The organism is Paenirhizobium daejeonense (genome assembly GCF_014280875.1).
Taxonomy (GTDB): Bacteria; Pseudomonadota; Alphaproteobacteria; order Rhizobiales; family Rhizobiaceae; genus Allorhizobium; species Allorhizobium daejeonense.
The window spans coordinates 56,091-113,761 of the sequence record NZ_JACLAL010000003.1; the positions used below are offsets into that span (position 1 = coordinate 56,091).

Genomic DNA, 57,671 nt, shown 5'->3' on the forward strand with positions numbered 1-57,671 from the left:
GTCCGGCATCGACCCTTACGGCTAGCAAAGCATTGGTCATGAAATTCCCCTCATCCTGGCGCTCGTTCTGTTTCGGCAGCTTAGCCGATGGCGCGGTGCAAAAAATACTGGCATCTCGTTCGCGCGCACACAATGCGATTTTTTGTGTTCTCGGTGTATCGAAAATCGCTACACTCCCTCTTGTTTCGTTGGGGCGCCCGCCGCACGGGGCATGACCTCGCGCATGAAGCGGTCTATGGCGTCGAGCAGCTTGGCGGCGGCAAATGAAAGCTGGCGGTCCGAGGCGACGCAAAGCTCGATCGGCGTCCGAATGCCCTTGTTGCCGGCGATCGGGATCGCCACGAGCTGTCCGGCACGGCATTCGCGCAGCACGGTCAGCGCTGGCAGCATGGTTACGGCTGCACCCCGCAACACCAGTTCCTTCTGCATCTCCAGCGAACTGGTGACGAAGACCGGATCGAGCGCGACGCCGGCCGATTTGAACAACGTGTCGAAGGCGAGCCGCGCGCCGAAGGAGCGGTCCGGCACCGCGAGCGGATAGGCGGCCAGTTGCGGAACCGTCAGCTCGGCATGGCCCGCCGCCGGATGGCCTGCGGCGGCGATGACGTCGTAGACGATCTCGGCGCGCAGGCGCACCCTGGTTCCCGGTTCGGGTTCGGAAAACAGCGTGACGGCGATGTCGGCCTCGGCATTGGCGACGGCTTCGATGGCCGCGCGGGCGGACGCGATGGTTACGGAGAAACGGATCTTCGGGTACTTCAGGCTGAAATCGGCAAGCGCCGGGGCGAGCAGGTTGGCGACGGTGGCGCCGCTTGCGAATATGTTGACGTGGCCGCGCTTCAATCCTTCCAGATCGTCGATCAGCTGACGTACGTGATCGAGTTCCCTCAGTGTCTTGCCGGCGCGGGCGGCCAGCAGTTCGCCGGCGGATGTCAGCCGCACTCCGCGGCTTGAACGCTCGATGAGCGGGGTTCCGAAGTAATGTTCGAGCTGGTCGATCTGGCGGGAGAGGGCCGTGGGCTGGATATTTAGCTTGTCGGCGGCGGCGCGGATCGAGCGGGCGCGCACCAGTTCATCGAAATAGATCAGAGCCCGGATCTGCATGTCAGGATTTGCCGCCCTCGTTTCCACCGGCGGATCGATGTGCGCCGCCAGTGGAATTGGTAGGGGCTCGTTCGCGCGGAGACAAGTCCCGGTTCCGGTCCCGACTACGGACCGGGCGTCAGGCGTGCGGCTTCATGGGGCAATCGTTTCCGGTTTCCGGCAAGGTACTTTCATTCAGCAGACCCGCCTTGCGGGCCGCTTCGATAAAGGTCCTGCGGGCAATGTCGGCCGCCTTGTCCGTTTCGAGCGCCATGCCGCACCAGCGTCTGGCGCGTTGATAGGCGGCTCCATGGCGGACAGGCCATTCCTCCTCAAGGAAATAGAGAGCGTCACAGGCTTCCTTGAAGCTTCTCGTCAGGCCGCATTGAAGTTTCAGTTCGACGGGTTCGTTCCAGGTGGGCGGTGTGTAGGTCATCGCATACTCCATTGCGAAAGCCCGAACACCCGAACCCGGACAAGGTTCCATCGAAACGGAAAAATTTCTGAAGCCGTTTCCTCAGGGCGTGCTTTCGGTCACGGCGGTCGCCGCATCGCGGTTGCGCAGCCAGTCCGCGGTTCTTTCGCAGGCGGAGGCGGCGGCATCGGTGATCGGCATGCCGTTCAGGAGTTCATGCAGGACCGCACCGCTGAAGCAGTCGCCCGCGCCGATGGTGTCGGCGGTCACGACTTTCTCATGTACGCCGATGCGGGTTTCGTTGCGACCGTCATAAACGCAGATTTCATTCGGGCCATCCGTCAGCATCAGGTCTTTCAGCCGGCCGCCGGCGATTGCGCAGGCCGCCTGCCAGATGTCGGCAAGGCTCAGGCCCGGAAAATCGGCTCTGGAACCGACCATGATATCCGCAGGCCGTGGTGTCGGGTTCCGCAGTGGAAATTGCGAAACGACCAGCGCCGCCTTGTCGAGCGAAGCGACGACGGTGTCCGCAAGCTGCATGCCGTTGACGTAGAAGGCTTTCGCCTGAAGCTGTCGGTCCAGCGTGAAATTGCGGGCGATGCGCTTGGTGCTGCCGAGGATCGTGCGTTCGCCTGCCGGGTCTAGGAGGATTTCCGCGAACTCCGTCTCGCCGTCGCGCATCGTGATATGGCCGGTGCCAAAACCCGCTTTCTGAAGCTCTTCGAGCGCCTTTCGGCCATGCTCGTCATCGACAAGGGAGGAGACAAGCTCGACGTTGCGGCCAAGCGCAAGCAACATGCTGCCGGTGTAATAGCCGCCTCCGCCAAGCCGCACGTTGCGGTCGATCCAGGTGATGCGGCCGCCTGGGCGCAGCGGCTCCTTCAGCCGCCAGACACGGTCATGGTTGATGTGACCGATGACGACGACCGGGTCGTTGCCGGCTGGTGTTTCGCGCTGCATGGTGAACGTGTTTCCCTGCCCGTTTCTGTCTTGATAGCGGTTTTTGTCCGTCAAGATGGCGGGAAGCCACCGCCTCTTCAAGAGCGGCTTTTGCGGAGATCAGCTTGCCGTTTCGTCAAGCCATTGCCTGATGCCGGATGCTGCGGCCTTGCCGGTGGCGAGGCAGGCGGTGAGCAGGTAGCCTCCCGTCGGTGCCTCCCAGTCGAGCATTTCGCCTGAAACGAAGGTTCCGGGCATCGCCTTCAGCATGAAACGATCATCGATGCTGTCGAAGGCAATACCGCCGGCTGATGAAATGGCCTCGGCGATGGGGCGTGGCGATGTGACGGGCAAGGGCAGCGCCTTGATGAGGCCGGCAAGCGCTTCCGCATCGAGACGATTGGCGTCGGGGGCGAGTTCCCGCAACAGAGCGGCCTTGACGCCATCGAGGCCGGTGGCCTTGCGCAGACGATTGGAAAAGCTCGCCTTGGCGTCCTGCCTCGCCAGATCGCGCGCCAGTCTTTCCGCGGTGCGGCCGGGGGCGAGATCGAGAACGAGGCTTGCCTTGCCGGTGGCGGCAAGCGCCTCGCGCAGCGCTGCAGCATGGGCATAGACGAGGCTGCCCTCGATGCCGTGGCGGCTGATGACGAATTCGCCGGGAATGGTGCCGGCGGCACTCGTCGCGGTCACGGATTTCAACGGCTCTCCGGCGAAGCGTTCGAGGAAGGTTTGCGAGAATGCACAGTCGAAGCCGCAATTGGCCGGCCGGAAATCATGGATGTCGACGTTCCTTTCGCGCAGCCACGCCGTCCAGCCGGCATCGGAGCCAAGCTTCGGCCAGCTTGCACCGCCGAGCGCCAGAAGCACGGCATCGGCCTCGATCCGCTTTTCGCCGTTTGGCGTCTCGATGCGATAAGCATCGCCGTCGAAGCCCGTCCAGCGATGCCTCGTGAGGATCGTGACACCCTGCGCTTCCAGCCGCTTCAGCCAGGCGCGCAGCAACGGCGAGGCCTTCATTGCCTTTGGGAAGACGCGGCCCGAGGTGCCGACGAAGGTTTCCGTGCCGAGTGCTGCCGCCCAGTTGCGGATGTCATCCGGGGTAAAGGCATCCAGCGCCGGCCGCAGCCTTTCGCTCGCCGCGCCGAAGCGGGTGACGAAACGCTCGTAAGGTTCGGCATGGGTGATGTTGAGACCGGATTTGCCTGCAAGAAGGAACTTGCGGCCAACGGTCGGCATCGCCTCATAAACGGTGACGGCATGGCCAGCGCGGGAGAGCTCGTCCGCCGCCATCAGCCCTGCCGGCCCGCCACCGATGATCGCGATCCGTTTCTTGCTCATCCTTCACCCCTTTTGTTCTAACGCAATTCCGGACGCAAAACCGCTTCACACTTTTGCTGGAATTGCTTTAGTCAAGCCGGAAGCCGGAGAGGCGATCTGTCAGGGCTTCGATCGTTCCAGAGTCCGCATTGGCGAAGGCAAAGCGAAGATAGCCTTCCTGTGCCTCGCCGAAATAGGCTCCGGGAATGCAGACGACGCCGGCCTCGCGGGCGAGCTTCTCGGCCACCAGCGCGGAAGGCTTGCCTTCGAAGGGGTGGCGGATGAAGGCGAAATAGGCGCCGAGCGAATCCATCTTCCAGTCCGGCAGCTTTGCCATGACGGACTTCAGCGTATCCGCCCGCTTCAGGATTTCCTTGCGATTGCCGTTGCGCCAGTCGCGCAGCGCCGGAATGGCGCGGGCGACGGCGGCCTGCGGCGCGCGCGGTGCGCAGATCTGCAGGTTGTCCATCACCTTGGCGATTTCCGCGACGGCCTTCGGACCGGCGGTGACGGCGCCGAGGCGATGACCCGGAATGCAGAAGGACTTGGAGAAGGAATAGAGCAGGATCAGGTTGTCCTCCCAGCCGGGAATGGACAGGAGTTCATGCGGCTTGTCGCCTTCCGGCAGGAAGTCCCGGTAGGTTTCGTCGAGGATCAGCCAGACGCCGGCCTGACGGCAGGCCTCGAAGATTTCGCGCAGCAGGCTGGCGGGATAGATCGCGCCGGTCGGGTTGTTCGGCGAGACGAGCGCTATGGCCTTGATGCCCTTCGCCAGCGCCGCGCGCACCGCATCGAGATCCGGCACGAAGCCCTTTGTCGGATCGAGCGGCACCAGCACCCGCTCGATGTCCATCATGGCGAGCGTGGTTTCCTGGTTGAAGTAGAAGGGCTCGGTCAGCGCCACCTTGTCGCCCGGACCGGCAATCGCCATGGCCACAGCCATGAAGGCCTGATTGCAGCCGGAGGTGATGTGGATGTTCTGCGCTTCGATCGCTGCGCCATAGATTTCGGCAGCATCCTCGGCATAGACCTTGCGCAGGTCGGTTTCGCCCTCAATCGGGCCGTAGCCGGCAAAGCCGCGCGAGGATGCGGCCTCTCCGAGCCATGCCAGCAGGTCCGGATGCGGTGGATAGCCGGGGACTGCCTGCGACAGGTCGATCAGCGGGCCGCGGCTGCCGTCATAGGCGCGCGCCCAGGCAAAGACGGAGGGCACCGGCGGAGGGGAGAGGCGGGAAACGAGAGAATTGAACGATGCGGATGGCATGATGATTTCGGCAGTCCTGATGCTTTGTTCGGTTGGTTCAAGCCTTGGTGGCGGTCTTTCTTGCAGAGGCGGATGTCGCCTTGCGTGTTCCTGACAAGGTGGTGGCGTTTTCCGGCTTTACCGTGCCTGTCGCCGTGCCGGTATTCGCGGCCCGAATGTTGCGCGCTCTGTGAGCGGGGCGAGGCAAGGGCAGCGGCTGCGAACCCTTCTCGCTTTCAAGTGTCTCGAACAGCCAGTCGATGAAGACGCGGGCGATCGGGGCGGCGCGCACCTCGTTTCGCGTGGCGACATAGAAGGCGTTGGTGCCGGGCACCGAGAGATCGAAGGGAATGATCAGTTCACCCGAGGCGATCAGGCTGGAAGCCGTGATGTTGTCGCCAAGCGCGATGCCCTGGCCGTGGCGCGCGGCTTCGGTGGAAAGTCTCGCATCGCTCATGAAATGCTCGCGGTGGCGGGGCATGTCGAGCTGGTCGGCGGCGGCAAGCCAGGTATTCCATTCCTGTCCGTTATCGCCGTGCAGCAGCACATGGTCGCGCAGATCCCGCACGGACCTGAGCGGTCGCGAATTCAGAAGCGAGGGCGAGGCGACGGGGAAAAGGTCCAGCGTGCTCCACAGCCGTGTCCAGCAGTCGCGCCAGCTTCCCGGTCCATAGAGAATGGCGATGTCGATGTCGGGCGAATGGATGAGGCTTGCGTCATTGCTGGATGTCAGCGTCAGGCTGATATCCGGATACTGTTCGCTGAAGCTGCCCATGCGTGGCACCAGCCAGAGGGAGAGCAGGGCGGGCACGCAGGAAATCCTGAGATTGCCGCTGGTGGTCGGCCGGTTCATCAGCGCGGTGGCGGCCGCGATGCCGTCGAATGCCGTTGAAACCGCCGGCAGCAGCAAGGCTCCCTGCGGCGTCAGCTTCAGCCGCTTGCCGCCGCGCTCGAAGAGTTGCGTCTTCAGCGTTTCCTCAAGCGTCTTGATCTGGTGACTGACCGCGCCATGGGTGACGTTCAGCTCGCGGGCTGCCGCCGAAATCGATCCGCGTCTGGCGGCTGCCTCGAAGGCGCGCAGCGGATTGAGCGGTGGCAGACGGTGGGACATGGTCTCGGTGCTTGTTAGTTTTTCTCACAGCGATTGCTATAACATCGTGAATTGCTTTTCTACCCCCATGCGGCTTAATGCTTACAATAGAGGCAGGCGCCGGAACTGCCGTTTAAACAGTCGTCCGCGGCGGGAACTCCTGTTCCGCAGGGCGTCGGCAAGAAGGGTGAAAGACGAAATGACTTTCGACGAAAAGCGACTTCAGGAACTGCGCGCCAAATATGGTGACGACAATGCTGGCGAAATCTTCGACGAGAAGTTCGCCAAGGTCGGCGAGAAGATCTTCTCCAACGGCACCCGCGCCGCGCCTTATGCCGGCATCCCGACCTTCCTGTCTGCGCCGCATCGCCCGATCGATCCGGCGGCGCCGGATTTCGGCGACCTGCAGGTAGGGATCGTCGGCGTGCCGATGGACCTCGGCGTGTCCAACCGTCCGGGTTCGCGTTTCGGACCTCGCGCGCTGCGCGCCATCGACCGTATCGGGCCGTACAACCACGTTCTGGAATGCGCACCGATCTTCGATCTCAAGGTTGCCGACATTGGCGACGTGCCGTTCTCCAGCCGCTACCGGCTGGAACTCAGCCATGAGGACATCGAGAAGCATCACACCAAGATCGTCGAAGCCGGCTTGCTGCCGCTTTCCGTCGGTGGCGATCACTCGATAAGCCATCCGATCCTGAAGGCTGTCGCGAAGAAGCACGGCCCTGTTGGCATGATTCATATCGACGCTCATTGCGATACCGGCGGCGCCTTCGACCAGACCAAGTTCCACCATGGTGGTCCGTTCCGCAACGCAGTGCTCGACGGCGTGCTGGACCCGACCCGCACCATCCAGATCGGCATTCGCGGCCCGGCCGAATATCTGTGGGAGTTCTCCTACGATTCCGGCATGACCGTCATCCATGCCGAGGAAGTGACCGGGCTCGGCATTCCGGCGATCATCGAGAAGGCGAAGAAGATCATCGGCGATGGCCCGACCTATCTCTCCTTCGATGTCGACAGCCTCGATCCGAGCATTGCGCCCGGCACCGGCACGCCGGAAGTCGGCGGTCTTTCCTCGCGTGAAGTGCTCGAACTCATCCGCGGTCTCAAGGGCATCAATCTGGTGGGCGGCGACGTCGTCGAGGTTGCTCCGCAGTATGATGCGACCAACAATACCGCCCATGCGGGCGCTCAGGTTCTCTTCGAAATCCTGAGCCTCATGGTCTATAGTCCGGCAATCAAGGGCCGTTGAGAAACTGGCATTTTGCCCGGGGCGGCGCTATCAGGCGTCCCGGGCTCGACTTTACGATAACCAACGAAGACATAAGCAACGAAGACAAGGGAACAGGACCATGAAAAACATCCTCAACGCTTCCGTCAGCCGCCGCGGCGTGCTGGCCGGCTCGCTTGCCGGCGCCGGCATGCTCGCCATGCCCTCGATCCTGCGCGCCCAGGACAAGTCGCTGAAGGTCGGCGTCTATGGTGGCTACTTCAAGGATTCCTTCGACAAGAACATCTTTGCCGAATTCACCAAGGCAACCGGTATCGCCGTCGAATCCGTGGCCGAGCCGACCGGCGAAGCATGGCTGGTGCAGCTCGAGCAGGCCGCAAAGGCCGGCCAGGCTCCCGCCGACGTTTCGATGATCTCGCAGGTCTCCATGCTCAAGGGCCAGTCCACCGAACTGTGGACGCCGCTCGACATGAACAAGATCAAGAACGCTTCCGGCCTGATCGACCGTTTCGTCAACAAGTATCCGGACGGGCGCGTTGCCGGTATCGGCGCCGTTGCGTGGTACATCACGCTCGTCACCAACACGGACGTCTACAAGGAAGCCCCGACCTCCTGGTCCGCTCTGTGGGATCCGGCAAACGAAGACAAGCTCGGCCTGCTGGCGCTGGTCTCCAACTCCTTCCTCCTGGAAGTGACGGCCAAGACCCACTTCGGCGGCACCAACGCGCTCGACACCGAGGAAGGCATCCTGAAGGCCTTCGAAAAGCTCGCCGAGGTCAAGCCGAACGTTCGCCTGTGGTATCGTGACGAAGCCCAGTTCGAACAGGCGCTGAAGTCGGGCGAAATCCCGATGGGCCAGTACTACCACGACGTCACCGGCCTTGCTGCCGCTGACGGCAACCCGGTTCGCTCGACCTTCCCGAAGGAAGGCGGCATTCAGGATTCCGGTTGCTGGGCCCTGTCGCGCGCATCGACCAAGAGTGAAGAAGCGCACATCTTCATCGACTACATGTGCCAGCCTTCGATCCAGGCGACGCTGTCGCGCAAGGTCGGCACGGCCCCGACCGTCAAGCGCGAACTGCTCGACCTGTCGGCCGAGGAATTCGCTGCCGTGTCTTCCGACATCGAGCCGATCACACCGCGCTACGACCTCTATCAGACCAAGTCCGACTGGTTGAACCAGAAGTGGACCGAACTGATCGTCGGTTGACCGACGCCTGAACGAAAAACCAATCCAGCACTTGAGGTGGGGTGAGGGTCATGCGACCTTCACCCCACTGTCATCGGAACTTTTGCGGAGACATGATGTCCGGACTGTCGCTCAACGATGTCACGAAACAATTCGGCCCCTTCACGGCGGTCGACAACGTGCAATTGAACGTACCGCACGGTACTTTTGTCTGCATGCTCGGCCCGTCCGGCTGCGGCAAGACCACGCTGCTTAGGATGATTGCCGGCCTTGATCTTCCGACCGGCGGATCGATCGTGCTGGATGGCGAAGACATCACGCAGGTCCCGACACACAAGCGTAATCTCGGCATGGTCTTCCAGTCGCTGGCGCTGTTTCCGCACCTCACCGTCGGCGAGAACATCGCCTATCCGCTGCGTATCCGCGGCATCGGTCGCGAGGAGCAGGTGAAGCGCGTGGAGGAACTGCTCGCCATGATCCACCTGCCGGGTTATGCCGACCGTCCCGTGACCAAGCTTTCCGGCGGCCAGCGGCAGCGCGTGGCGATTGCCCGGGCGCTCGCCATCTCGCCCAAGCTCTTCCTGCTCGACGAGCCGCTTTCCGCCCTTGACGCCAAGCTGCGCGAGGCCATGCAGGTTGAACTGCGCAAGCTGCAGCAGCAGCTCGGCATCACCACCATCGTCGTGACCCACGACCAGCGCGAGGCCATGACCATGGCCGATACAGTCGTGGTGATGAACGGCGGCAAGATCCGTCAGGCGGCAAGCCCGATTGAGATCTACCGCAAGCCGGCGGACCGCTTCGTCGCGGACTTCATCGGCTCCACCAATCTTCTGCCGCTGACCATCGAAAGCGGTCGCACGCTTGTGCTTGGCCAGCCGGTCGAAGGCATCGCGGCCAGTGGCCAGAGCGCCTGCAGCCTTTCGGTTCGTCCCGAAGACGTCCGTCTTTCCGCTCCGGGTGAGGGGCGTCTTTCCGGGCGCGTAACCTTCATCCGCGATCTCGGCGGCACCATCGAGACATTCATCGACGTTCGAGGCTCCGAAGTGATCGCGGTTTCCACGCCGCGCGAGCGGCCGGTGGTCAGCGTCGGACAGGAAGTCGGCGTGGTGATCGATCCGCAGACGGCCGTGGTGCTTCCAGCATGAGGCGCGAACCCCCGCAAAAAGCGCTCGACTATGCGCCGCTCGCCTTTCCGGCGGGCATGCTGATCCTGTTCTTCGTCGTGCCCTTCGGCACGATGATCGCCGTCAGCTTCTTCAAGCGGCAGCAGGGCGGCTTTTACGAGCCGGCCTTCGTGTTCGACAACTACGCCCGCTTCATCAGCCCGTTCTTTGCCGGCGTTCTCGGTTTCTCGCTGATGCTGGCGATCTCGGTCGCGGTGGTCTGCGTCGTGCTTGGCATACCCTTCACCTATCTCCTGACGCGCATGTCGCGACGTGCGCAGGTCGTGTGGCTGGTCGCGCTTTTGTCGATCCTGTCGCTCTCGGAAGTCATCATCGGCTTTGCATGGTCGACGCTGTTTTCGCGCACGGCCGGCATCACGAACCTGCTGGTCATGATCGGCCTCATGGAAAAGCCCATGGCGCTGATGCCGAATTTCGGCGCGGTGCTGACCGGTATGACCTATCAGGCGTTTCCCTATACGGTGCTGGTTCTCTATCCCGCGCTGGTGCGGCTCGACCCGACGTTGACGGAAGCCGCGCGGACACTCGGCGCGTCGCCGATCCGCGCCTTCTTCACCGTGGTTGTGCCGGCGCTGCGCAACACCATCGTCGCAACGATGATCATGGTCTTCATCTTCGCGCTCGGCTCCTATCTTCTGCCGCAGATCCTCGGCCGGCCGCAGCACTGGACGCTGTCGGTGCTGATCACCGATCAGGCGATCTACCAGTCCAACATGCCGTTTGCCGCTGCCATGGCGGTGTTCCTGGTGCTTGTCACGCTTGGCATGGTGGCGCTCACGCTCTTCATCGGACGCAAGGGAGAGGCAGCATGAACAAGGTGCTGACGCGGATCTATTTCGTCCTGATCGCGATCTTCCTCGCCGCTCCGATCGTCGTCGTCGCCGGTGTGTCGGTCAACGAGAAGCAGAGCCTGACCTTCCCGCCGCAGGGCTTTTCGCTTGCGTGGTACGGGGCGATCTTCGCCGATGCCGGCTGGCGTTCGGCCTTCTTCGCGTCCCTCGGGCTGGCGCTCGCGTCCGCGGCGCTTGCTGTCGTCATAGCGCTTCCGCTGGCATGGTTCCTGTGGCGCCGGCTCGCCCCCTGGGCAAACATCTTCCAGATCCTCGGCATCGCGCCGTTTACGCTTCCGCCTGTCATCACGGCGCTCGGTCTTCTGACCTTCTGGGCGACGACGGGGTTCTACGGCCAGCCATGGACGGCGGTCATCGGTCACGCGATCTTCTTCGTGACGCTGCCGCTCGTGACGCTTTCGCTCGGCTTTTCGGCCATCGACCGCTCCCTGGTCGAGGCGGCCTCGACCATGGGCGCCGACGACAAGACGGTGTTCCGCACCGTCGTCCTGCCGCTGATCCGGCCCTATCTGGTGTCCGGTTACGCCTTTGCCTTCGTGCTGTCGCTCAACGAATACATCGTTGCCTACATGACGGTCGGCTTCACCATGGAGACATTGCCGATCAAGATCTTCAACGCGCTTCGCTATGGCTACACGCCGACGATGGCCTCGGTGACAATCCTGTTTGTCGTGGTTGCGGCGTTGATCTTCGGTCTCGTCGCGCGATTCGGCGATCTGCCGAAACTTCTGGGCGCGATGGCGGCCGACGACCGCTGATCGATGGCTTGTTTCGACTGCCGGCGGTGCGAATTGTTGCCGGTGGTCGTTTATCTTGCGGAAACCAAGAATTTTATCCGCATTTTATCAATTCATTCAGATTTGCGGCCTAACCATTTCATCGTTCCGGGACGGGAGTCCGCGCATGAAGTTGCGGATGGTGACAAATGGGGAATGGGGCACATGACGTGCGCAGGACGAACCGCGTTCATCGCGGATGCAAGCGGGTCCATGGATCCGTGGCCGGATACCGGCCGAAAGTCCCTGCAGGGCAGGGATATGACAGTTTTCGCCAAGCGCTTGGAGCGCAGGCCTTCTCAATTCCACATCGGACGGTTAACCGGTCGCTCAGCGCTGCCAGACGCATGCGATGCGCGCGGCCTGCAACCCAGCCGACAGCCCATCACCGTGTGGTGAGGTTTCGATAGACGTGATCGGTTCTCTGTTTTCAGGGGACTGGTACGGCATCTATCGATACCGTTTCGCACCGCATGGCGAACGGCCTCTGGCCACGGTAGATGCCGTGGGAGGAATCTGGCGCCCCCACCCCCCTAGTCGGGTTCCTCCTATCCTATTCCAATGGTACGGCCGGCATGAGAAAGCTCAGCCGGCCGTATTTGTTCCATGACGTTGTGGATCAGCCCCGCAGCATCTCGATGATGGCGGAGAAATCCCGGCCGCCATGTCCCTGCTTGGCGAAGAGATCGAACAGTTGCGCCGCTTCGGCCCCGAGCGGGGTGGCTGCGCCGCAGCCAAGTGCTGCTTCCTGCGCGAGCTTCAGGTCCTTCAGCATCAGGGCCGCTGCAAAGCCCGGTCTGTATTCGTTGTTGGCGGGAGAGGTCGGAACAGGGCCGGGGACCGGGCAATAGGTGTTTATCGACCAGCACTGGCCCGACGATGTCGATGCGACGTCGAACAGCGCCTGGTGGGAGAGGCCGAGCTTCTCCCCGAGCGCGAAGGCCTCGCATACCCCGATCATCGAAATGCCAAGGATCATGTTGTTGCAGATCTTGGCTGCCTGTCCCGCGCCGCTTCCGCCGCAATGAACGATCTTCTTGCCCATGGCTTCGAGAAGGGGATGGGCATTGGCGAATGCGCCGTCGCTGCCGCCGGCCATGAAGGTGAGGGTGCCGGCCGCCGCTCCGCCGGTGCCGCCGGAGACCGGCGCATCGAGCGATATGCAGTCGGCTGCGGCCGCCAGTTCATGGGCGCGGCGGGCACTGTCCACGTCGATGGTCGAGCAGTCGATCAGCAGGGTGCCGGGCTTCACCGTCTTTACGAGATCGCCCCAGACCGAGAGGACGTGAACGCCCTTCGGCAGCATGGTGACGACGGCCTCGGCATCGGCGGTCGCCTCATCGAGCGATGTGGCCGGTGCAACGCCGTAGCCTGCCGCCGCCAGAAGAATTTCCGAGGACAGGTCGAAGCCCTTCACCCTGTGGCCTGCCTTGACCAGATTGGCGGCCATCGGGCCGCCCATGTTGCCGAGACCGATGAATGCGATGTTCGTCATTTCGTGTTTCCTTCCTTCGCGGGTTCAGCGGTTGTCCGCCAGGATCATTTCGGCCGCCTTTTCGGCGATCATGATTGTCGGGGAATTGGTGTTGCCGGAGGTGATGGTCGGCATGATCGAGGCATCCGCAATCCTGAGCCGTTTCAGCGCCCGCATCCTGAGGCGGGGATCGACCACGCTTTGCTCGTCGGAGCCCATGCGGCAGGTGCCGACCGGATGGAAGATGGTCATGCCGATGTCGCCTGCGGCGTGGGCCAGTTCCTCGTCGGTTCCGTAGCGGGCACCGGGCTTGAATTCCTCGGGGCGATAGCGGGCGAACGACGGCTGCTCTGCAATCCGCCGCGTCAGCCTGATGGCTCTGACCGCGATCTCGCGGTCGGCGGGGGTGGAGAGATAATGCGGCGCGATCACGGGCTTGGCGGCGAAGTCGGGAGCGCTCAGATGCACCGAGCCGCGGCTTTCCGGGCGAAGATTGCACACACTTGCGGTGATCGCCGGAAAGGGGTGAACAGGCTCGCCGAACTTTTCCAGCGTCACCGGCTGGACGTGATATTGCAGGTCCGGCGTTTCCTTATCGGGGCCGGAGCGGGTGAAGATGCCGAGCTGGCTCGGCGCCATGGCCATGGGGCCAGATCGTTTCAGCAGATATTCCAGCCCGATCGCGGCCTTGCCATAGAGGCTCGATGCCTTTTCGTTGAGCGTCGGAACACCGGTGACCTTGAAGGCCATGCGGAGCTGCAGGTGATCCTGCAGGTTTTCGCCGACGTCGCGTACCTCTTTCACCACATCGATCCCTGCCTGCTGCAACACGTCGCCGCGACCGATGCCGGAGAGTTCGAGGATCTGCGGCGAGCCGATGGCGCCGGCAGAGAGCACGGTCTCGCGGCGGGCCATGAAGCGTTTCGCCACGCCGTCATGATACACCTCGACGCCGGTGACGGCGCCGTCCTCGATCAGCAGACGCATGACGTGGGCCTTGATCAGCACCGTCAGGTTGCCGCGCTTGACGGCGGGACGCAGGAAGGCCTTGGCGGTGTTCCAGCGGATGCCGGAGCGCTGGTTGACGTCGAAATAGCCGGAGCCCTCATTGGTGCCGCGGTTGAAGTCGGCGGTCTCGGGGATGCCGGCCTCTTTCGCCGCCTGCTGGAAGGCTTCGAGCACCGCCCAGCGGACGCGGGCCTTTTCGACGCGCCATTCGCCGCCGGCACCATGCATCTCGTCACCGCCCTTGTAGAAATCCTCGGATTTGCGGAAGAGGGGCAGCACATCGTCCCAGCCCCAGCCGTCGCAGCCCATCTGCCGCCACTGGTCGTAATCACGGGCCTGACCGCGCATGTAGATCATGCCGTTGATCGAGGAGCAGCCGCCGAGCACCTTGCCGCGTGGATAGCTGAGTGAACGGCCGTTCAGGCCTTCCTCCTTCGCCGTGGTGAAGCACCAGTCGGTTCGCGGATTGTTGATGCAATAGAGATATCCGACGGGAATATGGATCCAGTGATAATTGTCGGATCCCCCGGCTTCCAGCAGCAGGACGCGGTTGTTCCTGTCGGCGGACAGCCGGTTGGCCAGGACGCATCCCGCCGAGCCGGCGCCGATGACGATGTAGTCGTAAGTCTCCATGTCTCACTCCGCAGGGTACCGTCGCGCGAACGTGCGGTTCGCGCAGCGGCATTCCGATATGTTGTGTCGATATGCCTGAGCCAGCGGGATGCCGGCCCTGGCCTGAAGCGCATCGCGATCCTTCAGATTCGCTCCCTGCGCTTCAATTCTTTGCTTTCCTGCATGTCGTTGCCACAAACCGCAGCCCGTTCTTGCGGGATATGTTTTATCGCCGGTATTCGAAGCCGAGTTTGCGGCCGATCCGGGATGCATAGAACTCGCCGACGATGCCGCGCCGGAAGAGCAGTACGCAGACCATGAAGACGATGCCGGTGATGATGGTGACCGGGAAGCCGGTGGTCGCGAGATAGTTGCCGAGCGTCACCACGAGGCCGGCGCCGACCAGCGGGCCGATCAGCGTGCCGATGCCGCCGAGCAGGGTCATCAGGATCACCTCGCCGGACATCTGCCAGGTAACGTCGGTCAGCGTGGCGAACTGGAAGACCAGCGACTTCACCCCGCCGGCAAGGCCCGCCAGCGCCGCCGACATGACGAAGGCGCCGAGCTTGTAACGGGCAACGGAGTAACCGAGCGACACGGCGCGCGCCTCGTTTTCACGGATCGACTTGAGGATCATGCCGAAGGGTGAGTTGATGAAGCGCCAGATGATGAGGAGGCCGATGATGAAGACTGCCAGCACCAGATAGTACATGTTCAGCGACTGCGAGAGGTCGATGAAGCCGAACAGGCGGCCGCGCGGGACGGACTGGATGCCGTCCTCGCCATGGGTGAACCCGGCCTGCAGGCAGAAGAAGAAGAACATCTGCGAGAGCGCCAGCGTGATCATGGCGAAGTAGATGCCCTGCCGGCGAATGGCGAAGAAGCCCATGATGAGGCCGAGAACGGCAGCGCCCAGTACACCCGTCAGAATGCCGAGTTCCGGCGAGAACCCCCATTCCTTCACCGCATGGGCGGTGAAGTAGGCCGCGCCGCCGAAGAAGGTGGCGTGGCCGAAGGAGAGGAGGCCGGTATAGCCGAGCAACAGGTTGAACGCGCAGGCAAACAGCGCGAAGCACAGGATCTTCATCAGGAAGACCGGGTAGAGGAAGAAGGGTGCCAGGATCAGCAGGATGAGGCCGATGGCGATGAGGACAGTGCGCGCGACCGCAGCCGTGCCGCTTGCAGCGGCTGCCGATGGTGCCGGAGTGGTTGTCGTTGTTGTCGAATGAGCCATGTCACGCATCCCGACCGAAGAGGCCCGCGGGCCTGATGAGAAGAACGATCGCCATGATGACGAAGATCACGATGTTGGAGGCTTCCGGGTAGAATACCTTTGTCAGCCCCTCCGCGATACCCAGCATGTAGCCGGTGAGGATGGCGCCCATGATCGAGCCCATACCGCCGACCACGACCACCGCGAAGACGACGATGATGATGTTGGACCCCATCAGCGGCGACACCTGATAGACCGGAGCGGCCAGCACGCCCGCGAAAGCTGCGAGCGCCACGCCGAGACCGTAAGTGAAGGTCAGAAGCACCGGCACGTTGACGCCGAAGGCCTGCACCAGCGTCGAGTTTTCCGTTGCGGCGCGAAGGTAGGCGCCGAGCTTGGTCTTCTCGATCAGCAGCCATGTGCCGATGCAGACGACGAGCGAGACGACGACCACCCAGCCGCGATAGATCGGCATGAACATGAAGCCGAGATTGGTGCCGCCGGAAAGGGCCGATGGCGTCGCATAGGGCTGGCCGGACGAGCCGTAGAGGTAACGGAAGGTGCCCTCGATGGTCAGCGCCAGGCCGAAGGTGAAGAGCAGGCCGTAGAGCGGATCGAGATCGTAGAGACGCCGCAGGAACAGGCGTTCGACAATCGCGCCGAGGATGCCGACGATCAGCGGCGCAAGGATCAGCGCCGGCCAGTAGCCGATGCCGAGAAAGGTCAGCAGCAGATAGGCCACGAAGGCGCCGAGCATGTACTGCGCGCCATGGGCGAAGTTGATCATCCTGAGCAGGCCGAAGATGATCGCCAGCCCGAGCGACAGCAGCGCATAGAAGGAGCCGTTGATCAGGCCGATCAGCAATTGCCCGAGAAGGGCCTGGAGGGGAACGCCGAATATCATCGTCATGGCATCAGACCCCCAACACTTTATGGAGCATGTCCATGCGTTCGGGCAGTTCGCCCACCTTGAATTCGGCCACCATCTGGCCGTGCTCCATCAGGTAGAAGCGGTCGGCGACGCGGCTTGCGAAGCGGAAATTCTGTTCGACCAGAAGCACGGTCATGCCTCTCTGCTTGAGTGTCTTCAACACCTCGCCGATGCGCTGCACGATGACGGGGGCAAGGCCTTCCGTCGGTTCGTCGAGCAGCAGCAGGCGGGTGCCGGTGCGCAGGATGCGGGCGATGGCGAGCATCTGCTGTTCGCCGCCGGAAAGGCGCGTGCCCGGGCTGTTCCTGCGTTCGTGGAGATTGGGGAAGAGCTCGAAGATCTCGTCCAGCGTCATGCCGCCCTTGGCGACTTCCGGCGGTAGCATCAGGTTTTCGAGCACGTTGAGCGTCGAGAAGATGCCGCGTTCTTCCGGCACGAAGCCGATGCCGTGATGGGCGGTGCGGTGCAGCGGCACCTGCATCATGTCCTTGCCGGCGAAACGGATTTCGCCCTTGCGAGCCCGGACGATGCCGGTGACGGTGCGCAGTGTCGTCGTCTTGCCGACGCCGTTGCGGCCGAGAATGGTGACGGTCTCGCCTTCGCCGACATTCATGTCGACGCCATGCAGGATGTGGCTTTCGCCGTACCAGGAATTGAGGTTGCGGACTTCCAGAAGTGCCGTCATGTCAGGCCTCCTCCGTGCCCATATAGGCCACGCGGACGCGCGGATCGTTGCTGACCGTCTCGTAATTGCCCTCGGCGAGGATCTCGCCTCGCTGCAAGACCGTCACGTGATGGCAGATGTTGGCGACGACCGAGAGATTGTGCTCGACCATCAGGACGGCGCGGGTTCTTGCGACTTCACGAATGAGGTCAGCAATGACGCTGACGTCTTCCTGCCCCATGCCGGCCATCGGTTCGTCCAGCAGCAGGACCTTCGGATCGAGCGCGAGCGTGGTCGCAATCTCCAGGACGCGCTTACGCCCGTAGGAGAGGTCCGCCGCGACGATGTCGCGCTCTTTCGCAAGGCCGACGCTGGCCAGAAGCTGTTCGGCCCGCTCGTTCAGGGTGTCGAGCGCGGCAAGCGGCCGCCAGAACTGATGGGCAAGGCCATTCGGCCGCTGCAATGCCACGCGGACATTGTCGAGCACGGTGAGGTGCGGGAAGACTGCCGAGATCTGGAAGGAGCGAACGAGTCCCATGCGCGCCACCTTGTCGGGTGGTGTGCGGGTGATGTCGGTGCCGAGCAGATTGATCGTTCCGGCCGAGGGCTGGAGGAACTTGGTCAAGAGGTTGAACACGGTCGTCTTGCCGGCCCCGTTCGGGCCGATCAGTGCGTGGACCCGCGCGTGATGGACGTCGAGATCGACATCGCGCACGGCGGTGAAGCCGCCGAAGTCGCGGCGGAGACCGCGGGCGGACAAGACCACCCGCGACTCCTCATTGATGTGTGCCGTAGCGTTCGTCATCGCGACCGGCCGGGCTTACTTGACCAGCTCGCAACCGCTCTTGGCGGGATCGATATAGGCCTCCTTGCCCGGAATGGTGGCGAGCACGTTGAAGTAATCCCAGGGCTCCTTGCTGTCGCCGGGCTTCTTCACTTCCAGCAGGTACATGTCGTGGAACATGCGGCCGTTCGGGCCGACGCTGCCGCCCTTGGCGAAGACGTCGTCCACCGGCAGTTCATGCAACTGCTTGGCAACGGCTTCCGTCTCGTCGGTGCCGGCCTTGTCGATCGCCTTCAGGTACTGCAGCACGGCCGAATAGGTGCCGGTGTGGATCATGTTCGGCATCTTGCCGGTGCGCTCGAAGAAGCGCTTGCCGAACTTCTGGCTCTCCTCGTCGCGGTTCCAGTAGAAGCCTTCCGTCAGCGTCAGGCCCTGTGCTGCCTCAAGCCCGAGGCCGTGCACTTCGGCAAGCGTGAAGAGAAGGGCTGCAAGGCGCTGGCCGCCCTGGGTGATGCCGAATTCAGCGGCCTGCTTGATGGCGTTCTGGGTATCGGCGCCGGCATTGGCGAGGCCGATCACCTTAGCGCCCGAGGACTGTGCCTGCAGCAGGAAGGACGAGAAGTCGGTTGTGGCGAGGGGGTGGCGAACGGAACCCACTACGTTACCGCCTGCCGACTTCACGAAGTCGCCGGTCTGTTGTTCGAGCGAGTAGCCGAAGGCGTAATCCGCGGTCAGGAAGAACCAGCTGTCGCCGCCCTGCTTCACGAGCGCGCCGCCGGTGCCGACTGCAAGCGCATGGGTGTCATAGGCCCAGTGGAAGCCATAGGGGCTGCACTGCTTGCCGGTGAGTTCGGTGGTGGCCGCGCCGGTTACGATATCGATCTTCTTCTTTTCCTTGGCGATGGCCTGAACGGCGAGCGCAACGGAAGAGGTGGTCAGTTCCATGATCGCGTCGACCTGGTCGGTGTCGAACCACTGGCGGGCGATGTTGGAGGCGATGTCGGCCTTGTTCTGGTGGTCGGCATCAACGATCTCGACTGGAACGCCGAGCACCTTGCCGCCGAAATCCTCGACCGCCATTTTGGCTGCTTCGACGGAGGACTTGCCGCCGAAGTCGGCATAGACGCCGGACTGGTCGTTCAGGATGCCGATCTTCACCTTGCCATCGGAAGCATCGGCAAGCGCCGCCGTGCTGCTTGCCAAAAGAATAGCCATAGACGCGATGAGCTTGTTTCGCATTTGATCTCCTCCCAGAGTGCAGGTGCGAGCCTGTTCAAAATTGACCAGCCGCCCTCCTCAGAACGGCATGTCAGGAATGCATGATCCCGGAAAGTCCCGGTTGACGCAAGCGCATGGCTTAACTAATTGCAAACAGGGTCTGTTCGTTTTTGAACAGATGGGAGGGGCGATGAGCAACGGACATTTTACCTGGGACGACCTGCAATTCTTCCTCGCGGTTGCCCGGACGGGCCAACTTTCGACAGCCGCCCGGCAGCTCAGGACCAGCCATGCTACGGTGTCGCGGCGGATCGACCGGCTGGAGTTTGCGCTGAAGGTGAAGCTCTTCGAGCGCAATCCGCGCGGCTATGTGCTGACCGGCATGGGCCAGCGTTTCGTCGAGACGGCGGAGAAGATCGAGCAGGAGACGGAGCGGCTGCAGGCCGAGCTTGAAGGCGGTGCGACCGCCCAGCGCGGCGTCGTCAGGCTTTCTGCGCCGGAGGGTTTTTCCAACTTCTTCTTCAGCCACACGCTGACCGATTTTTTCGTCCGTCAGCCGAACATCTCGCTGGAACTGGTGACGATCCAGCAGATCATGGCGCTGTCGCGCAAGGAGGCAGATCTCGCGGTCGTGCTCGATCCGCCGAAGGCCGGTCCCTATTTTTCCGAGAAGCTGACCGACTACCATCTGCAGATATATGGGACGCGGGGGTATCTGGAGGCGCGGGGGGTGCCGAAGACCCGCGACGACCTGCTGGAGCACGCCTTCATCGGCTATGTGCAGGACATGATCTTCGCGCCGGGACTGGACTATCTCGGCGACATTCATCCGAAGATCAGGCCGAATTTCCAGAGTTCGAGCATCTTCTCGCAGCTGACCGCGACCCGCAGCGGGCTCGGGCTTTGCGTGCTGCCGCTCTTCATCGCCCAGCAGTATCCGGAGCTGCAGGTGGTGCTGGAAGACGAGGTGGACCTGCTGCGCCACTACTGGATCGCCTGTCATCATGACCTCAGGCAAGTGGCGCGCATCCGCTCGGTTATCGAATTCCTGCGGGAATCGGTTCAGGCGAATGTGAGCGGGTTCATCGGGAATTCGGGGGCGAAGGTTGGGCTGGTGTCACGGGGGTGAGGTTGCGCCTTGCGCGCCCGATGGCGTTGCGTTCCTTGGTACCCCCCTCTGCCTTGCCAGGCATCTCCCCTCAAGGGGGGAGATCGGCAGAACGGCTGGTCTTCGGCTTCCCAACCTCTGTTCGCCAAGATCCCAAGACACTTGTTTTGTGGGGATCGAGCGGTGTCGGCCATCCGATCTCCCCCTTGAGGGGGAGATGGCCGGCAGGCCAGAGGGGGGTGAGCCACAGGCGTCAGGCTTATGTAAGGGCATCCCGAGTACAGCCGCCGAGGTTCCGTACCCTTCGTTTCCCGGAAGCGCCGGGAAGCGGTCCCAGAAATCGTATTTTCAGTCGTTGCGCAGGCGTCCCTCGACGAGGTCGAGGACGGAGCGGGCGGCGTCCATGACGTTGGTGCCGGGGCCGAAGACGGCGGAGACGCCGTGTTCCATGAGGTAGTCGTAGTCCTGCCGGGGAATGACACCGCCGACGACGACGATGACGTCTTGCGCGCCCCTGGCCTTCAGGGCTTCCACGAGCTGCGGCGCCAGCGTCTTGTGGCCGGCTGCGAGTGACGACATGCCGACGACCTGAACTTTTTCGGCAACCGCGAGGTCGGCTGCTTCGTCCGGCGTCTGGAAGAGCGGGCCGGCGACGACGTCGAAACCGATGTCGCCGAAGGCGGATGCGATCACCTTGGCGCCGCGGTCATGGCCATCCTGGCCGAGCTTGGCGACGAGAATGCGGGGAGCCGCGCCCTTCGCCTTTCTGTAGCTGTCGAGGCGGTCGGAGAGGATCGAGAGTTCCGGATCGCCCTCATAGGCCTTGCCGTAGATGTTGCGCACGACCTTCGGGACTGCGGCATGGTCGCCGAAGACGGCGCGCATGGCGTCCGAGATTTCTCCGACGGTGGCGCGCTCGCGGGCCGCATCGACGGCCGCTTCGAGAATATTGCCCTCGCCGGTGCGGGCGACTTCGGTCAGGCGGGCCAGCGCCTGCTCGACCTTCTTCGTATCGCGGCGGCGCTTGGTTTCCTCAATGCGCTTGATCTGGGAAGCGCGGACCGCGGAATTGTCGATCTCCAGAATGTCGATCGGCTCTTCGTTCTCCAGACGGAACTTGTTGACGCCGACGATGACTTCCTCGGCCTTGTCGATTGCGGCCTGACGGCGGGTCGCGGCTTCCTCGATCAGGCGCTTGGGCAGGCCGGCATCGACTGCCTTGGTCATGCCGCCCATGGCTTCCACTTCCTCGATCAGCGCCCAGGCCTTGGTCGCCAGTTCATCGGTGAGGCTTTCGACATAGTAGGAGCCGGCAAGCGGATCGACCACCTTGGTGACGCCCGTCTCGTTCTGCAGGATGAGCTGGGTGTTGCGGGCGATGCGGGCCGAAAATTCGGTCGGCAGCGCGATGGCTTCATCGAGCGCGTTGGTGTGCAGCGACTGGGTGCCGCCGAGCGCTGCGGAAAGCGCCTCATAGGCCGTGCGGATGACGTTGTTGTAGGGGTCCTGTTCCTGCAGCGAGACGCCCGAGGTCTGACAGTGGGTGCGCAGCATCAGGGAGGAAGCCTTCTTCGGCTCGAATTCCTGCATGATGCGGGTCCAGAGCAGGCGGGCGGCGCGCAGCTTGGCGGCCTCCATGAAGAAGTTCATGCCGATGGCGAAGAAGAAGGACAGGCGACCGGCAAACTCGTCGACGTTGAGTCCCTTCTTCAGTGCGGCGCGAACGTATTCGCGGCCATCGGCCAGCGTGAAGGCCAGCTCCTGCACCAGCGTCGCGCCGGCTTCCTGCATGTGGTAGCCGGAAATCGAGATGGAGTTGAACTTCGGCATCTCCTTCGCGGTGTACTCGATGATGTCGGCAATGATGCGCATCGAGGGTTCCGGTGGGTAGATGTAGGTGTTGCGGACCATGAACTCCTTGAGAATGTCGTTCTGGATGGTGCCGGAAAGCTTGTCGCGGGAGACGCCCTGTTCCTCGCCGGTGACGATGAAGTTGGCGAGGATCGGGATGACCGCGCCGTTCATGGTCATGGAGACGGAGATGTTTTCGAGCGGAATGCCGTCGAACAGGATCTTCATGTCCTCGACGCTGTCAATCGCGACACCGGCTTTGCCGACATCACCTTCGACGCGCGGATGGTTCGAATCGTAGCCGCGATGGGTGGCGAGGTCGAAGGCAACGGAGACGCCCTGCTGGCCGGCTGCGAGCGCCTTGCGATAGAAGGCGTTGGAGGCCTCCGCCGTCGAGAAGCCGGCATACTGGCGGATCGTCCAGGGACGGCCGGCATACATGGTGGCGCGCGGACCACGAACGAAAGGCGCAAAGCCCGGCAGGGATTTCAGGTGGTCGATGCCTTCGAGGTCTTCAGCCGTGTAGAGCGGCTTGACGTCGATGCCCTCGGGCGTGTGCCAGGTCAGCGTTTCGGCCGGACGCTTCAGCTCCTTCTCGGCCAGCGCTTCCCAGTCCTTGATGGTCTTCTCGCTCGACATCCATTTTCCTCCTGCGCCTTTAACCACGCGCGCGGGGCCGTGGCTTTGGAAACTATTGAAGTCGGACGGGGCACCGGAGCTGCCTCGATAGACTTTTATAAAACTGGCACCTTCCGGCACCCCGTTCAGCGGTTTTTGCCCGCAAACCGGTTCCTCGTGCGGACTGGAATCGGCTCGTCCCGATTCCGCGTCCGGCAGTCAAGGCCGCCACTGGCAGCCTTCTTGCCGGGTTTCACAGGGCGCCGGGGTTTCACCGGCTGCCGCCCGCCTTTATGCCGTAACGGCATGTCGCCTTCTCAGCGAGAGGACCCAATTCCACGAACCCCCGATACGGCTCTTGCGTCTTATCCCCGCGCCGGGCGCCGGTTGCTTCTCGCTGCGACGCCTCGCAGTGTATCCGATGAAGCAACGACGCCATGGTGACATGACGCAATCGGCAGGGGACGAATTGCGGGGAGGGAGGTTGAAAACAAATGGAAAATCCACTTTGTCTTCCCCTTGTTTCCCCCTCTGCCCTGCCGGGCATCTCCCCCACAAGGGGGAGAGAACAAGCGGTCGTCTGGCCATTTCCAAATCCGGGGCGGCGATTTCCGCCGAGGCACTCAAGCAGTCCGGACTTCCTGTTTGCAGAGGTGCAAGGCGTTTCCCCCTCCTGTCTCCCCCTTGTGGAGGAGATGCCCGGCAGGGCAGAGGGGGATATCCAACATAGCCCTCTGCCTTATTCGAACTCCATGATCAGTTCGTCGACGGCGAGGCTCTGGCCGGCCTTGACGGCGACCTTCTTCACCACGCCGCGCTTTTCCGCCTTGAGGATGTTTTCCATCTTCATGGCTTCGACGGTGGCGAGCGCCTGACCGGCCTCGACCTGATCGCCTTCCTTGACGGCGACCGAGGTGATGACACCCGGCATCGGGCAAAGCAGCATCCTCGACGTATCGGGGGGCAGCTTTTCAGGCATCAGGGTGGCGAGCGCCGCGACGCGCGGCGAGCGGACGCGGGCGGTGACATCCATGCCGCGCCAGCGCAGGCGGATCGCGGCACCGGCGAGGTTGACCTTCACGCCGACGGCTTCTCCATCAACATGGAAGACGGTGTGGCTCTGGCCAGGAATCCAACCGCCGGTGACCGAGCACTTGCCGTCGTCGGCAAAGGCGATGGCGGTACCATCCGTGCCGGTCGCAACCGTCAGCGGGAAGGAATAGCCGGCGAGCGCCACCACCCAGTCCCTGCCGACCTTGCGGGGATGATTGCCGATGGTGCCGGAAATCTGGACGGCGCGGTCCTGGAGCGTCTGATTGATGACGGCGGCGATGGCCGCCAGCTTGCGGGCGGATTTCTCGTCCGGAGCGACGCCGGTGAAGCCGTCCTTGAATTCCTCGGCGATATAGGCCGTGGTCAGCTTGCCGGAGCGGAAGCGCTCCTGCTGCATCACCGCGGAGAGGAAGGGCAGGTTGTGGCCGATGCCCTCGACCTCGAAATTGTCGAGTGCCTTCGACATGGCGTCGATCGCGGTCAGGCGGTCGGGTGCCCAGGTGCAGAGCTTGGCGATCATCGGGTCGTAATACATCGAGATCTCGCCGCCTTCGTAGACGCCGGTATCATTGCGGACGACGGTACCGTCATCCTCCTTGCCTTCGACCGGCGGGCGGTAACGCGTCAGGCGACCGATGGAGGGCAGGAAGTTGCGGTAGGGGTCTTCGGCATAAAGGCGGCTTTCGATCGCCCAGCCGTTGAGCTTGACGTCGGCCTGACCGAAGGAAAGCTTTTCACCGGAGGCGACGCGGATCATCTGCTCCACAAGGTCGAGGCCGGTGATGAGCTCGGTGACCGGGTGTTCCACCTGCAGGCGGGTGTTCATTTCGAGGAAGTAGAACTTGTTCTGCTTGCCATCGACGATGAACTCGACCGTGCCGGCGGAGTGGTAGCCTACAGCCTTGGCGAGCGCCACGGCCTGTTCGCCCATGGCCTTGCGGGTGGCTTCATCGAGGAAGGGCGACGGGGCCTCCTCGATCACCTTCTGGTTACGGCGCTGGATCGAGCATTCGCGTTCGCCGAGATAAAGCACGTTGCCGTGCTTGTCGCCGAGCACCTGGATTTCGATGTGGCGCGGCTCGGTGACGAACTTCTCGATGAAGATGCGGTCGTCGCCGAAGGAGTTCTTCGCCTCGTTCCTCGATGACTGGAAGCCTTCGCGGGCTTCCTCGGCATTCCAGGCGATGCGCATGCCCTTGCCGCCGCCGCCGGCAGAGGCCTTGATCATGACGGGGTAGCCGATCTGGTCGGAGATCTTCACGGCCTCGTCGGCATCCTCGATCAGGCCCATATGGCCCGGAACCGTGGAGACGCCGGCTTCGGCGGCGAGCTTCTTGGAGGTTATCTTGTCGCCCATGGCCTGGATCGCGCCGACCGGCGGGCCGACGAAGGTGATGCCTTCATTAGCGAGCGCATCGGCGAAGACGGCGTTTTCCGACAGGAAGCCATAACCCGGGTGAACGGCATCGGCGCCGGTTTTGCGGATCGCCTCGAGGATCTTCTCGATGACGATATAGGACTGGTTGGACGGAGCCGGACCGATATGGACGGCCTCGTCGGCCATCTTCACATGCAGCGCGTCACGGTCGGCGTCGGAATAGACGGCGACGGTGGCGATGCCCATCTTCTTCGCGGTCTTGATGACCCGGCAGGCGATTTCGCCACGGTTGGCAATGAGGATTTTCTTGATGGTCACCGTCACACCTCGAATACGTCGTCAAAAGATTCCGGGAAGTTCTGCCGGGCGACCTTTTCGTTGATCACCAGCATGGACTCGTAGGAAAGCGGATCGAAATCCTTGTCCGCCGCGATGACTTCACGGCCGAAAAGAAGGTTCAGTCTGGCGGCATCCAGGTTGCCGCGCTCGAAGGGCTCGTCGCCGAAATGATGCCAGAGGGCATGCAGGAATGCCGCATCGATGCGGTGTTCCTTGGTTCCGGGGCGGGCCTTGCGGGGCAGGGCCTTGAGCGGCGTCACGCCCTTGGGATTGGCGCGGCGGATCGTGAACTGCACGCCGGTGCCGGGCATCCCGGAGGGGAAGCCCTTGTGCTTGGTCATGTCGGGAAGATCAGCCATCGGTCTTTCCCTTACAGCGGGATGGTGTCGTGCTTCTTCCAGTGCGTGCCAAGCTGCTTGTTGCGCAGCGAGGCGAAGGCACGGGCGATGCGGCGGCGCGAGGAATGCGGCATGATGACTTCATCGATGAAGCCGCGTTCGGCGGCGACGAAGGGGTTGGCGAAGCGTTCCTCATATTCCTTCGTGCGGGCGGCGATCTTTTCGGGGTCGTTGAGCTCGGAGCGATAGAGGATTTCGGTCGCGCCCTTGGCGCCCATGACGGCGATTTCGGCGGTCGGCCATGCATAGTTGATATCGGCGCCGATGTGCTTGGAGGCCATGACGTCGTAGGCACCGCCATAGGCCTTGCGGGTGATCAGCGTCACCATCGGAACCGTGGCCTGGCTATAGGCGAAGAGCAGCTTCGCGCCATGCTTGATGACGCCGCCATATTCCTGGCTGGTGCCGGGCAGGAAGCCGGGAACGTCGACCAGCGTCAGGATCGGAATGTTGAAGGCGTCGCAGAAGCGGACGAAGCGGGCGGCCTTGCGCGAACTGTCGATATCGAGGCAGCCGGCGAGCACCATCGGCTGGTTGGCAACGACGCCGACCGTCTGACCTTCCAGCCGGAGGAAGCCGGTGATGATGTTGCGCGCGAAGGCTTCCTGGATCTCGAAGAAATCGCCCTCGTCGGCCAGAGCGTAGATCAGCTCCTTCATGTCGTAGGGCTTGTTGGAGCTGTCCGGGATCAGGGTGTCGAGACGGTTCTCGATGCGGGCCGGGTCGTCATGGAAGGGACGAAGCGGCGGCTTTTCGCGGTTGTTGAGCGGCAGGAAGTCGAACAGCAGGCGAACCTGTTCCAGCGCCTCGATGTCGTTTTCATAGGCGCCGTCGGCAACCGACGACTTTTTCGTGTGGGTCGATGCGCCACCGAGTTCTTCCGCTGTGACGATCTCGTTCGTCACCGTCTTCACGACGTCCGGGCCGGTCACGAACATGTAGGAACTGTCGCGCACCATGAAGATGAAATCGGTCATGGCAGGCGAATAGACCGCGCCGCCGGCGCAGGGGCCCATGATGACCGAGATCTGCGGCACGACGCCGGAGGCATCGACATTGCGCTTGAAGACGTCGGCGTAACCGGCGAGCGAGGCGACGCCTTCCTGGATGCGGGCGCCGCCCGAATCGTTGAGGCCGATCACCGGAGCGCCGTTCTTCATCGCCATGTCCATGATCTTGCAGATCTTCTGGGCATGGGTCTCGGACAGCGAGCCGCCGAGGACGGTGAAATCCTGCGAGAAGACGTAGACCTGACGACCGTTGATCGTGCCCCAGCCGGTGACGACGCCGTCGCCGGCGACCTTCTGGTTTTCCATGCCGAAATCGGTGCAGCGATGGGTGACATACATGTCGTATTCTTCGAAGGAGCCCTCATCGAGCAGAACCTCGATGCGCTCGCGCGCCGTCAGCTTGCCCTTGGCGTGCTGGGCGTCGATGCGGCGCTGGCCGCCGCCGAGATGCGCCTCGGCGCGACGCGCCTCGAGCTGTTCCAATACCGTTCGCATGCTGCCTCCCGACATATTCATGAAGCTTTTCAGGATGATTTGTGCCCTTAAACGTCTGGCGAGGCAAAGAAAATGATTGAACAGGTGCAATTGTGGATTTATAAATTTGCAAACTGAAAAATGCGAAATTGCAAATGGCGATCGGCAAGCTCTTTATCGGCCGCAAGGTCCGCGAAATCAGGCAGGCGAGTGCGGCCACGCAGGCCCAGTTCGCCGACATGATCGGTATCTCGACCAGCTATCTCAACCAGATCGAAAACAACCAGCGGCCGGTTTCTGCCTCGGTGCTTCTGGCGCTCGCTGAAAAATTCGGGATCGATATCACCGAACTTTCCTCCGGCCAGAACGACCGCCTGCTTTCGGCGCTGACGGAGGCGCTTTCGGATCCGTTGTTCGAAACCTATTCGCCGAGCCTGCAGGAGCTGAAGCTCATCACCCAGAATGCGCCGGGCTTCGCCCATGCGCTGATCAACTGTCACCAGGCCTATCGGCGAAACGGTGAACAACTGGCCAGCTATGCCGACCGCGCGGGAGCCGCGACCGCCAACGAGACGACCTCCTACGAGGAGGTTCGAGACTTCTTCCACTTCGTCGACAACTACATCCACGACATCGACCAGATGGCCGAGGGGCTGGCGGCGGAACTCAAGCTCGGCGAGGGCGAGAATTACGCGGCGATGACCGGCTTTCTCGAAAGCCGCCACGGGGTTCGCGTGGTGCGCGGCGATGCCGGCGACGAGGCGATCCGCCGTTACGATCCGAAATCACGCATCCTGACGCTCAGCCGCTATGCCTCGGCGCCGACGCGGGACTTCCAGATCGCCACGCAGATCGCCCAGCTTCATGCGGAGACGAAGATCGACCAGGTGCTGAAGTCGGCGGGTTTCCGCACCGAGGAAGCGGTGGAGATCTGTCGCATCGGGCTGCACAACTATTTCGCCGGCGCGCTGATCCTGCCCTATCGCAACTTCCTGCAGGCGGCGCGGGAACTGCGCCACGATATCGAATTGCTGGCGGCCCGTTTCGGCGCGTCGCTTGAGCAGGTCTGTCATCGGCTGTCGACGCTGCAGCGTCCCGGTCAGAAGGGGGTACCGATCTTTTTCGCCCGCATCGACCGGGCCGGCAATATTACCAAGCGGCACAGCGCCGCCCGGCTACAGTTTGCCCGCTTCGGCGCTGCCTGTCCGCTGTGGAATGCGCATCAGGCCTTCGAGGCGCCGGGGCGGATCATCCGTCAGCTCGCCGAAACGCCTGACGGCGTGCGCTATCTCTGTCTCGCGACGCAGGTGAACAAGGGCACGCTCGGCTTCCGCGCCGCGCAGCCCCGCTATGCGCTGGCGCTCGGCTGCGAGATTTCCTATGCCGACCAGTTCGTCTATGCCGACGATCTCGATCTTTCCAACCGGGCGGGTTTCGATCCGATCGGCATTTCCTGTCGGATCTGCGAGCGGGTGAAATGCACGAGCCGCGCCGTGCCGCCGCTCAAGCACAAGCTGGTGGTGGATCACAAGGTCCGCAACGCCAACCCCTATGAGATTGAATGAGCGCCGGATCGCGCCGTTATCAGCTTGAAATCAAGGCCGGAGTTCTTCCGTCATCAGGTCGATGAAGCGCCGGACGCGAGGTTCCAGCAATCGTTTGTCGGGATAGAGCGCGACGATGTTGACGTCGCCTGACTGAAGCTCTGGAAGCACCTGTCGCAGGCGTCCCTCGGCGAGATCCCTTGCCACGAGGAAATCGGGAAGCAGGGCGATGCCAAGCCCTGCGACAGCGGCGTCCTTCAGCGCTTCCCCGCTGTCCAGCCGAAGGCGGCTGCGGCCCGGTGCCTTGATCCAGCCGCCATCCTTGCCGGGAAAGCGCCAGGCCTGTCGCTGGTTTCGGCTGGTAAAGATCAGGCAGTCATGGGCTGCGAGATCATCGACATCTTCAGGTTCGCCACGCTCGGCCAGATAGGAGGGCGCGGCGCAGAGCAGTGCCCTGAAACGGGCGACGACGCGGGACACCATGCGGGAATCGGACGTCGTGACGCCGATCCGGATGGCGAGGTCGAAGCCTTCCTCGACGATATCCTCTACACGATCGGTGAAACTCACCTCCACCTGCACCTCCGGCCAGTCCGTCAGATATCTGCGGATGAGGGGCAACATGACCAGCCGCCCGAAGGCATCGGGCACCGTCAGCCGCAGCACTCCGCGCGGTGTGCCGGTGGTTCCGGCGACGCTTGCTTCGGCCTCGTCAACGGTAGCGAAGATCCGCAATCCATGCTGGTAGAAGATCCGACCTTCATCGGTCAGGCTGAGTGTGCGGGTGGTGCGGTTGAGGAGGCGCGTTCCGAGGCGCTCTTCAAGGCGGAGAAGCGCCTTTCCCGCTGCCGACCGCGACAGCCCCATGGCCTTGCCGCCGGCAACGAAGCTTCCGGCATCGACGACCGCCATGAAGACCTGGATATCGCTCAGATTGGCGCGCAGCATGAACACTCCGATGGTTCGCTTCTGTGTCGACGTCCGTTCGTCAATCGACCGGCTATAGCAATGCCGTTCGGTGCGGATCCGCGTTGGGGTCCGCCGATGACGACAGGAAGGAACGGAGACATGACACAAACCCTTGGCCGTTTGAACCCGCCGACGCTGCCCGATGCGGGTGCGCTGGGCTATTCGCAGATTACCACCGTGGAGCCGGGGCGGCTTGCCTTCATCTCCGGGCAGGTGGCGTGGCAGCCGGGCGGCGAAAGGGCTCCTGACGATCTCACCGAACAGGCGCGACTGGTCGTCGCCAATGCGAGGTCGGCGCTTGATGCGGTCGGGGCGACGCCCGGCGACATCGCCATGGTGCGGCTCTACGTGACAGACCTGACACCGGAACGGGTCGGAGAAGCGATGCACGTCGTGCTCGCTTTTCTGGATGGCGCGAAGCCAAGCCTTACCGGCATCGGCGTTGCCGCGCTCGCCGGGCCGGATCTCCAGATCGAAATGGAGATGGTGGTTCGCCTGCCGTCCTGACCTCAGCCGAACAGCGGTTGCGGATGGGGCCTGAAGAAGGGCTCGACGATGCCGGGGCCGATGGCATCGAGACTGGGCGGCGACCACTTCGGATTGCGGTCCTTGTCGATGATGGCGGCGCGGATGCCCTCGTAGAAATCCGGGGTATGCAGGATCTGGGCGGTCGCGGCGAATTCGCGTTCGAGGCAGGTCTTGAGGTCGGGCGATTTGCGCGCGGCTCTTAGGAGCGCCAGCGTTACCTTCAGGCTGGTTGGCGATTTCACCATCATGGCGGAGCGAATTTTTTCGGCAAACGGGTTCGCCTCCGCCGAAAGGGCGGCCTCGATCTCCTCGACGGTGTCGAAACAGAAACACCGATCGATCAGAGCCCGGTTATCGGCGAATTCGCCTTTCGGCGGCGAGGTTGCGGCTGCGTCCACCAGCAGGGAAACGTCCTTGTGGGTCGTGCCGGGCAGAAGGATCGACAGCTTCTCCGCGAGATCGGCAAGAGCTGAGGCCGGCACGAACCAGTCGGCGAAGCAGGCTTCGATTGTGTCGGCCGCACCGATAGCCTCGCCAGTCAGCCCCATCAGCGTGCCGAGCTCGCCCGGTGCTTTCGCAAGCAGCCATGTGGCGCCGATATCGGGAAAGAAGCCTATGCCGGTTTCCGGCATGGCGAGCTTTGTCGTGTCGGTCACAATGCGGTGGCTGCCGTGGCTGGATACGCCGACGCCGCCGCCCATGGTGATGCCTTCCATGAAGACCACATAGGGCTTGGGATAAGAGGCGATGCGGGCATTCATGCGGTATTCCGCCCGCAGGAAATCAGCCGCACGTCCGTCGCCGGCCTTGCCGCTTTCATAGAAGCTGCGGATGTCGCCGCCGGCGCAAAGTCCGCGTTCGCCTTCGCCGGTCATCAGAACGGCGGCGATTTCGGGGTCCTTTTCGAAACGGTCGAGCGCTGCCTCTATGGCCTTCACCATGTCGAGCGACAGGCTGTTCAGCACCCGCGGACGGTTGAGCAGGATCAGGCCGAGGCTGCCCTGTCGTCCCGTCAGCACATCCTCGCCCGTCATTTCCGCCGAAAGATAGCGCATGTTCCGTCTCCCCCTGTGTGTTCTGGCCTTTATTTTCCGAGAATGGAGCGGGCGACGATCACCCGCATGATCTCGTTGGTCCCCTCGAGGATCTGGTGCACACGCAGATCCCTCACGATCTTTTCAATGCCGTATTCAGCGAGATAGCCATAGCCGCCATGCAGCTGCAAGGCCTGGTTGGCAACCGTGAAGCAACGGTCGGTTACCAGCCGCTTGGCCATGGCGCAGAGAACCGTGGCATCTGACGCCTTGTCATCGAGTGCGGTTGCGGCGCGCCAGAGGAAGGTGCGTGCCGCTTCCAGGTCTATCGCCATGTCGGCAAGGGTGAATTGCAGGGACTGGAAATCTGCAAGCGCATGGCCGAAAGCCTTGCGTTCCTGAACATAGGTCGTCGCCTTTTTGAACGCCGCACGCGCTCCGCCGAGCGAGGCGGCGGCAATGTTGAGGCGGCCGCCGTCGAGCCCGGACATGGCGATGCGGAAGCCTTCGCCCTCGGCGCCGAGCCGCTGGTTTGCCGGCACACGCACGCTATCCAGCATGACGGCGCGGGTGGGCTGGGCGTTCCAGCCCATCTTCTTTTCGTTGGCGCCGAAGGTGAGACCTTTTGCGTCGCCGGGCACGAGGAAGGCGGAAATGCCCTTCGGCCCGTCCTCCCCGGTGCGGGCCATGACGATGTAGAGGGCGCTTGTTCCGGCGCCGGAGATGAACTGCTTCTGGCCGGTCAGCACGTAATCGTCGCCATCGCGCACGGCGCGGGTTTTGAGTGCTGCTGCATCCGAGCCGCAGCCGGGCTCCGTCAGGCAGTAGCTCGCCAGCGCATCCATGGTGGCAAGGGCCGGCAGATGTTCCTCGCGCTGCTCGGGCGTGCCGTAGCGGTCGATCATCGTCGCGCACATGTTGTGAATGGAGATATAGGCGGCGACCGTCGGACAGCCGGTGGCGAGCGCCTCGATGATGAGAGCGGTGTCCAGCCGTTCGAGACCGGAGCCGCCGACATCGTCGGCCACGCAGATCGCGCCGAGGCCGAGGCCTCCCGCCTTCCTCAAGGTGTCGACCGGGAAGTGCTTCTTCTGGTCCCATTCCAGCGCAAAAGGCGCCAGTTCGTCGTCGGCGAATTCCGTCGCCATGTCGACGAAAGCCTGCTGCTGATCGCTCAGGTTGAAATCCATGCTGGTCCTCCGCATTCCGCCGTTTCTCCCGAACGGTGTTCGCTGGAAGGCTTAGCATGATCCGGCCGGGCCGATCATCCCGGCCGAAAGTCGGAGACGGGTGCGCTCCAGTATCGGGTTCACGGTGCCCCTCATCCGCCTGCCGGCACCTTCTCCCCGTGAACGGGGAGAAGGGACAAGCCGCAGCGTTTCGTCCCCCTCGCCACGCTTGCGGGGAGAGGGCGGGGTGGGGGGCAATGAAACCGGATGGCGCTGAAAGACACCGGGCAGCTTCCCGAAATCTTCAGATCACCGCGCAGACGGTTTTCATTTCCAGGTAGTTGTCGAGGCCGGGGGCGCCGTTTTCGTAGCCCCAGCCGGATTGCTTGTGGCCGCCTTTCGGCAGTTCCGGCGAGAAATAGGAGTGGCAGTTGATCCAGATGGTGCCGGCCTTCACCCGGGCGGCGAGCCGGTGGGCGGAGGAAAGATCCTGCGTCCACACGCTGCCGGCGAGGCCGTAGGGGCTGTCATTGGCGTAGGCAATGGCCTCTTCCGGATCGTCGAAGGGGGTGACGGCGACGACGGGGCCGAAGATTTCTTCGCGCATCATGCGCATGTCGGGGCGAACCGACGTGACCACGGTCGGCTCGAAGAAGGTGCCGAATTCGCCCGTCTGGTTGCCGCCGGAGGTAATCTCCGCGCCTGCCGACCGGCCTTCCGCGATGAAGCCTGCCACGCGGTCGGCCTGTTTGCGGTTGACCAGCGGGCCGAGATCGGTGCCGGTGTCGAGGCCGTGGCCAAGGGTGAGGGCAGAGGCGGCTTTCGACAGGCCTTCGACGACCGCGTCATAGACCGCGCGGTGGGCATAGACACGGGAACCGGCAACGCAGACCTGTCCGGAATTGGAGAAGATGCCGCGGGCGACACCGGGGATGGCGAGCGCCATGTCAGCATCCGGCATGACGATGGCAGGCGACTTGCCGCCAAGTTCGAGCGTCAGTTTCTTGAGGTTGCCCTGAGCGGCCGAGACGATCAGCTTGCCGACTTCGGTCGAGCCGGTGAAGGCAACCTTGTCGACATCGGGATGGGCGGTGAGGGCTGCGCCGACCACTTCGCCGAAACCGGTGACGAGGTTGACGACCCCCTTTGGAAGGCCTGCCTCCAGCATCAGTTCGACAAGGCGGATGGCGGTGAGCGAGGTTTCCTCGGCGGGCTTCAGCACCACGGTGCAGCCGGCGGCGAGCGCGGGCGCAAGCTTCATCGCCGCCATCAGCATGGGCGAGTTCCACGGCGTGATCGCGGCGACGACGCCGACCGGTTCCCGCGTGGTGTAGGCGAAGATCTGCTTGCCCTCCGGCTGGTAGGCGATCGAAGTCGGGATTGTCGTGCCGAGGATCTTGGTGCAGAAGCCGGCGAAATAGCGAAATTGTTCTGCCGATGCGGGGATTTCCCCGAAGCGGCCGGTTTTGAAGCTCTTGCCCTGATCGAGCGTTTCCAGTTCGGCCAGTTCCTCGACATGGGCGTCGATCAGCTCGGCGATCTTCCACAGAAGCTTGCCGCGTGCCGAAGGCGTCATGCCTTTCCATTCCTTCGAGGTCAGCGCGGCACGGGCGCTGGCGACGGCTTCATCGACATCCGATGCTGTGGCTTCGGCGAGTTCGGCGAGCAGCCTGCCGGATGCCGGATCGAAGGTTTCGAAGCGGTGGCCGATGCCGGCATCCCGCCAGACGCCGTCGATGAGGATCTGTTTTTGCCGGCGGGCGAGGAAGGTCCTCGCGCCGTCGCTGCGGGGTTCGGGCGTCTTGATGGTGATGGTCATGTCAGTCTCCGATGGCGAGCGACTGCTCGCGGATGCGGCGGGCGGCATTGAGCGCGCCGCGAATGATCGAGTGATAGCCGGTGCAACGACAGATATTGCCTTCCAGCCCGGAACGGATTTCCTCTTCGCCTGCATCGGGATTTTCCGTAAGCAAAGCGGTCAGCGCAATGGAGAAGCCCGGCGCGCAATAGCCGCACTGGAAGGCGTTTTCCTCCTCCAATCCGGCGCGAATGGCGGGGCCGAGGGGATGGGCGTCGAGGCCTTCGACGGTGACGATATCGGCGTTTTCGATCTGCCAGGCCATGATGAGGCAGCCGTTTACGGCCTTGCCGCCGATGAGCACGGTGCAGGCGCCGCAGCGGCCGACGGAACAGGCGATCTTGGTGCCGGTCAGTGTCAGCCGGTCGCGCAGGATATCGGCGAGACGGGTTTCAGGCTGGCAATCGACGGTGACCGGTTTGCCGTTGAGGGTGAAGGTGGTGGTCATGGTCATGCGGGCAACTCCATGACCTCGAGGATGGAGGCGGGCGGAACGGGCGTGGTGACCGGCCAGTGGCCGATGGCGGCGGCGACCGCGTTGGCGATGGCCGGGGTGACCGCGCCGATGCCGAGTTCGCCGGAGCCGCGAGGGCCGAGATCATCGCCGGGGTCGAGGCCTTCCAACGCGAAGGCCCGCATGGTCTGCGGCGCATCCTGTATGCCGGGCAGCATGTAGGTATCGAGATTGGCGGTGAGGTAGGAACAGTCCCGCATCGGCGCATCCTCGGTGAGCGTGAAGCCGAGGCCTTGCACCGCGCCGCCTTCGAGCTGGCCGAGATAGGCGGCAAGGTCCATCACCGGACCGGCGGCGGAATGCTGATGCAGGTCGAGCACGCGGATTTCGCCGGTGACGCGGCTCACCGCCACGCGGGCGAGCGCTGCGCCGAAGGCGAAGATGTAGCGGGCATTGGCGGCGGAATAGTCGGTCTTCGGAAACTCGTAGGTGACGGTGACGCTCGGCAGGTCTGCTTCGGGAATGTTACCGGCAAGGTCGCGATAGGAAATCAGGATCTCGCCGCTGTTGGAGCCGCGTTCGGCAAGGCCGCCGGGGGCGAATGCGAGGGTTTCGGGATCGCGGCCCAGGATCTCGCCGGCGGCGGTGCGGACCTTTGCGGAGAATTCGGGGGCGGCCTTCTTCGCCGAGGCCCAGACGACATAGGTGCCGCGCGACGCGGTGGTGGAGCCGGATTCGGGCGCAAGCCGAGTATCGCCGATCAGCGGCTTCACGTCATTGCGGGCGCAGCCGAGTTCGGCCGAAATCGTGGCCTGAATGAGCGGGAGGAGGCCTTGCCCCATCTCGTCGAGGCCATAGGCGCCTTCGATGAAACCGTCCTTCGTCAGCGCGAGGCGGCCGCCGGCAGGGTCGGGGATGACGGAGCCGAGGCCGTTGCCCTGATAGTTCATCGCCATGCCGGTGCCGACGATCCATTCGCCGTCATCGGAAATGCCCTGCGGTTTCGCCCAGATATCTGAGGCGCGGGCGGCGGCGAGCATTTCGACGACGCGTTCTGATCTGGAGACTTCCTGACCGAGATAGCCGGGGGTGCCGGGCACGCGCATGTTGCGGGCGCGGATTTCGAAGGGCGAAAGGCCGCAGAGCTTCGCCAGCCGGTCCATCTGGCATTCCACGGCATAGGTCATCTGGTTGGCACCAAAGCCGCGGAAGGCGCCGCAGATGCCGTTATTGGTGTAGACGAGGCGGCCATGAGTGGAAATATGCGGCGCTTCATAGGGGCCGGTCGCGTGTTCCAGCGCGGTTTCCAAGACGCCGGGGCCGAGCGAGGCATAGGCGCCCGCATCGGCCAGCACCTCGACCTCCTGCGCGAGCAGCATTCCATCGGCATCGCAGGCTGTCTTCATGCGGATCGTCATCGGATTGCGCTTCTGGCCGGCCAGCACGGACTCGGCGCGGGAGAGCTGCAGGCGGACGGGCTTTTCGGTCTTCAACGCAAGGAGCGCTAGCGCCGGCTGAACGGAAAGTTCGTCCTTGCCGCCGAAGGCGCCGCCTGTCGGAGAGGTGACGACGCGGATCATTTCCTCGGGAAGATCAAGGATGCGGGATAGCTGCAACCGGTCGCGACCGCCATGCTGGCCACCGGCAAAGACGTTCAGCGTGCCGTCGGGTTCCACGAAGGCGTAACCGCCCTCGGTCTCCATGAAACCGTGCATCTGGCGTGGGGTGACGTAGGTGTCTTCGATGATGTGAACGGCATTGGCGAAGCCCTGTTCGATGTCGCCGCGATTGAAGAACAGTTCGCGCTGGAGATTGCCCTGTTCGTGGACCAGCGCGGTATCGGTGTTGAGTGCCTTTTCCATGTCATCGACCGGCGGCAGCGGTTCGTAATCGACGCGGATCAGGGAAAGCGCCTTTTCGGCGGTTTCGGCATCGACTGCCGCGACGGCTGCGACCGTGTCCCCGCGATAACGCACCTTCTCCCGGCACATGGCCGGCTGGTCCTGCACGACGATGCCGAAGCCGTTGAGGCCCTTCACGTCCCGATGGGTGACGACGGCTGCGACACCGGGCAGGGCTTCCGCTGCGCTGGTGTCGATGGAGAGGATCTTTGCATGGGGAATGCCGGCGCGCAGGACGCGGCCGATGAGCATGTCGTCTTGTCGTCGGTCGGTGAGATAGGCCATGTCGCCCCGGATTTTTGGCCGGGCATCCGGGCGGACATGCCAGCGCGCGGGTTCCAGAGCGTGGGAGAGTTCGGTTTCGTCGGCCAGACCTTCCGCTGGTTGCGGCGGGCGGGCGGCAGGAAACAGGCTGCGTCCCGGCAGCTGGCCGCCGAGGCCGTGAACGATGGCGTTGGCGGCGACACGGCGGCGATAGGTGCCGGTGCGGAAATCGTCATCAGGAGCGACGATCGTGTCGAGAAGACAGGCGTGCAGGGCGGTCCAATCGATATCGGCGAGCGGTTGACCGGTCAGCAGGGTCTCGACGGTCTTCAGGCGGGAGGCGGGAACGACGCCGCCGCCGACTGCAAGGCGTGCGTGCGAGATGACGCCGTTTGCAACGCTCAGCCGGGCGGCGGCGTTGATGACGCTTGGCGTGAAGGCGGCGCGCAGCCCGGTCTTGCGGAAGACGTGGCGGTCGACGGCATCCTGCGGGGCGATGTGCACGGCGGCGAGGTAGGCAAGCTGGTCGGCGGGGCGGGTCAGCCAGTCTTCGAGGGGAAGCGTCGTCAGGCCCGATGGTGTGGCGATCTCCAGTCTGGCGTCGAGCGCGAGAAGGGCGGGCAGCAGGCATCCGGTGCGGCCGGCGATATTGCCGCCGATGGTGGCGAGATTGCGCACCGAGGGGCCGGCGACGATCTTGAGCGCCGCATGCAGCAGCGGGAGGCCGGATGCGATAGCGGAAGCAGAAAGCAGGCTGTTCAGGTTCGCAAGCGCTCCGACGCGGATGCCTCGCGCTCCGGTCTCGATGCCGCTCATGCCGGGAAGGCGCGAGAGGTCTATCATCGCTTCCGGTTTCGCAAGGCCCTTTGCCCATTCGAGCTGGAGCGCCGTGCCGCCGGCGACGAAGCGGAAGCTACCGGGATGGGAGGCGGCGAGGGAGAGGGCTTCTTCGGGAGAGGCGGGGGTCAGGATGCGCATGCTGCGTACTCTCTGGGGAGGGTGGTGCTATCCCTGTCGGTCCTGCCGGTGCTCGTCGATGTGATTGGCGCTTCGGACTGATCGCACTGTTGTGCGCGGTTACCCCCCTCTGTCCTGCCGGACATCTCCCCCTCAAGGGGGGAGATCGACTCGGGACAACCGCGTTGCCTGTTTCTTGCGGCTTCGAAGGGTTGGAGGGGCAGTTTCTTAGCTTGGCGTTTGAGGGGGGCAAGGCACCTCCCCATCCGATCTCCCCCCTTGAGGGGGAGATGTCCGGCAGGACAGAGGGGGGTAAGCCAGGCCTCTGCCATCTTCATCACGCCGCCCCGGCGGTGGTTCCGAAGCGGACGCCTTTTTCCTTCAGCCAGCGGCGATAGGCGATGGAGGAGGAATCGGCGCGGGTGGGGATTTCGGCGCGCGGTTCGAGCGGCAGTAGCAGGGGGCGCTGGTTTTCGACGATGATGCGATCTTGCAGGAAGATGACCTGTTCGAAGTTCAGGAGTGACTTGTGGCTCGAAACGCTGTCGACCAGATACATCACCGGCTGTGCCCGGCAGAGGCCTTCCTCCATCGGCTGGATGAAGAGCGCGATGGCATCCAGCCGGTTCGGCGAGGTCGGGCAGACGCGGTAGAGCATGACGACGAAGGGGGAGGGCACCCTGTAGGTCAGGTGAACGAAATCGCCCTTGTCTTCTGTCGCGGCGATGCGCGGCTGGAAGAAGGTGCAGTTGGTGGCCCAGACCTCGTCCACGTCGCGGCGGATTTCGCTCTGGTAGGTCGGGACTTCGGTATGGGGTTCTGAACCGAGGATATCGGTATGAACGAAGGGAAAGTGCGCCATGTCGAGGAAATTTTCCACCACGCGCAGGCCCGAGGCGCGCATGGTGACCCAGCCGCAGGGAACGAAACGACGATCTTCCTCTTCGGCTTCCTCTATGTGGACGATGTCCTTCACCGGGGTGCCGAGCGAGGTGAAGAGGCAGCCGTAGCGAACCTGCACCGGAAGAGCCGGGCCGCGCGCGCCATCATCGAGGATTTCGCGCACGAGCGGCGAACCGCTTTCCGAGATCCGGTATTCGATATCCTGCCCGAGCAGGCGGGTCGTGACAGGTCGAACCGTCAGTTCGCTCGCGGTCGCAATGGCATACCAGTCGTTGAGGGCGACCTGATCGGTGGTCTTCATGCCGCTGTTTCCTCTTTCTTGGTCCATTGCATGGTGCCGCCCTGATTTTCCGCAAGCCATTCGGCGCGGCGGGCGAAATGGCCGGGGGCCAGCTTGTGGATGTCCTTGATGATGGTGTGGATATCGGCGGTTTCGAGTTCGCCGTCTTCCACGATGATCTGGCCGTCAACCATGGTCATGGCGACATCGCCCCCGCGAACGGCATGGACCAGATTGTGCTGCAGGTTGAAGTAGGGGCCTTCGCCGAAGAGCGGCGTCATGCGCGGCGTATCGGTCCGGACGGCGATGATATCGGCCCGCTTGCCGGCCTCAAGGGAGCCGATCTCGTGATCGAGGCCGATGGCTTTCGCGCCGAGAATGGTCGCCATGCGCAGGCACTGCCAGCTATCCATGGCGGCGGCGTCGCGATGACGGAGCTTGCCGAGCAGCGAGGCGGTCTTCATCTCCTCGAACATGTCGAAGTTGTTGTTTTCCTTCTCGCCATCGGTACCGAGGCCGACAGGCACGCCAAGCGCCAGCATGTCGGCGATGGGGGCGATGCCCGAGGCGAGCTTCATGTTGGAAACCGGATTGTGGGCGATGGACACGCGATGCTGGGCGATCAGTTCGACCTCGGACTGATCCAGCCAGACGGCATGGGCGAGCATGGTGCGCGGTGTCTCGAAGAAGCCGAGGTCCTTCAGGGCAAACATCGGGCGTTTGCCGTATCGCTCGATGAATTCGGCGACCTCGATTTCCGCTTCCGAGCAATGGGTGTGGAAGCCCGTGTTGTAGCGGTTCGCCATCTCGATAGCCCGCTGCTGGCCGTCCTCGTCGGCGTAGAAAAGATGTTCGAGCCCGACCCAGACATTGATGCGGCCATTGGCCTTGCGGTGCCACTTCTCGATCATGGCTTCGTTCATGTCGAGCGTGTCGAAATAATCGTAGTCGACATGTTCGCCGACATAGGGGACGGCGACGAGGCGCGTGCCGATGGCTTCTGCGGCGCGGGCGCTGCCATCCATGTAGCGCCACATGTCGACCACCGTCGTGGTACCGGCCAGTGCGGATTCAGCATAGCAGAGGAAGGAGGCAGCCTCCGCCTCGTGCGGTTCCAGCATGCGATGCATGGGGTTGATATGCATGGTCAGCCAGTCCCACACCGCCATGTGTTCGGCGGTGCCGCGCAGGAAGCCGGAATGGGCATGAGCGTTGATGAGGCCCGGCATGAGAACGGTGTTATCAAGCCGCTTCAGCGCAAAGGCCGGATAGGCGACGCTGATCTCGTCCAGCGGGCCGACGGCGAGGATGCGGCCGTCTTCCATCGCCACGGCACCCTTGGTGATGACGCTGTTTTTGTCATCCATGGTGAGAAGATAGTCACCAGCCAGGATCATTCCGCTCGAAGTCATGTCATCTCCGTTTTCTTCCGCGCCATCGCGGAACGAAAGCAAGTTTCAGGCCGCTTCCATCAGGAAGGCGGCGGCGCGTTCACCGATCATGGTGACGGGGGCGTGGGTGTTGCAGGTCGGGATCACCGGGATCACCGAGGCGTCCGAGATCGTCAGACCTTCCAGTCCGTGGACCCTGAGACGCGCATCGACGACGGCCATGTCGTCCTTGCCCATCTTCGCCGTTCCCGATGTGTGGAAGAAGGTCGAGCAACCGTTGCGGACGAACTCGACGGCGTCGGCGCGGGAAAGCTTGCGGTCCGGTGCGGCAAAGCCTGCAAAGAGATCGGCAAAGGCCGAGGTCTGGGCGAGGTCCATGATGGTGTAGACCGCCGAGACCAGCGCCTCGAGATCGGACTCTTCCGCGAGATAGTTGGGCTGGATGTCCAGCGGGCCGAAGGGATCGGCGGAAAGCATTTTCAGGTAGCCGATACTTTTCGAATGCATCAGGCCGGCGCCGAGGGAGAAGACGTCTCCCGACATGTCGTATAGTTCGCGCAGGCGCGGCTCGGCGCTGTTGCCCTGAACGGGGAAGGAATGGACGTCGGGCTGGACGAGATCCGGCCGCGATTTCCAGTTCAGCATGGTGCCGCCGCCATTGTCGAGCTTTTCGCCCATGGGCACCTTCGACCGGAAGACGCAGGCCTGCACCAGCGGGTGATCCTGCAGGTTCAGGCCGACGCCCGGCAGGGCATGAACGAGCGGAATGCCGAGGCGCTTCAACTCGGCCGGATCGCCGATGCCGGAGAGCATCATGAGGCGCGGCGTGTCGATGGCGCCCGCCGCCAGCACGACCTGTGTCGTGGCGCTGGTTTCGACGGGCTTGCCGTCGACCAGATGGCGCACGCCGGTGCAACGGCCGCCTTCGACGACAAGGCCGATGGCATGGGAGCCAGTGAGCACGGTCAGGCGCTCGTTGCCGAGAACGGGAAAGAGGTAGCCGTTCGCCGAACTCCAGCGCTTGCCATCGACGATATTGAAGTTGGAGGGGCAGGCGCCTTCGTTGCTCTCGCCATTCGGATCGGCGATCACCGGAATGCCGAGTTCAGGTGAACCATCGAGCATGGCCTGGGCGATGGGGTGCAGCTTCGTGCTGGTGGTGATCTTCAGCGGACCGCCGGCACCGCGAAGGGCGGTTTCGCCGCCCTCCCAGTCTTCGGCCTTCTTGAAGAAGGGCAGGCAGTCGGCAAAGGACCAGCCGTCGCAGCCGGCCTGTTGCCAGACGTCGTAATCGAGCGGATTGCCGCGATACCACATGAGCGCATTGATGGCGGACGAGCCGCCGAGCGCCTTGCCGCGCGGGATGCCGATGGTGCGGCCATTGACGCGGGGCGTTGGAGTGTAGCTGTAGCCCCAGTCCCAGCGGCTCCGACCGAGCGGCACCCATTCGCGGGGATCGTCGATCTCCGCGACGCCGATGCCGGGTTCGCCGGCTTCGATCAGAAGTACCGTGGCGTCCGTGCCGTCGATCAGGCGGCGCACCACCGGCGAGCCACCCGAACCGGAGCCTATGATGATGTAATCATAGGCCTTTTCGAGAGGACGGGTCGGTACGGTGGTGGGCATGGGTGCTCTTTCCGAGGTGAGGGTCAGTTATGCTCGCTCGGACCCATGATGACGATGCCTTCGGTGGCTTCGACATGGCGGACGAAGATGTATTTGTCCTCGCGGCCGTCCGAATGCTTGCGCTTGATGTCGGGCTGCACTGTGCCGGCGACCTTGGCGACGACGATGTAGGGAACGTCGGCTTTCAGGCCGGCCTCGCAATGGGCTTCGAATTCCTCGAGCGTGCGGGCGGTATAGGCGTTGTCGACACCGGCGCCGCGGGCGATCGCGGCGATATCGACGCGGCCGAAGGCGGTGTGGGTCGGCGGGCCGCCGATCGACTGGTAGCACTCGTTGTCCCAGACGACGACGAAGAGGTTCTTTGGCTGCTCGTTGCCGAGGGTGGCGAGGATGCCGAGATTGAACATCATGCCGCCATCGGTATCGAGCGAGACGATGCGACGATGGGGAAGGCCGGCTGCGAGGCCGAAGGCCTGTGGCGTGACGCAGCCGAGCTGCTGCTGGAACAGGCTTGCCTCGCGCATGTGCGGTGCTGCGTTGTACCATTCGTCGACGGAGGCGCCGAGCGAGAGGATGACCAGTTCGTCCTTCAGGCGCTCTGCCAGAAGCTTCATGCAGTCGAAACGTTTCATCGGACGATGCTCCCCCCGAGCGCGATGGCCGAGTGGTAATAGGCGTTGTAGGACCAGTTGTAGGCGTCGACGATCGACTGCTCGATCTGCTCTTCTTCACGCACGACCCGGTAGGGGATGCGCAGTGCATCGAGTACCGGCTCCATGGTGATGCCGTGGGGAATGGCCCACCAGTTGTTTTCGCCGAGTTCACCGCGATAGCTCATCAGCATGACGACCGGGATGCCGGCGCCGAGGCCCATGCGGGCGAGCGGTTCCACGGAAGCCCTGAGACCGGAATTTTCCATGATCAGCGCCGCGCGCTTGCCGGAAAGGAAGACGCCGCCGCAGATCGCGGCTCCTTCGCCTTCGTTGGTCACGCGGATGGTGCGGATATCGGGATCGGCGTCGAGCGCCGGGTAAAGTTCCTTGAACAGGGAATCGGGGAGATAGCAGACGATGCTGACGCCCGCCTTCTTGAGGCCGCGGATCACGGCGTCAACGGATGATTGTTTCATGGCTTGCCCTCATTTCGCGGCGAGGTTCGCAAAACGGAGGTGTTTCGAATAGACGGATTTTTTTGACGATATCGTTGCGCTGTGTGCAACATCTATGGGGCCGGCGCATGAACCATGCGGTCTATCGCCTGTTCCAGCAGTTTGCCGAGGGCGGACGCCGCATCCGACATTTCCTTTTCCGAGCGGGAAAGCAGCATGAGCTTGCGCGGAGGCAGGCGGCTATCGACCAGCGGCACGAATTTCAGGGTTCCCTCGCCAAGTTCCTGTTCGACGCCGACGCGGGTCTGCAACACCGTGCCGAGATTGCGCTTGGCGAGATCGACCATCAGACCGATGGAATTGGTGCGCGAGCGGCGGGAAAGATCGACCAGCGAACGGTTGAAGGCCTCTTCCACGGAGGAGCCGAGTGTGAGGCTGGAGTCCGACAGGATGACGCGCTCGTTGGCGAGGTCGAACAGCTTGAGTTCGGTGCGTTTCGCCATCTCGCCGCCGGGGAGGGCCAGGACGCCGAGCGGAAGCGATGCCGTTGCGATGCGGCGCACCGTGCGCGGCACGCGGATGTCGAAGACCACGGCGAGGTCGCACTCGCCATCGGACACCGCATTGGCCGCCTGCTGCGATCCCATGACCTTGATGTCGACGGTGATCGCCGGATGACGGCTCCAGAAGGCCTCGAGTGCTGACGGCATCAGGCCGCGGGCGACGCTTTCGACGATGGCGACGGAAACCGTGCCGCGATGCAGGCCGTGGAGATCGTTGATCTCGTTGCAGGCGCGGTTGAGTTCGGAGAGCGAAATGCGGGCGTGGTAGAGCAGAAGTTCGCCCGCGCTCGTCAGCTTGAGGCGCTGGCGAACGCGTTCGAAAAGCGGGGTGCCGAGCTCCTCCTCCAACTGCCGGAGAATGCGGCTGACGGAGGAGGGGGCGACGTTCAGCGCCAAGGCCGCCTGGCGGATCGATCCAAGCCGCGCCACCAGCTGGAAATAGTGGATGCGGGTGGCGACCAGTCCGAGGCGGTAGGGGTCCATGGTTGTCAGGCCTCCGGGCTCTCGAAGAGCGGCACGATTTCCATCTGCGGCACGGTGACGAGGCCCATGTCGGTGATGCGGATTTCCGGGATGACCGAGAGCGGGATCAGGTTGAAGCCCATGTAGGGAATGGTGCAGCCGGCCTTTTCCCATTCGACCTTGAGCGCCTGCACTTCCTTGGCCACCTCGTGCACCCGCTTGTCGGAGAGGAGGCCGGCGATCGGCAGCGGCACGATGGCCGTGACCTTGCCATCCTGCACGACGCATGCGCCGCCCTGATGTTCCTCGATGGCGCGCAGCGCCACCTGCATGTCCGCTTCGTTGGTGCCGGCGATGATGATGTTGTGGCTGTCATGACCGACGGAAGAGGCGACCGCGCCGCTCTTCAGGGCGAAGTTGGAAAGCAGGCCATGGGCGACGTTCCCAGCCGACTTGCCGTGACGCTCGATGACGGTGACGAAGCAGAGGCCGTGACGTTCGAAATGGGTCTGCCAGTCGTTAGCGGGTTCCAGTTCGACTTTCACATGGCCGAGGATGATGCCGGGCAATTCGGTCTTGATCGTGTTGGCGACGACCTTTTCGGTCGGCAGTTCCGGCGTCAGCTTCACGGCCTTCGGCAGCTTGACCGTGTGATAGGCGGCTTCCGGGTAGCGCCACGGCTTGGACAGGGTTTCGTCGAGCAGCGGCGTGATCTTCTTCTGATCGACGACGAGTTTGCCGCCATACCAGGTGCTCACCGGCTTCAGGTCGTCGTCGAGCATGACGAGGTCGGCGCGGCGGCTGCCGCCCATGCCGCCGATCTCGTTTTCCATGCCGAAGCGGGTGGCGCCATGCAGCGATCCCATGGCCCAGGCCTGTTCGGGTGTCATGCCGGCCTTGCGGGCTTCGCGCACCACCCAGTCGAGGCCGAAGTTCAGAAGGTCGTCGGCGTCGCGGTCGTCGGTGCACACCGCGATACGCTTGTGAGAGGAGCCGAGTTCGGTCACCGTTTTGATGGCTTCCGGCAGCGAGTGCCATGGCGTGGTCGGCGGGCCGCCGCGCAGGAAGAGCCAGATGCCCGCTTCCAGCATGTCGTCGGCGATGTCGCGGTCGATGGCCTCATGGGTATCGGTCACGCCCGATGCGGCATAGGCGGAGACGAATTCGCGGCCGTAGACATGGCCGGATACGGGCCGTCCGCGCGAAAGGGCGGCCACCAGAATGGCGTGCGAGCGTTCATCGCCCATGGTCACCGGCACGAAGTCCATCTTCTCGCCCAGGGCCACTGCTTCCGGCCACTTGTCGAAAAGGGCCGCGATCTTTTCCGGTGTCAGGTCGCCGCCGGCGGTTTCGAGTTCCGGCGAGGTGGCGGGGACGGTCGAGGGCACCGTGAGGAAGATGGAAAGCGGCGCATGGCGGGCGTCTTCCAGCATGGCCTCGACGCCGGCGACGTCCATGACGTTGCCGATCTCGTGGCTATCGCAGAAGATGGTGGTGGTGCCGTTCAGGAGGGCCGCTTCCGCATAGGCGCAGGCCGTCACCATGCTCGATTCGATATGGATATGCGGGTCGACGAGGCCGGGAGCGATGATGCCGCCCCTGGCGTCATAGAGTTTAGCGGAGCCGCTCCGGTAGGTGCCGACCGGCTTGACAGCGGCGATGCGGCCGCCGGAAATCCACACTTCGCGGTCGGGCAGGATGCGCTCGGAATAGGTGGAAAGCACCCGGGCGCCGGTGATGACGAGATCGGGCGAAACGCGGCCGGACGCGACGTCTGCGAGCTTGCGGGTCATCGTCGCAAGCGGGGCGACGGAAAAGCGGGTGATGGGTGGCATGTGTGTCTCCTGTCCCTTCTGGGGCCGAGTATTGATCTGAAGTCCCCTCCGCAACCCCTCTCCGCAGGGGGAGGGGCTCTGCCTCAGCGCGATGCGACAAGGCGGGGAAGTTCATTCGTGTCCTCCCCCTGTCGAGGGAGGTCAATATTCAAAGCTGCCTTATCCTCATCGATCTTGCGACGGGGCCGCTGCTTTACCCCTCCCCCTTGTGGGAGGGGTTGGGGAGGGGGCCATGCCCTTCCTTCAGAAGGCCGTCAGGCCTCAGTGATAATCCGGAATGCCCGGCATGGTCTTGAAGCCGGGCAGGGTGCGGAAGCGGCGGATCCAGCGGCGGAGCGCCGGGAATTCGTCGTGATCGATGCCGAAGTCGCGGGACAGCGCGAAGATCGGGAACAGCGTCAGATCGGCGAGCGTCGGCGCGGTGCCGGCGAACCATTCGATGCCATCAAACTGGCGAAGCGTCATGTGGTCGTCCATGATGCGGAAGGCGCGGCGGGCGGACGCTATCAGGGCTTCCAGATCGCCAGACAGGCCGAACAGCGCGACCTTGCGGGCGGTGATCGCATCCGGCAGGATTGCGGCCGAGAAGGTCAGCCATTGCATGGTTGCGGCAAAGGCGGCGGTATCCGCCGGTAGCCACGCGCCCGAGGCGTCATAAGCCTTGGCGAGATGGGCGAGGATCGCCTCAGTACCGTAAAGCGTGAGGTCGCCGTCCGTCAGGACCGGCAACTCTCCGAGCGGGTTGAGCGCCAGCATGGCCGGGCTCTTTTCCTCATGGCCGGGAACCATGTCGACGGCATAGGTCGTATAATCCTTGCCGAGCATGGAAAGTAGAAGGCGAACGCGGTAGCAGCTGTCGTCGAGTTCGTAATTGTAGAGCGTGATTGCGGACATCAGGCAACCTCCGCCATGAGCGCGCCGGGAGCCGAGGCCTCCAGTGTGCCGCGCAGGGCTTCGGCCCAGCGGGCGACGGGTGCGCGCAGTGCCGCGGCCTTGCCGTCCGTGTCGTCGATCAGGATGTGAAGTGCCGTCTTCGCCGCGCCGACGGTCTGTGCGGCGACGAGAAGCCGGGTGGTTCCGGCGGTCAGCGCCCAGCAATTGGCGGTTAGCTTTTCAAGAGAGGCAGGGGCGGGAGCAGAGCCTGATTCCGGAAGCTCGGCCTTCTCCAGAACCGACAGAGCGAATTCGAGGGAGCAATCGACATAGAGGCTGCGGACCGGCACGACGGCACCGAGATCCGGAACGCCGGCCACATCGGCATCGGCGGCTAGCGCCGTCCAGATGAGGCCGCTGTTTTCTTCCACGGCGTAGGTGGGGATCTTGATGGTCTTCGGCACTTCGAGGTCGGGATGGGCCGGGATGTGCTGGCACTGGCCGGCGGTGTCATAGGCCCAGCCGTGATAGAGGCAGGCGATATGATCGCCGCGCACGAAGCCGAAGCTCATGCGCATGCCCCGATGGGGACAGCGGTCTTCCCAGACATGCGCCGCACCCTTGCTGTCACGCCATACGACAATTTCCGCGCCGTTTATCACCGCGCCGGCCGATGTGCCTGCTTCGATCGATGCGGAGAGCGCCACCGGCACCCAACCCGTTTCCTTGCTCATCTTCAAATCCCCTTCAAAAATCAGTCCTGTCGAACCGGCGTCAGTCTGCTCTCCGCGCGACTGACATCCAGAACGATGCAATCATAAGGCCCGAGGCTGCAGGCCATCTCGAACATGTCGACCAGATCCTCCTGCCCGGCGACATGGACGGCGACCGCGCTCTCGCTGCAGTCATCGATGCGCAGGTCGAGATCGAGCCGACCGGCGCGATGGCGCACAAAGCCGATGAAGCTGTCACAGTCCAACTGGCCCCTGAACACGAAATCCACGGCGCGGTTCATGCCGGGGCCTTGCCTGGACTGGGATGTGCGGGGCGAGTTTTCGCTTCCGATCCGGTTTCCTGTCTGTCGTGCAAGCTGCTCTGTTCCTCTGGTTGTCTTTTGTGCTTTTGCACAAATTGTATGCATGCCTTGTATTTCATCAATCTAGCCTTTGGCGCGATCAGGTTTCAAGCGGTTTTTTCGCCGTAGATGTTGCCTTTCACGCACCATGGTCTCCCTGTTTTTACGACTATTCGAAACATCGGCAATTTGGAAAGGTCAGAAACAGAAGGCGGGTTCTTCGGTCGTACGAGAGATTTTCCGGGCTTTTTCCGAGGGTTGGCGGATGTTCGCCCCGGGATGGGCGGGATGGCTCCGGTTGACGATCGTCAAGGTCTCCGAGGGTGAGCTTTTCCCGGCATTCCGCATTACGGGTCGTTTGGCCGATGCGGGTTCAGACTGGCACAGTTGTTGCGTTTCTGAACGGATGGCGTCCCGGTGAGCGAATGGAAACCCGCTTTTCGTCATAGGCGCGTTATAACCAGAACTAAGGGGTTCACATGATCGACTTGCGTAATCTTTCCCGTCGCGGCTTCCTCAACATGGCCGCTGCCGGTAGTGCCTCGCTGATGCTTCCTGCTGGCCTCATGCGTCCGGCCATGGCCGCCGCTCCGCTGCCGGCCGTCAAGGAAGAAGACGCGGTCGTCGGCTTCGGCCATGTCGGCCCGATCACGGACGAAGGCTGGACCTGGAGCCATCATCAGGGTCTGCTCGCAGTGAAGGAAAAGTTTCCGAAGCTCAAGAAGGTCATTGAAGTCGAGAACGTTCCGTACTCAGCCGACGCGACCCGCACGTACCGCCAGTTTGTGTCTGAAGGCGCAAACATGATCTTCGACACCTCGTCGACCGGCGACTTCCTGCATGAAGTCGTACGCCGCGCACCGGAAGTCGCGTTCATGGAATGCAACGGTCACCAGACGATGGACAATCTCGGTTGGTATTACCTTGCCCACTGGTATCCGACCTATGTCATCGGCGTTGCCGCCGGCATGCTGTCGAAGACCGGCAAGCTCGGCTATGTCGCGTCCTTCCCGGTGGCTTCGGTCTATGCCTCGACCAACGCCTTCCTGATGGGCGCGCGCACCGTCAACCCGAACGCCACGCTGCAGACTATCGTTATCAACTCGTGGTTCGATCCGCAGGCCGCAAGCCAGGCCGGCACGGCGCTGGTCGACAACGGCTGTGACTTCCTGTTCGGCATCATGGACGAGGCTGCATACCTGCAGGTCGCCGAAAAGCGCGGCGTCTGGGCTGCGATGTGGAACACCGACATTCGCCGCTATGGCCCCAGTGCTTACGTTTCGTCCGTCATCATCGACTTCAAGGACTTCTATGTCGATCAGGTCAAGAAGCGTCTCGCCGGCGAGTGGACGCCGTCCGAAACCCTGTTCGCCATGGGCTCCGGCGTCGATCGCGATACCTGGGGCGAGAAGGTTCCGGCCGAAGTTGGAAAGGCTGCTGACGCGGTTCGCGACAAGATCCTCGGCGGCTGGTCGCCGTTTACCGGCGAACTCAAGGACTCCAAGGGCAATGTGAAGGTCGCCGCCGGCCAGAAGATGACCGAGCTGGAACTCTACAACTGGGATTGGTCAGTCGAAGGCGTGACGGGGCTTTAAGGGCGGCCTTCCTGCACCTCCGTCATCCCGGCCTTGAGCCGGGATCCAGCGCGCCCAAGTCCTCGGGCGAGAAGGACTCTCTGGATGCCGGATCAAGCCCGGCATGACGGAAGCGTAAGGCAATGCGCCTTCACTCCCGCGCCGTCATCCTCGGCCTTGACCCGAGGATGACGGAGATTGGGGCGGGGGTCGGCGGGCAAATGAGGTCGCAGCCTCATCTTCATCTTCAGAAACCACGGAAAGGGACCCCGGCCCCTTCCTCCCCAGCATCGTTCCATTTCTCGTTTGCGATAGGCCGCATGTCAGAATCAACCCAAAGATACGTGGTGCCGCCTGGCACGGCTCCGCTGGTGCAACTGAAGGGGATCGCCAAATATTTCCCCGGCGTGATCGCCAACCAGGATGTCGACATCGAAGTCATGCCCGGCGAGATCCATGCGCTGCTGGGCGAAAACGGCGCCGGTAAATCGACGCTGATGAACATCCTCACGGGGATCTACCAGCCGGATGCCGGCGAGATCATCATCGATGGCTACGCGCAGCAGTTCTCTTCGCCATTGCAGGCGATTGCCGCCGGTATCGGCATGGTGCACCAGCACTTCAAGCTGGTTAATGCCTTCACCGTTGCGGAAAACATTCACCTTGGCTGGAGCGAGACGCCGCGTCGTGCGTCGGCTGCCGTTCTCGAAGCACGCACCGCAGCACTTGCCGAGAAATACAATCTACAGGTTCGTCCATCGGCACGGATCACCGAGCTTTCCACCGGCGAGCAGCAGCGCGTTGAAATCCTGCGCGTTCTGGCGCGGCAGGCCAAGGTGCTGATCCTCGACGAGCCGACCGCCGTCCTGACACCGGCCGAGGCACGCGAACTCTTCAAGGCGCTCCGCGACTTCGTGGCCTCCGGCAATGCCGTCATCTTCATTTCCCACAAGCTGGACGAAGTGCTGGAAATTTCCGACCGCGTCTCGATCCTGCGCGGCGGTCGAAAGATCGGCACGGAATTTTCAGCCGACTGTACGCCAGCAAAGCTTGCCCGCCTGATGGTCGGCCGCGACATCGTGCTGGCCGACATGCGCGGACGGCCGGAAGGGGCCGCGCCGATTTCCGAAACGCCGGTGATGAGCCTGCAGAATGTCTTCGCGCTCAACGACGGAGGGAGCGAAGCGCTGGAGGGCATCAACCTCGATATCCGCGCAGGCGAGATCGTCGGTGTTGCGGGCGTGGCCGGCAACGGCCAGCGCGAGCTTTCGCAGATCCTGACCGGCACGCGCGGCATCTCCGCCGGGCGGATCGTCATCGACGGGGAAACCGTCACGCGGGCGGATGCGGCCGAATTCGTTGATCGCGGTATCGGCCATATTCCGGAAGACCGGTTGCACAGCGGTTTGGCGCCGGGGCTTTCGATCACCGTCAACGCGGTCATGCGCGAATACCGCAAGCCGCCGGTGACATCGGGTGGGGTCTACAAGCCGGGCGCCGCCAATGCGCTTGCCCGCGAGATCGCATCCGTCGCGGAAGTCGCCATTCCCGATTTCGGCATGCCGATCCGCAACCTTTCCGGCGGCAACCAGCAACGCCTCGTCGCGCGTCGTGAAATGCGGGTTGCCTCCAAGATCCTCGTCGCCGCCTATCCGAGCCGCGGTCTCGACGTCGGCGCGATCAACACCATGCTGCGCTACATCGTTGAACTCAGGAATGCCGGCGCCGGGATCGTGCTGATCTCGGAGGAGCTGGAGGAATTGCTGAACCTCTCCGACCGTATCGCGGTGCTCTATGAAGGGAAGATCATGGGCATCGTCGAGAATGACAATGTCGACATCGAGGAAATCGGTCTGCTGATGGGCGGGCGCACGCGCGGCGGAAAGGAGGCGGCCCATGGCTAACATTCGCCTCCAGCGCCTGCCTTCGGCGCATCCCGGCATGGCCATCGGCGCACGGTTTGCCGCCATCGCCATTGCTCTCGTTTTCGCAGGCCTCGTGCTGGCAGCGACCGGCAACGATCCGATCGGGCTTGCCGGACAGGTCGTCAGCGCGTCCTTCGGCTCGACCTATGGCATGGAAGACCTCGGCCTCGTCGTTATCCCGCTGATCCTGACCGGGCTTGCGGTCACTGTCGGCCAGCAGATCGGCGCGTGGAACATCGGTGCGGAAGGCCAGTTCTATGCCGGCGCCTTTGCGGCGACCGCCGTCGGCTTGTTCATTCCCGCATCGGAGCCTGTCAGCCTCGTCCTGATGTTTGCGGCCGGCCTTTTCGGCGGCGCGGTGTGGATCCTCATTCCGACGCTGGCGCGGGCCTATGCCAACGTCAACGAACTCATCACCACGTTGCTACTCAATTTCGTCGCCGTGCTGTTGGTCTATTACGTCTCGACCGATGTCTGGCGTGACCGTTCCGGTATGGCCAATTCGTCGACGCCGCGCATTCCCGCCGAAGTGCCGGAATTCTGGGGCCTCGTGCATTGGGGCCTGCCCATTGCCGTGCTTCTGGCAATCGGGATCTCGTTGCTGCTGGCCTTTTCGAAATGGGGATACGAGGTGCGTCTCGTCGGCTCCAATCCGTCGGCCGGCAAATATGCGGGCATCAAGGCGAAGAAGCATCTGATCACGGTGATGCTGATGTCGGGTGCGGTTGCCGGGCTTGCCGGCATGCTGGAAGTGGCCGGCACGGTGCATCGCCTGCAGGGCGGCATTTCCAACAACTTCGGCTATCTCGGCATCATGGTTGCGGTGCTGGCGCGCGGCTCCTGCATCGGCGTCATCTTCTCCGGTGTGCTGATGGGCTTCATCCTCAATTCCGGCATCATCCTGCAGACGCAGGGTCTCACCACCTCGGCGGTGCTGGCAATGACCGGCCTGATCCTGTTCTTGACGGCGATCGGCGACGAACTCGCGCATTACCGCTTCGTGCGGGACAAGGCGTAACGGGCGAAAGGACTGCTATCATGGATCTTCTGACCGGTCTTTTCACCACGGCCTTCCTTGCGGGCGGCGTTCTTGCGCTTGCGGCGCTGGGCGAAGTGCTGGCCGAGCGCGTCGGCGTCGTCAACCTCGGCGTCGAGGGGCTGATGGCCATGGGCGCGATCACGGCAATTGCCACGGTTGCCGCCGTGCCGTCGCCAACGCTCGGTTTTCTGGCAGCACTTGCGGTGGGCGCGCTGTTTGGCGCGGTGTTTGCGGGGGCAACCGTCTTCCTGCGGGCCAACCAGGTGCTTTGCGGGTTGGCGCTGACGCTGATGGGCACAGGGCTCGCCTCGACTTTCGGCAAGGCCTATTCCGGCATGCCGGCACGGGCGACGTTCGAGGGCATCGAGATCCCGCTTCTCTCGTCGCTGCCGATCTTCGGCAAGGCGTTCTTCAGCCAGAACGTTCTCGTCTACCTGATCTACCTGATCCTGCCGATCGGCCTGTCCTACCTGATGTTCTACACACGGCACGGCATGAACATGCGCGCCGTCGGCGAAAATCCGGCGGCGGCCGATGCCGCGGGCATTCCGGTCAACCTGATCCGCTTCGCCTATGTGACAGCCGGTTCGGCGCTTGCCGCCGGCGCCGGCGCCTATCTGACCCTCGCCTTCGTGCCGGGCTGGTCGGACGGCGTGATCGCGGGCCGAGGCTGGATCGCGGTGGCGCTGGTGATTTTCGCCGGTTACCGGCCGATCCCGGCGGTGCTGTCGGGTCTGCTGTTCGGCTTCATCACGGCACTCGGCTTCGTCGGGCAGGCGAGGGGCTGGCCGATTGCGCCGGCATTCCTGTCGATGCTGCCCTATCTCGGCACCATCGCCTTCATCATCGTGCCGGTCATCGCCTGGCAGCGCATGCGCCGGCTGATGGCCGCGCCGGCGGCCCTTGGCGAACCCTATTACCGCAGCGTTCGCTAAGGCGGGGGCTCGAAGCGAAGGATCATTCTGGAAACGGAGCGAAAACCATGGACACGGTTACGGCAAAGCATATCGACAGGGCTTCGCTGCCGGTCATCGATATCAGTGGCCTTTCCTCGCCCGACGAGAAGGAACGCAAAGCCGTTGCCGCGGCTCTCAGGGCCGCGTGTATCGACAAGGGTTTCTTCTACTGCGCCGGTCACGGCATTCCGCAGGGTCTGATCGACGCGGTGTTCGACGAGACCAGGAGGTTTTTCGCCCAGCCGCCCGAGAGGAAGATGGAGCTGGAGAAATCCAGGCGTTCCAAGTGCAATCGCGGCTATGAGGTGCTTGGCGGCCAGACGCTGGAAGCCGGCGCGCCGCCGGATCGCAAGGAAGGCTATTACATCGGCCAGGAACTGGCCGAGGATCACCCGAACGTGACGGGCGGCCTGTTCAATTGCGGGCCGAATGTCTGGCCGCTCGGCCTGCCGGGCTTCCGTCCGACCATGCTTGCCTATCAGGCGGCCATGCAGGAACTCGGCAACCGGCTGATGCACGGCATCGCCTTGTCGCTCGATCTGGATGAGGACTATTTCAAGGGCTACAACATCGAGCCGGTCTCGACGCTGCGCCTTCTGCACTATCCGCCGCAGGCGCCGGATTCTCCGAAGAACGAACGTGGCGCGGGCGCGCATACGGACTGGGGCGCGATCACGCTGCTGATGCAGGATGATGTCGGCGGTCTTCAGGTCTTCGACAAGAACGATGAAGTCTGGATCCATGCGGAACCGGTGCCCGGCACCTTCGTCGTCAACCTCGGGGATGCCATGGCCCGCTGGACCAACGATCTCTACAAGTCGACCCTTCACCGGGTGATCAACACCTCGGGCCGGGAACGCTATTCCATCCCGTTCTTCTACGACGGGGCGCCCGACTACAAGGTGGTCTGCATTCCGACCTGCCTGAAGCCCGGCGAGGAGCCGAAATACAAGCCGACGACGGTCGAGGGCCATCTTCGGGAAATGTACGCAAGGACCTATGCATGACAGACTGCCCGATGAACGCCACGGTGTTTTCCGCAAGCCGGAGGCTCGCGTGAGCACCAAGCTTGTCAAGAACATCGCCCATCTTGCGACCTTCGACGACGCTGCCCGCGAGATCGAGGACGGCGCGCTCCTCATCCGCGACAACGTGATCGAGAAGGTCGGCACGACGGCGGAGCTTGCCGACGAGACGGCGGACGAGGTGATCGACTTTTCCGGCCATATCGTCATGCCGGGCATGGTGAACATCCATCACCACATGTACCAGAACCTGACGCGGGTGATGGTGCAGGACGACGAACTGCTGGTCTGGCTGAAGACGCTTTACCCGATCTGGTCGAACCTAGATGACGATGCCATCGGCACTTCGGCACGCGTCGCCATGGCGGAACTGATCGCTTCCGGCTGCACCACGTCTTCCGACCATCTCTACATCCTGCCGAACAACTGCACGCTGGATGCGACCATCGATGCGGCCAACGACATGGGCCTTCGCTTCCATGCGGCGCGGGGCGCGATGTCGCGCGGACAGAGCCAGGGCGGCCTGCCGCCGGACAATTGCGTCGAGAAGGAAGAGGACATCCTCAAGGACGCCGAACGGCTGATCTCGACCCATCACGACAATTCGCGGCACTCGATGAGCCGCATCATCCTTGCGCCCTGCTCGCCGTTCTCGGTGACGCCGGGGCTGATGAAGGATGCGGCAGCACTTGCCCGCTCCCACAAGGGCGTTCATTTGCACTCTCATCTGGCTGAAGACCTGTTCGAGGAGGTCTATTGCAACGACGTCTACAAGATGCGTTCGGTTGGCTTTGCAGAATCGGTCGGCTGGCTCGGGCCCGATGTCTGGTTCGCCCATTCGATCTTCATGACATCGGAGGAAATCGATCTCTTCGCCTCGACCGGCACCGGTGTCGCCCATTGTCCCTCGGCCAACATGCGCTGCGGGCAGGGGATCGCGAAGATCCGCGAAATGCTGGACAAGGGCGTGAATGTCGGCCTCGGCGTCGATGGTTCGGCGTCCAACGACACCTCCAACATGTTCATGGAAGCGCGGCTCGCCATGATGCTGCAGCGGGTGGCGCCGAACAAATATCTCTCGGAAACGCCCGGTGGACGTGGCGGGTTCGGCGGCACGCCTTCCGCGCTTTCCGCCCGCGAGGCGCTGACCATGGCAACGCGCGGCGGGGCGAAGATCCTCGGCCGCGACGATGTCGGTTATCTGGCGCCCGGCATGAGCGCCGATTTCATAGCGATCAAATTGCGTCAGCTCGGGCTTTCCGGTACGCAGCGCGACCCTCTGGCGGCGCTCGTCATGTGCGGACCGTTCAAGGTCGATCACTCGTTCATCAACGGCCGTTCCATCATCGAAAACGGCGAATTCGTCTCCGCTGACATCGACAGCCTGCTGGAAAAGCATGAAGCTGTGATGGAGCGGATCTATCAGCAATAGGAAGGAAGGGTACAATGAAGGCGACGGACAAGGCTTCTATCGACCAGTGGTATCCCATCGACACGGAAAAGGAGATCCCGTTCGGGACATCCGCAAACCGCTTGCTCGGAACGGATCTGACTGTCACCCGCACCGAGGACGGCGAAATCACCGTGAAGGCCGAGGGGCGTGATGAGGCGCTGCCGATCAAGCGCCGGTTCGGCTTCATCTGGACGACGATCGGCGAGCCTGTGAAGGACATCTTCCCGGTGCCGGAAGCCGATGAGCCAGATCGTCGCTACGTGCCCTGCGGCGCCGTTTCCGTGAAGGCGTCCGGCCTCAGGATCGTCGAGAACTTCCTCGACATGGCGCATTTCCCCTTCGTGCACACCGATATCCTCGGCTCCGAGCCGCATACGGAGGTTGAACATTACAACGTCGAGATCCGTCGCGATGTCGATGAAGTCTGGGCGACCAACTGCCAGTTCTTCCAGCCGCAGGCGGCACTTTCCGCCAAGGACGGCATCATGACCCAGTATATCTACCGGGTGATGACGCCGTTCACGACGCTGCTCTACAAGACCTGCCCGAACTCGGCCAATCGCTGGGACGTAATCTGCCTGTTCGTGCAGCCGCTCGATCCCGACCGCTGCCGTGCACATCCGGTGATGTATCTCATCGACGACGTATCGACCACAACCGAACTCATCCACTTCCAGCAGCTGATCTTCCTGCAGGACCGCATCATTCTGGAAAACCAGCGCCCGGTGCTCCTGCCGATGGAACCGCGTTCGGAAATCCCGACGCGAGCGGATGCAAGTTCGATTGCCTATCGCCGCTGGCTGAAGGAAAAGGGCGTGACCTACGGCACGTCCGCGATGGCGGCCTGATACGCAATGATTTCAGGTGAAATGGAGAGTGCCGGGCCGGATATCGCCATCGTCAATGCGACGATCCTGCCGATGGGTGGTGCTGCCACGATCGAGCGGGGCAGCCTGACGATCCGGGGCGCCAGCATTGTTGCTGTCGGCTCGGCCACTGAGGTGGATGTCAACGGCGCGCGCCGGGTGATTGACGCTGAGGGCCGGGTGGTGATGCCGGGCTTCGTCAACTGCCATACACACATCGCCTCCAACATGCTGCTGCGCGGCCTGCTGGAGGACGTGCAGTTGTTCGAATGGCTCGGCACGATGTGGAAGCTCAAGCGCAATTTCGATCCTGAGACGCTCTATTGGGCGAGCCTGATGGGGCTGGTCGAAATGGTGAAGTCGGGCATGACGTGCTTCAACGAGCATTTCGACGCCTATGCAGTGACGCCGCAGACGGAAGCGCTGAAGAAGATGCCATTGCGCGCCACGCTCGGTTACGGCTTTGCCGACCGCGGCGTCTATGCCGACGTCAAGGACTGGGCATGGAAGGCGCTCGACAGCTTCGGCGACAAGGTCGATGCCTATCACCGCAGCGGCAACGACCGGGTTCACGTCGCGCTT

Annotated in this window: 50 protein-coding genes (2 of these 50 cut by a window edge); 16 read left to right on the plus strand and 34 right to left on the minus strand. The window is 63.1% G+C overall.

The window, feature by feature from the left end; translation table 11 throughout:
• From H4I99_RS07185 to H4I99_RS07215, 7 genes are all read right to left on the minus strand, one after another.
• Positions 1-40, minus strand: partial view of an ABC transporter substrate-binding protein gene (locus tag H4I99_RS07185; protein ID WP_163901277.1) — the beginning only. 1,496 nt of this gene lie to the left of the window's left edge; 40 of the gene's 1,536 nt are visible here — the first part of the coding sequence; it begins with the start codon at positions 38-40; the stop codon falls past the left edge of the window.
• Between the two features lie 128 nt (positions 41-168).
• On the minus strand, positions 169-1,104 hold the full coding sequence (locus H4I99_RS07190; RefSeq protein ID WP_163901275.1) for a LysR family transcriptional regulator: 936 nt from the start codon (positions 1,102-1,104) through the stop codon (positions 169-171).
• A gap of 118 nt (positions 1,105-1,222) precedes the next feature.
• The gene (locus H4I99_RS07195) at positions 1,223-1,519 is read right to left on the minus strand and encodes a DUF982 domain-containing protein (RefSeq protein ID WP_163901273.1); all 297 of its coding nucleotides are present in this window, start codon (positions 1,517-1,519) and stop codon (positions 1,223-1,225) included.
• 81 nt (positions 1,520-1,600) lie between these two features.
• Positions 1,601-2,458: a PfkB family carbohydrate kinase gene (locus H4I99_RS07200; protein WP_163901271.1), complete on the minus strand. Its 858-nt coding sequence runs from the start codon at positions 2,456-2,458 to the stop codon at positions 1,601-1,603.
• Between the two features lie 99 nt (positions 2,459-2,557).
• Positions 2,558-3,775: a TIGR03862 family flavoprotein gene (locus H4I99_RS07205; RefSeq protein ID WP_163901269.1), complete on the minus strand. Its 1,218-nt coding sequence runs from the start codon at positions 3,773-3,775 to the stop codon at positions 2,558-2,560.
• Positions 3,776-3,842: 67 nt separating this feature from the next.
• A complete protein-coding gene (locus H4I99_RS07210; protein WP_163901267.1) occupies positions 3,843-5,018 on the minus strand; it encodes an aminotransferase in 1,176 nt (391 codons plus the stop codon).
• Positions 5,019-5,055: 37 nt separating this feature from the next.
• Positions 5,056-6,108, minus strand: coding sequence for a LysR substrate-binding domain-containing protein (locus H4I99_RS07215; RefSeq protein WP_163901265.1), 1,053 nt, complete (start codon positions 6,106-6,108; stop codon positions 5,056-5,058).
• A 178-nt stretch (positions 6,109-6,286) separates the two neighbouring features.
• Between H4I99_RS07215 and speB the strand changes: the two genes are divergently transcribed.
• From speB to H4I99_RS07240, 5 genes are all read left to right on the plus strand, one after another.
• Entirely contained in the window at positions 6,287-7,342 is a 1,056-nt protein-coding gene (speB, locus tag H4I99_RS07220; RefSeq protein WP_163901242.1) for an agmatinase, read from the plus strand.
• Positions 7,343-7,442: 100 nt separating this feature from the next.
• Positions 7,443-8,531 carry an ABC transporter substrate-binding protein gene (locus tag H4I99_RS07225; RefSeq protein WP_163901240.1) on the plus strand — a complete coding sequence of 363 codons (1,089 nt, stop codon included), beginning with the start codon at positions 7,443-7,445 and terminating at the stop codon, positions 8,529-8,531.
• A gap of 95 nt (positions 8,532-8,626) precedes the next feature.
• Positions 8,627-9,658, plus strand: a complete 1,032-nt coding sequence (locus H4I99_RS07230; protein ID WP_099059025.1) for an ABC transporter ATP-binding protein — start codon at positions 8,627-8,629, stop codon at positions 9,656-9,658.
• Positions 9,655-10,509, plus strand: coding sequence for an ABC transporter permease (locus H4I99_RS07235; protein ID WP_163901238.1), 855 nt, complete (start codon positions 9,655-9,657; stop codon positions 10,507-10,509). Before H4I99_RS07230 ends, H4I99_RS07235 begins: the two co-directional genes overlap by 4 nt.
• Positions 10,506-11,306, plus strand: a complete 801-nt coding sequence (locus tag H4I99_RS07240; protein WP_099059023.1) for an ABC transporter permease — start codon at positions 10,506-10,508, stop codon at positions 11,304-11,306. The genes H4I99_RS07235 and H4I99_RS07240 overlap by 4 nt, the downstream gene beginning before the upstream one ends.
• A gap of 637 nt (positions 11,307-11,943) precedes the next feature.
• On the opposite strand, the gene mmsB is transcribed toward H4I99_RS07240, so the two are convergent.
• The 7 genes from mmsB to H4I99_RS07275 all read right to left on the minus strand — a co-directional run bounded on the left by mmsB (position 11,944) and on the right by H4I99_RS07275 (position 19,249).
• The gene (gene mmsB / locus H4I99_RS07245; protein WP_163901236.1) at positions 11,944-12,819 is read right to left on the minus strand and encodes a 3-hydroxyisobutyrate dehydrogenase; all 876 of its coding nucleotides are present in this window, start codon (positions 12,817-12,819) and stop codon (positions 11,944-11,946) included.
• Between the two features lie 24 nt (positions 12,820-12,843).
• Positions 12,844-14,439, minus strand: a complete 1,596-nt coding sequence (locus tag H4I99_RS07250; protein ID WP_163901234.1) for a GMC family oxidoreductase — start codon at positions 14,437-14,439, stop codon at positions 12,844-12,846.
• 205 nt (positions 14,440-14,644) lie between these two features.
• On the minus strand, positions 14,645-15,652 hold the full coding sequence (locus H4I99_RS07255) for a branched-chain amino acid ABC transporter permease (RefSeq protein ID WP_163901232.1): 1,008 nt from the start codon (positions 15,650-15,652) through the stop codon (positions 14,645-14,647).
• Position 15,653: 1 nt separating this feature from the next.
• Positions 15,654-16,541, minus strand: a complete 888-nt coding sequence (locus H4I99_RS07260) for a branched-chain amino acid ABC transporter permease (protein ID WP_112829236.1) — start codon at positions 16,539-16,541, stop codon at positions 15,654-15,656.
• A gap of 4 nt (positions 16,542-16,545) precedes the next feature.
• Complete coding sequence (locus tag H4I99_RS07265; protein ID WP_113340873.1) at positions 16,546-17,247, minus strand: ABC transporter ATP-binding protein; 702 nt, start codon at positions 17,245-17,247, stop codon at positions 16,546-16,548.
• 1 nt (position 17,248) lies between these two features.
• Positions 17,249-18,031, minus strand: a complete 783-nt coding sequence (locus H4I99_RS07270; protein WP_163901230.1) for an ABC transporter ATP-binding protein — start codon at positions 18,029-18,031, stop codon at positions 17,249-17,251.
• Between the two features lie 15 nt (positions 18,032-18,046).
• A complete protein-coding gene (locus H4I99_RS07275) occupies positions 18,047-19,249 on the minus strand; it encodes an ABC transporter substrate-binding protein (protein WP_163901228.1) in 1,203 nt (400 codons plus the stop codon).
• A 169-nt stretch (positions 19,250-19,418) separates the two neighbouring features.
• Between H4I99_RS07275 and H4I99_RS07280 the strand changes: the two genes are divergently transcribed.
• Positions 19,419-20,357 (plus strand): LysR family transcriptional regulator, encoded by a 939-nt coding sequence (locus tag H4I99_RS07280; protein ID WP_163901226.1) that lies wholly within the window; start codon positions 19,419-19,421, stop codon positions 20,355-20,357.
• 327 nt (positions 20,358-20,684) lie between these two features.
• Here the strand turns inward: H4I99_RS07280 and scpA are convergent, their stop codons facing one another.
• The 4 genes from scpA to H4I99_RS07300 all read right to left on the minus strand — a co-directional run bounded on the left by scpA (position 20,685) and on the right by H4I99_RS07300 (position 27,478).
• Positions 20,685-22,826 carry a methylmalonyl-CoA mutase gene (gene scpA / locus H4I99_RS07285; RefSeq protein WP_163901224.1) on the minus strand — a complete coding sequence of 714 codons (2,142 nt, stop codon included), beginning with the start codon at positions 22,824-22,826 and terminating at the stop codon, positions 20,685-20,687.
• A 718-nt stretch (positions 22,827-23,544) separates the two neighbouring features.
• Entirely contained in the window at positions 23,545-25,560 is a 2,016-nt protein-coding gene (locus tag H4I99_RS07290) for an acetyl-CoA carboxylase biotin carboxylase subunit (RefSeq protein WP_163901222.1), read from the minus strand.
• Positions 25,557-25,934, minus strand: coding sequence for a hypothetical protein (locus H4I99_RS07295; RefSeq protein WP_163901219.1), 378 nt, complete (start codon positions 25,932-25,934; stop codon positions 25,557-25,559). Before H4I99_RS07295 ends, H4I99_RS07290 begins: the two co-directional genes overlap by 4 nt.
• An 11-nt stretch (positions 25,935-25,945) precedes the next feature.
• On the minus strand, positions 25,946-27,478 hold the full coding sequence (locus H4I99_RS07300) for an acyl-CoA carboxylase subunit beta (RefSeq protein WP_099060157.1): 1,533 nt from the start codon (positions 27,476-27,478) through the stop codon (positions 25,946-25,948).
• Between the two features lie 134 nt (positions 27,479-27,612).
• Between H4I99_RS07300 and H4I99_RS07305 the strand changes: the two genes are divergently transcribed.
• Complete coding sequence (locus H4I99_RS07305) at positions 27,613-29,022, plus strand: helix-turn-helix domain-containing protein (RefSeq protein ID WP_163901217.1); 1,410 nt, start codon at positions 27,613-27,615, stop codon at positions 29,020-29,022.
• Positions 29,023-29,052: 30 nt separating this feature from the next.
• Here H4I99_RS07305 and H4I99_RS07310 read toward each other — a convergent pair whose 3' ends face one another.
• Positions 29,053-29,949, minus strand: a complete 897-nt coding sequence (locus tag H4I99_RS07310) for a LysR family transcriptional regulator (RefSeq protein WP_163901216.1) — start codon at positions 29,947-29,949, stop codon at positions 29,053-29,055.
• Between the two features lie 120 nt (positions 29,950-30,069).
• On the opposite strand from H4I99_RS07310, the gene H4I99_RS07315 reads away from it, so the two are divergent.
• A complete protein-coding gene (locus tag H4I99_RS07315; protein WP_163901214.1) occupies positions 30,070-30,477 on the plus strand; it encodes a RidA family protein in 408 nt (135 codons plus the stop codon).
• 2 nt (positions 30,478-30,479) lie between these two features.
• Here H4I99_RS07315 and H4I99_RS07320 read toward each other — a convergent pair whose 3' ends face one another.
• The 15 genes from H4I99_RS07320 to H4I99_RS07390 form a co-directional block, all read right to left on the minus strand.
• The gene (locus H4I99_RS07320) at positions 30,480-31,553 is read right to left on the minus strand and encodes an enoyl-CoA hydratase/isomerase family protein (RefSeq protein WP_244624969.1); all 1,074 of its coding nucleotides are present in this window, start codon (positions 31,551-31,553) and stop codon (positions 30,480-30,482) included.
• A 29-nt stretch (positions 31,554-31,582) separates the two neighbouring features.
• Positions 31,583-32,722: an acyl-CoA dehydrogenase family protein gene (locus tag H4I99_RS07325; RefSeq protein WP_163901212.1), complete on the minus strand. Its 1,140-nt coding sequence runs from the start codon at positions 32,720-32,722 to the stop codon at positions 31,583-31,585.
• Positions 32,723-33,005: 283 nt separating this feature from the next.
• Complete coding sequence (locus tag H4I99_RS07330; protein ID WP_163901210.1) at positions 33,006-34,520, minus strand: aldehyde dehydrogenase family protein; 1,515 nt, start codon at positions 34,518-34,520, stop codon at positions 33,006-33,008.
• Between the two features lies 1 nt (position 34,521).
• A complete protein-coding gene (locus H4I99_RS07335; protein WP_244624970.1) occupies positions 34,522-35,013 on the minus strand; it encodes a (2Fe-2S)-binding protein in 492 nt (163 codons plus the stop codon).
• Positions 35,010-38,156, minus strand: a complete 3,147-nt coding sequence (locus H4I99_RS07340) for a molybdopterin cofactor-binding domain-containing protein (protein ID WP_163901208.1) — start codon at positions 38,154-38,156, stop codon at positions 35,010-35,012. Before H4I99_RS07340 ends, H4I99_RS07335 begins: the two co-directional genes overlap by 4 nt.
• 316 nt (positions 38,157-38,472) lie before the next feature.
• Positions 38,473-39,339, minus strand: a complete 867-nt coding sequence (locus tag H4I99_RS07345) for an aromatic ring-hydroxylating oxygenase subunit alpha (RefSeq protein WP_163901207.1) — start codon at positions 39,337-39,339, stop codon at positions 38,473-38,475.
• Positions 39,336-40,730 (minus strand): amidohydrolase family protein, encoded by a 1,395-nt coding sequence (locus H4I99_RS07350; RefSeq protein WP_163901205.1) that lies wholly within the window; start codon positions 40,728-40,730, stop codon positions 39,336-39,338. The genes H4I99_RS07345 and H4I99_RS07350 overlap by 4 nt, the downstream gene beginning before the upstream one ends.
• 45 nt (positions 40,731-40,775) lie before the next feature.
• On the minus strand, positions 40,776-42,335 hold the full coding sequence (locus H4I99_RS07355; RefSeq protein ID WP_163901203.1) for a GMC family oxidoreductase: 1,560 nt from the start codon (positions 42,333-42,335) through the stop codon (positions 40,776-40,778).
• 23 nt (positions 42,336-42,358) lie between these two features.
• Complete coding sequence (locus tag H4I99_RS07360) at positions 42,359-42,967, minus strand: thiamine pyrophosphate-dependent enzyme (protein ID WP_163901201.1); 609 nt, start codon at positions 42,965-42,967, stop codon at positions 42,359-42,361.
• Positions 42,964-43,464 carry a thiamine pyrophosphate-binding protein gene (locus H4I99_RS07365; protein WP_163901199.1) on the minus strand — a complete coding sequence of 167 codons (501 nt, stop codon included), beginning with the start codon at positions 43,462-43,464 and terminating at the stop codon, positions 42,964-42,966. Before H4I99_RS07365 ends, H4I99_RS07360 begins: the two co-directional genes overlap by 4 nt.
• Before the next feature lie 92 nt (positions 43,465-43,556).
• On the minus strand, positions 43,557-44,489 hold the full coding sequence (locus H4I99_RS07370) for a LysR family transcriptional regulator (protein ID WP_163901197.1): 933 nt from the start codon (positions 44,487-44,489) through the stop codon (positions 43,557-43,559).
• A 5-nt stretch (positions 44,490-44,494) separates the two neighbouring features.
• Entirely contained in the window at positions 44,495-46,303 is a 1,809-nt protein-coding gene (locus tag H4I99_RS07375) for an adenine deaminase (protein WP_163901195.1), read from the minus strand.
• A 261-nt stretch (positions 46,304-46,564) separates the two neighbouring features.
• A complete protein-coding gene (locus H4I99_RS07380) occupies positions 46,565-47,197 on the minus strand; it encodes a glutathione S-transferase family protein (protein ID WP_163901193.1) in 633 nt (210 codons plus the stop codon).
• Positions 47,197-47,910 carry a Rieske 2Fe-2S domain-containing protein gene (locus tag H4I99_RS07385; RefSeq protein ID WP_163901191.1) on the minus strand — a complete coding sequence of 238 codons (714 nt, stop codon included), beginning with the start codon at positions 47,908-47,910 and terminating at the stop codon, positions 47,197-47,199. The genes H4I99_RS07380 and H4I99_RS07385 overlap by 1 nt, the downstream gene beginning before the upstream one ends.
• 20 nt (positions 47,911-47,930) lie before the next feature.
• The gene (locus H4I99_RS07390) at positions 47,931-48,191 is read right to left on the minus strand and encodes a hypothetical protein (RefSeq protein ID WP_244624971.1); all 261 of its coding nucleotides are present in this window, start codon (positions 48,189-48,191) and stop codon (positions 47,931-47,933) included.
• Positions 48,192-48,730: 539 nt separating this feature from the next.
• Between H4I99_RS07390 and H4I99_RS07395 the strand changes: the two genes are divergently transcribed.
• The 8 genes from H4I99_RS07395 to H4I99_RS07430 all read left to right on the plus strand — a co-directional run.
• Positions 48,731-49,846, plus strand: coding sequence for a BMP family ABC transporter substrate-binding protein (locus H4I99_RS07395; protein ID WP_163901189.1), 1,116 nt, complete (start codon positions 48,731-48,733; stop codon positions 49,844-49,846).
• A 299-nt stretch (positions 49,847-50,145) separates the two neighbouring features.
• Positions 50,146-51,729: an ABC transporter ATP-binding protein gene (locus tag H4I99_RS07400; protein WP_163901187.1), complete on the plus strand. Its 1,584-nt coding sequence runs from the start codon at positions 50,146-50,148 to the stop codon at positions 51,727-51,729.
• A complete protein-coding gene (locus H4I99_RS07405) occupies positions 51,722-52,768 on the plus strand; it encodes an ABC transporter permease (protein ID WP_163901185.1) in 1,047 nt (348 codons plus the stop codon). Before H4I99_RS07400 ends, H4I99_RS07405 begins: the two co-directional genes overlap by 8 nt.
• A gap of 20 nt (positions 52,769-52,788) precedes the next feature.
• Positions 52,789-53,724 carry an ABC transporter permease gene (locus tag H4I99_RS07410; RefSeq protein WP_163901183.1) on the plus strand — a complete coding sequence of 312 codons (936 nt, stop codon included), beginning with the start codon at positions 52,789-52,791 and terminating at the stop codon, positions 53,722-53,724.
• 47 nt (positions 53,725-53,771) lie between these two features.
• Positions 53,772-54,752, plus strand: coding sequence for an isopenicillin N synthase family dioxygenase (locus H4I99_RS07415; RefSeq protein ID WP_163901181.1), 981 nt, complete (start codon positions 53,772-53,774; stop codon positions 54,750-54,752).
• A gap of 49 nt (positions 54,753-54,801) precedes the next feature.
• The gene (locus H4I99_RS07420) at positions 54,802-56,202 is read left to right on the plus strand and encodes an 8-oxoguanine deaminase (RefSeq protein ID WP_163901179.1); all 1,401 of its coding nucleotides are present in this window, start codon (positions 54,802-54,804) and stop codon (positions 56,200-56,202) included.
• A gap of 14 nt (positions 56,203-56,216) precedes the next feature.
• Positions 56,217-57,071, plus strand: coding sequence for an aromatic ring-hydroxylating oxygenase subunit alpha (locus H4I99_RS07425; RefSeq protein ID WP_163901177.1), 855 nt, complete (start codon positions 56,217-56,219; stop codon positions 57,069-57,071).
• A 6-nt stretch (positions 57,072-57,077) separates the two neighbouring features.
• Positions 57,078-57,671, plus strand: partial view of an amidohydrolase family protein gene (locus H4I99_RS07430; RefSeq protein WP_244624972.1) — the 5' end (the start) only. It continues 756 nt past the right edge of the window; 594 of the gene's 1,350 nt are visible here — the first part of the coding sequence; it begins with the start codon at positions 57,078-57,080; its stop codon lies off the right edge, out of view.

Bases quoted from the DNA above. Each gene is read 5' to 3' on its own strand.
- H4I99_RS07190 (WP_163901275.1), bottom strand. From the start codon at position 1,104: ATGCAGATCCGGGCTCTGATCTATTTCGATGAACTGGTGCGCGCCCGC.
- H4I99_RS07195 (WP_163901273.1), bottom strand. From the start codon at position 1,519: ATGACCTACACACCGCCCACCTGGAACGAACCCGTCGAACTGAAACTT.
- H4I99_RS07200 (WP_163901271.1), bottom strand. From the start codon at position 2,458: ATGCAGCGCGAAACACCAGCCGGCAACGACCCGGTCGTCGTCATCGGT.
- H4I99_RS07205 (WP_163901269.1), bottom strand. From the start codon at position 3,775: ATGAGCAAGAAACGGATCGCGATCATCGGTGGCGGGCCGGCAGGGCTG.
- H4I99_RS07210 (WP_163901267.1), bottom strand. From the start codon at position 5,018: ATGCCATCCGCATCGTTCAATTCTCTCGTTTCCCGCCTCTCCCCTCCG.
- H4I99_RS07215 (WP_163901265.1), bottom strand. From the start codon at position 6,108: ATGTCCCACCGTCTGCCACCGCTCAATCCGCTGCGCGCCTTCGAGGCA.
- speB (WP_163901242.1), top strand. From the start codon at position 6,287: ATGACTTTCGACGAAAAGCGACTTCAGGAACTGCGCGCCAAATATGGT.
- H4I99_RS07225 (WP_163901240.1), top strand. From the start codon at position 7,443: ATGAAAAACATCCTCAACGCTTCCGTCAGCCGCCGCGGCGTGCTGGCC.
- H4I99_RS07230 (WP_099059025.1), top strand. From the start codon at position 8,627: ATGTCCGGACTGTCGCTCAACGATGTCACGAAACAATTCGGCCCCTTC.
- H4I99_RS07235 (WP_163901238.1), top strand. From the start codon at position 9,655: ATGAGGCGCGAACCCCCGCAAAAAGCGCTCGACTATGCGCCGCTCGCC.
- H4I99_RS07240 (WP_099059023.1), top strand. From the start codon at position 10,506: ATGAACAAGGTGCTGACGCGGATCTATTTCGTCCTGATCGCGATCTTC.
- mmsB (WP_163901236.1), bottom strand. From the start codon at position 12,819: ATGACGAACATCGCATTCATCGGTCTCGGCAACATGGGCGGCCCGATG.
- H4I99_RS07250 (WP_163901234.1), bottom strand. From the start codon at position 14,439: ATGGAGACTTACGACTACATCGTCATCGGCGCCGGCTCGGCGGGATGC.
- H4I99_RS07255 (WP_163901232.1), bottom strand. From the start codon at position 15,652: ATGGCTCATTCGACAACAACGACAACCACTCCGGCACCATCGGCAGCC.
- H4I99_RS07260 (WP_112829236.1), bottom strand. From the start codon at position 16,541: ATGACGATGATATTCGGCGTTCCCCTCCAGGCCCTTCTCGGGCAATTG.
- H4I99_RS07265 (WP_113340873.1), bottom strand. From the start codon at position 17,247: ATGACGGCACTTCTGGAAGTCCGCAACCTCAATTCCTGGTACGGCGAA.
- H4I99_RS07270 (WP_163901230.1), bottom strand. From the start codon at position 18,031: ATGACGAACGCTACGGCACACATCAATGAGGAGTCGCGGGTGGTCTTG.
- H4I99_RS07275 (WP_163901228.1), bottom strand. From the start codon at position 19,249: ATGCGAAACAAGCTCATCGCGTCTATGGCTATTCTTTTGGCAAGCAGC.
- H4I99_RS07280 (WP_163901226.1), top strand. From the start codon at position 19,419: ATGAGCAACGGACATTTTACCTGGGACGACCTGCAATTCTTCCTCGCG.
- scpA (WP_163901224.1), bottom strand. From the start codon at position 22,826: ATGTCGAGCGAGAAGACCATCAAGGACTGGGAAGCGCTGGCCGAGAAG.
- H4I99_RS07295 (WP_163901219.1), bottom strand. From the start codon at position 25,934: ATGGCTGATCTTCCCGACATGACCAAGCACAAGGGCTTCCCCTCCGGG.
- H4I99_RS07300 (WP_099060157.1), bottom strand. From the start codon at position 27,478: ATGCGAACGGTATTGGAACAGCTCGAGGCGCGTCGCGCCGAGGCGCAT.
- H4I99_RS07305 (WP_163901217.1), top strand. From the start codon at position 27,613: ATGGCGATCGGCAAGCTCTTTATCGGCCGCAAGGTCCGCGAAATCAGG.
- H4I99_RS07310 (WP_163901216.1), bottom strand. From the start codon at position 29,949: ATGCTGCGCGCCAATCTGAGCGATATCCAGGTCTTCATGGCGGTCGTC.
- H4I99_RS07315 (WP_163901214.1), top strand. From the start codon at position 30,070: ATGACACAAACCCTTGGCCGTTTGAACCCGCCGACGCTGCCCGATGCG.
- H4I99_RS07320 (WP_244624969.1), bottom strand. From the start codon at position 31,553: ATGCGCTATCTTTCGGCGGAAATGACGGGCGAGGATGTGCTGACGGGA.
- H4I99_RS07325 (WP_163901212.1), bottom strand. From the start codon at position 32,722: ATGGATTTCAACCTGAGCGATCAGCAGCAGGCTTTCGTCGACATGGCG.
- H4I99_RS07330 (WP_163901210.1), bottom strand. From the start codon at position 34,520: ATGACCATCACCATCAAGACGCCCGAACCCCGCAGCGACGGCGCGAGG.
- H4I99_RS07335 (WP_244624970.1), bottom strand. From the start codon at position 35,013: ATGACCATGACCACCACCTTCACCCTCAACGGCAAACCGGTCACCGTC.
- H4I99_RS07340 (WP_163901208.1), bottom strand. From the start codon at position 38,156: ATGCGCATCCTGACCCCCGCCTCTCCCGAAGAAGCCCTCTCCCTCGCC.
- H4I99_RS07345 (WP_163901207.1), bottom strand. From the start codon at position 39,339: ATGAAGACCACCGATCAGGTCGCCCTCAACGACTGGTATGCCATTGCG.
- H4I99_RS07350 (WP_163901205.1), bottom strand. From the start codon at position 40,730: ATGACTTCGAGCGGAATGATCCTGGCTGGTGACTATCTTCTCACCATG.
- H4I99_RS07355 (WP_163901203.1), bottom strand. From the start codon at position 42,335: ATGCCCACCACCGTACCGACCCGTCCTCTCGAAAAGGCCTATGATTAC.
- H4I99_RS07360 (WP_163901201.1), bottom strand. From the start codon at position 42,967: ATGAAACGTTTCGACTGCATGAAGCTTCTGGCAGAGCGCCTGAAGGAC.
- H4I99_RS07365 (WP_163901199.1), bottom strand. From the start codon at position 43,464: ATGAAACAATCATCCGTTGACGCCGTGATCCGCGGCCTCAAGAAGGCG.
- H4I99_RS07370 (WP_163901197.1), bottom strand. From the start codon at position 44,489: ATGGACCCCTACCGCCTCGGACTGGTCGCCACCCGCATCCACTATTTC.
- H4I99_RS07375 (WP_163901195.1), bottom strand. From the start codon at position 46,303: ATGCCACCCATCACCCGCTTTTCCGTCGCCCCGCTTGCGACGATGACC.
- H4I99_RS07380 (WP_163901193.1), bottom strand. From the start codon at position 47,197: ATGTCCGCAATCACGCTCTACAATTACGAACTCGACGACAGCTGCTAC.
- H4I99_RS07385 (WP_163901191.1), bottom strand. From the start codon at position 47,910: ATGAGCAAGGAAACGGGTTGGGTGCCGGTGGCGCTCTCCGCATCGATC.
- H4I99_RS07390 (WP_244624971.1), bottom strand. From the start codon at position 48,191: ATGAACCGCGCCGTGGATTTCGTGTTCAGGGGCCAGTTGGACTGTGAC.
- H4I99_RS07395 (WP_163901189.1), top strand. From the start codon at position 48,731: ATGATCGACTTGCGTAATCTTTCCCGTCGCGGCTTCCTCAACATGGCC.
- H4I99_RS07400 (WP_163901187.1), top strand. From the start codon at position 50,146: ATGTCAGAATCAACCCAAAGATACGTGGTGCCGCCTGGCACGGCTCCG.
- H4I99_RS07405 (WP_163901185.1), top strand. From the start codon at position 51,722: ATGGCTAACATTCGCCTCCAGCGCCTGCCTTCGGCGCATCCCGGCATG.
- H4I99_RS07410 (WP_163901183.1), top strand. From the start codon at position 52,789: ATGGATCTTCTGACCGGTCTTTTCACCACGGCCTTCCTTGCGGGCGGC.
- H4I99_RS07415 (WP_163901181.1), top strand. From the start codon at position 53,772: ATGGACACGGTTACGGCAAAGCATATCGACAGGGCTTCGCTGCCGGTC.
- H4I99_RS07425 (WP_163901177.1), top strand. From the start codon at position 56,217: ATGAAGGCGACGGACAAGGCTTCTATCGACCAGTGGTATCCCATCGAC.